The organism is Streptomyces sp. NPDC002911 (assembly GCF_053591835.1).
Genome location: NZ_JBSFUO010000009.1, coordinates 56,166 through 112,715 on the forward strand (window position 1 = coordinate 56,166; position 56,550 = coordinate 112,715).

At 69.9% G+C, this 56,550-nt stretch carries 51 protein-coding genes, 3 pseudogenes and 1 CRISPR repeat array (2 of these 55 running past the window's edge); of the genes and pseudogenes, 22 read left to right on the top strand and 32 right to left on the bottom strand.

Annotated elements, in window-relative coordinates; all coding sequences use genetic code 11:
* The 12 genes from cas2e to ACWD04_RS16410 all read right to left on the bottom strand — a co-directional run.
* Positions 1-174: the 5' portion of a type I-E CRISPR-associated endoribonuclease Cas2e gene (cas2e, locus tag ACWD04_RS16355; RefSeq protein ID WP_451132376.1), read on the bottom strand. 174 nt of this gene lie to the left of the window's left edge; 174 of the gene's 348 nt are visible here — the first part of the coding sequence; it begins with the start codon at positions 172-174; its stop codon lies off the left edge, out of view.
* The gene (gene cas1e / locus ACWD04_RS16360; protein WP_451132378.1) at positions 171-1,151 is read right to left on the bottom strand and encodes a type I-E CRISPR-associated endonuclease Cas1e; all 981 of its coding nucleotides are present in this window, start codon (positions 1,149-1,151) and stop codon (positions 171-173) included. Before cas1e ends, cas2e begins: the two co-directional genes overlap by 4 nt.
* A gap of 13 nt (positions 1,152-1,164) precedes the next feature.
* On the bottom strand, positions 1,165-1,869 hold the full coding sequence (gene cas6e / locus ACWD04_RS16365) for a type I-E CRISPR-associated protein Cas6/Cse3/CasE (RefSeq protein ID WP_451132380.1): 705 nt from the start codon (positions 1,867-1,869) through the stop codon (positions 1,165-1,167).
* A gap of 1 nt (position 1,870) precedes the next feature.
* Entirely contained in the window at positions 1,871-2,629 is a 759-nt protein-coding gene (cas5e, locus tag ACWD04_RS16370; protein ID WP_451132382.1) for a type I-E CRISPR-associated protein Cas5/CasD, read from the bottom strand.
* Complete coding sequence (cas7e, locus tag ACWD04_RS16375) at positions 2,630-3,844, bottom strand: type I-E CRISPR-associated protein Cas7/Cse4/CasC (protein ID WP_451132384.1); 1,215 nt, start codon at positions 3,842-3,844, stop codon at positions 2,630-2,632.
* A gap of 75 nt (positions 3,845-3,919) precedes the next feature.
* Positions 3,920-4,570, bottom strand: coding sequence for a type I-E CRISPR-associated protein Cse2/CasB (gene casB / locus ACWD04_RS16380; RefSeq protein WP_451132386.1), 651 nt, complete (start codon positions 4,568-4,570; stop codon positions 3,920-3,922).
* Positions 4,567-9,171, bottom strand: a complete 4,605-nt coding sequence (gene casA, locus ACWD04_RS16385; RefSeq protein ID WP_451132388.1) for a type I-E CRISPR-associated protein Cse1/CasA — start codon at positions 9,169-9,171, stop codon at positions 4,567-4,569. Before casA ends, casB begins: the two co-directional genes overlap by 4 nt.
* Before the next feature lie 208 nt (positions 9,172-9,379).
* Entirely contained in the window at positions 9,380-10,066 is a 687-nt protein-coding gene (locus tag ACWD04_RS16390) for a phosphotransferase (protein ID WP_451132390.1), read from the bottom strand.
* Positions 10,067-10,253: 187 nt separating this feature from the next.
* Positions 10,254-11,150 carry an aldo/keto reductase gene (locus ACWD04_RS16395; protein ID WP_451132392.1) on the bottom strand — a complete coding sequence of 299 codons (897 nt, stop codon included), beginning with the start codon at positions 11,148-11,150 and terminating at the stop codon, positions 10,254-10,256.
* Positions 11,147-12,331, bottom strand: coding sequence for a cupin domain-containing protein (locus ACWD04_RS16400; protein WP_451132394.1), 1,185 nt, complete (start codon positions 12,329-12,331; stop codon positions 11,147-11,149). The genes ACWD04_RS16395 and ACWD04_RS16400 overlap by 4 nt, the downstream gene beginning before the upstream one ends.
* A 15-nt stretch (positions 12,332-12,346) precedes the next feature.
* The gene (locus ACWD04_RS16405; protein WP_451132396.1) at positions 12,347-12,490 is read right to left on the bottom strand and encodes a hypothetical protein; all 144 of its coding nucleotides are present in this window, start codon (positions 12,488-12,490) and stop codon (positions 12,347-12,349) included.
* 147 nt (positions 12,491-12,637) lie between these two features.
* A complete protein-coding gene (locus ACWD04_RS16410) occupies positions 12,638-13,276 on the bottom strand; it encodes an ATP-binding protein (RefSeq protein WP_451132398.1) in 639 nt (212 codons plus the stop codon).
* Positions 13,277-13,359: 83 nt separating this feature from the next.
* On the opposite strand from ACWD04_RS16410, the gene ACWD04_RS16415 reads away from it, so the two are divergent.
* The 4 genes from ACWD04_RS16415 to ACWD04_RS16430 all read left to right on the top strand — a co-directional run bounded on the left by ACWD04_RS16415 (position 13,360) and on the right by ACWD04_RS16430 (position 18,226).
* Positions 13,360-14,526: a helix-turn-helix transcriptional regulator gene (locus ACWD04_RS16415; protein WP_451132400.1), complete on the top strand. Its 1,167-nt coding sequence runs from the start codon at positions 13,360-13,362 to the stop codon at positions 14,524-14,526.
* A 19-nt stretch (positions 14,527-14,545) separates the two neighbouring features.
* Positions 14,546-15,271 (top strand): 5-formyltetrahydrofolate cyclo-ligase, encoded by a 726-nt coding sequence (locus tag ACWD04_RS16420; protein WP_451132402.1) that lies wholly within the window; start codon positions 14,546-14,548, stop codon positions 15,269-15,271.
* A 142-nt stretch (positions 15,272-15,413) separates the two neighbouring features.
* A CRISPR array of direct repeats spans positions 15,414-16,234; the repeat unit is 29 nt; unit sequence GGGGTCATCCCCGCATGCGCGGGGAGCAG.
* Between the two features lie 271 nt (positions 16,235-16,505).
* Positions 16,506-16,976: a cation:proton antiporter regulatory subunit gene (locus ACWD04_RS16425; RefSeq protein ID WP_104787243.1), complete on the top strand. Its 471-nt coding sequence runs from the start codon at positions 16,506-16,508 to the stop codon at positions 16,974-16,976.
* Positions 16,977-16,978: 2 nt separating this feature from the next.
* Positions 16,979-18,226: a cation:proton antiporter gene (locus ACWD04_RS16430; protein ID WP_451132404.1), complete on the top strand. Its 1,248-nt coding sequence runs from the start codon at positions 16,979-16,981 to the stop codon at positions 18,224-18,226.
* A 21-nt stretch (positions 18,227-18,247) separates the two neighbouring features.
* On the opposite strand, the gene ACWD04_RS16435 is transcribed toward ACWD04_RS16430, so the two are convergent.
* Both ACWD04_RS16435 and ACWD04_RS16440 read right to left on the bottom strand, forming a co-directional pair.
* A complete protein-coding gene (locus ACWD04_RS16435) occupies positions 18,248-19,210 on the bottom strand; it encodes a M56 family metallopeptidase (protein WP_451132406.1) in 963 nt (320 codons plus the stop codon).
* Positions 19,211-19,221: 11 nt separating this feature from the next.
* Positions 19,222-19,662 (bottom strand): BlaI/MecI/CopY family transcriptional regulator, encoded by a 441-nt coding sequence (locus tag ACWD04_RS16440; protein ID WP_451132408.1) that lies wholly within the window; start codon positions 19,660-19,662, stop codon positions 19,222-19,224.
* A gap of 134 nt (positions 19,663-19,796) precedes the next feature.
* Between ACWD04_RS16440 and ACWD04_RS16445 the strand changes: the two genes are divergently transcribed.
* Positions 19,797-20,252 (top strand): tellurite resistance TerB family protein, encoded by a 456-nt coding sequence (locus tag ACWD04_RS16445; protein WP_351275025.1) that lies wholly within the window; start codon positions 19,797-19,799, stop codon positions 20,250-20,252.
* Positions 20,253-20,335: 83 nt separating this feature from the next.
* Here ACWD04_RS16445 and ACWD04_RS16450 read toward each other — a convergent pair whose 3' ends face one another.
* A complete protein-coding gene (locus ACWD04_RS16450) occupies positions 20,336-21,400 on the bottom strand; it encodes a PucR family transcriptional regulator (protein WP_451132411.1) in 1,065 nt (354 codons plus the stop codon).
* Positions 21,401-21,688: 288 nt separating this feature from the next.
* Between ACWD04_RS16450 and ACWD04_RS16455 the strand changes: the two genes are divergently transcribed.
* The 3 genes and pseudogenes from ACWD04_RS16455 to ACWD04_RS16465 all read left to right on the top strand — a co-directional run bounded on the left by ACWD04_RS16455 (position 21,689) and on the right by ACWD04_RS16465 (position 24,590).
* On the top strand, positions 21,689-22,327 hold the full coding sequence (locus ACWD04_RS16455; protein WP_451132413.1) for a hypothetical protein: 639 nt from the start codon (positions 21,689-21,691) through the stop codon (positions 22,325-22,327).
* Positions 22,323-22,566: pseudogene (locus ACWD04_RS16460) on the top strand (hypothetical protein); the annotation flags it as partial. The gene ACWD04_RS16455 and the pseudogene ACWD04_RS16460, both read left to right, overlap by 5 nt.
* A 17-nt stretch (positions 22,567-22,583) precedes the next feature.
* On the top strand, positions 22,584-24,590 hold the full coding sequence (locus ACWD04_RS16465) for an NAD-binding protein (protein ID WP_451132415.1): 2,007 nt from the start codon (positions 22,584-22,586) through the stop codon (positions 24,588-24,590).
* A 36-nt stretch (positions 24,591-24,626) separates the two neighbouring features.
* On the opposite strand, the gene ACWD04_RS16470 is transcribed toward ACWD04_RS16465, so the two are convergent.
* The 3 genes from ACWD04_RS16470 to ACWD04_RS16480 all read right to left on the bottom strand — a co-directional run bounded on the left by ACWD04_RS16470 (position 24,627) and on the right by ACWD04_RS16480 (position 26,402).
* A complete protein-coding gene (locus tag ACWD04_RS16470; RefSeq protein WP_451132417.1) occupies positions 24,627-24,998 on the bottom strand; it encodes a VOC family protein in 372 nt (123 codons plus the stop codon).
* Between the two features lie 25 nt (positions 24,999-25,023).
* Positions 25,024-26,085 (bottom strand): tryptophan--tRNA ligase, encoded by a 1,062-nt coding sequence (gene trpS, locus ACWD04_RS16475; protein WP_451132419.1) that lies wholly within the window; start codon positions 26,083-26,085, stop codon positions 25,024-25,026.
* A gap of 188 nt (positions 26,086-26,273) precedes the next feature.
* Positions 26,274-26,402, bottom strand: coding sequence for a DUF6126 family protein (locus ACWD04_RS16480; RefSeq protein WP_451132421.1), 129 nt, complete (start codon positions 26,400-26,402; stop codon positions 26,274-26,276).
* A 187-nt stretch (positions 26,403-26,589) separates the two neighbouring features.
* On the opposite strand from ACWD04_RS16480, the gene ACWD04_RS16485 reads away from it, so the two are divergent.
* On the top strand, positions 26,590-27,690 hold the full coding sequence (locus ACWD04_RS16485; RefSeq protein ID WP_451132423.1) for an LLM class flavin-dependent oxidoreductase: 1,101 nt from the start codon (positions 26,590-26,592) through the stop codon (positions 27,688-27,690).
* A gap of 5 nt (positions 27,691-27,695) precedes the next feature.
* The gene (locus ACWD04_RS16490) at positions 27,696-28,355 is read left to right on the top strand and encodes an FMN reductase (protein ID WP_451132425.1); all 660 of its coding nucleotides are present in this window, start codon (positions 27,696-27,698) and stop codon (positions 28,353-28,355) included.
* Positions 28,356-28,538: 183 nt separating this feature from the next.
* On the opposite strand, the gene ACWD04_RS16495 is transcribed toward ACWD04_RS16490, so the two are convergent.
* Entirely contained in the window at positions 28,539-28,949 is a 411-nt protein-coding gene (locus tag ACWD04_RS16495) for a hypothetical protein (protein ID WP_451132427.1), read from the bottom strand.
* Positions 28,950-29,016: 67 nt separating this feature from the next.
* On the opposite strand from ACWD04_RS16495, the gene ACWD04_RS16500 reads away from it, so the two are divergent.
* Both ACWD04_RS16500 and ACWD04_RS16505 read left to right on the top strand, forming a co-directional pair.
* A complete protein-coding gene (locus ACWD04_RS16500; protein ID WP_451132429.1) occupies positions 29,017-29,940 on the top strand; it encodes a hypothetical protein in 924 nt (307 codons plus the stop codon).
* A gap of 129 nt (positions 29,941-30,069) precedes the next feature.
* A complete protein-coding gene (locus tag ACWD04_RS16505) occupies positions 30,070-30,315 on the top strand; it encodes a DUF2630 family protein (protein ID WP_451132431.1) in 246 nt (81 codons plus the stop codon).
* Between the two features lie 5 nt (positions 30,316-30,320).
* Here the strand turns inward: ACWD04_RS16505 and ACWD04_RS16510 are convergent, their stop codons facing one another.
* The 3 genes from ACWD04_RS16510 to ACWD04_RS16520 all read right to left on the bottom strand — a co-directional run bounded on the left by ACWD04_RS16510 (position 30,321) and on the right by ACWD04_RS16520 (position 33,593).
* A complete protein-coding gene (locus ACWD04_RS16510) occupies positions 30,321-30,743 on the bottom strand; it encodes an RNA-binding S4 domain-containing protein (RefSeq protein ID WP_451132433.1) in 423 nt (140 codons plus the stop codon).
* Positions 30,744-30,779: 36 nt separating this feature from the next.
* Positions 30,780-31,256 (bottom strand): hypothetical protein, encoded by a 477-nt coding sequence (locus tag ACWD04_RS16515; protein WP_451132435.1) that lies wholly within the window; start codon positions 31,254-31,256, stop codon positions 30,780-30,782.
* Positions 31,257-31,532: 276 nt separating this feature from the next.
* Positions 31,533-33,593, bottom strand: a complete 2,061-nt coding sequence (locus ACWD04_RS16520; RefSeq protein WP_451132776.1) for a PhoX family protein — start codon at positions 33,591-33,593, stop codon at positions 31,533-31,535.
* Positions 33,594-33,892: 299 nt separating this feature from the next.
* On the opposite strand from ACWD04_RS16520, the gene ACWD04_RS16525 reads away from it, so the two are divergent.
* Entirely contained in the window at positions 33,893-35,590 is a 1,698-nt protein-coding gene (locus ACWD04_RS16525) for a VWA domain-containing protein (RefSeq protein ID WP_451132437.1), read from the top strand.
* Here the strand turns inward: ACWD04_RS16525 and ACWD04_RS16530 are convergent.
* Together ACWD04_RS16530 and ACWD04_RS16535 are read right to left on the bottom strand one after the other, a co-directional pair.
* Positions 35,524-36,786 (bottom strand): sensor histidine kinase, encoded by a 1,263-nt coding sequence (locus tag ACWD04_RS16530; RefSeq protein ID WP_451132439.1) that lies wholly within the window; start codon positions 36,784-36,786, stop codon positions 35,524-35,526. The two genes, ACWD04_RS16525 and ACWD04_RS16530, sit on opposite strands and share 67 nt — an antisense overlap.
* Positions 36,783-37,436 (bottom strand): response regulator transcription factor, encoded by a 654-nt coding sequence (locus tag ACWD04_RS16535; RefSeq protein WP_451132778.1) that lies wholly within the window; start codon positions 37,434-37,436, stop codon positions 36,783-36,785. The genes ACWD04_RS16530 and ACWD04_RS16535 overlap by 4 nt, the downstream gene beginning before the upstream one ends.
* Positions 37,437-37,583: 147 nt before the next feature.
* Here ACWD04_RS16535 and metG point away from each other — a divergent pair, with 147 nt between their 5' ends.
* On the top strand, positions 37,584-39,197 hold the full coding sequence (gene metG / locus ACWD04_RS16540) for a methionine--tRNA ligase (RefSeq protein WP_451132441.1): 1,614 nt from the start codon (positions 37,584-37,586) through the stop codon (positions 39,195-39,197).
* Positions 39,198-39,289: 92 nt separating this feature from the next.
* Here the strand turns inward: metG and ACWD04_RS16545 are convergent, their stop codons facing one another.
* Positions 39,290-40,051, bottom strand: a complete 762-nt coding sequence (locus tag ACWD04_RS16545) for a hypothetical protein (protein WP_451132443.1) — start codon at positions 40,049-40,051, stop codon at positions 39,290-39,292.
* Positions 40,052-40,371: 320 nt separating this feature from the next.
* Positions 40,372-42,189: an aspartate--tRNA ligase gene (aspS, locus tag ACWD04_RS16550; protein ID WP_451132445.1), complete on the bottom strand. Its 1,818-nt coding sequence runs from the start codon at positions 42,187-42,189 to the stop codon at positions 40,372-40,374.
* Between the two features lie 103 nt (positions 42,190-42,292).
* On the opposite strand from aspS, the pseudogene ACWD04_RS16555 reads away from it, so the two are divergent.
* A pseudogene (locus tag ACWD04_RS16555) lies at positions 42,293-42,472 on the top strand (ATP-binding protein); the annotation flags it as partial.
* Here ACWD04_RS16555 and ACWD04_RS16560 read toward each other — a convergent pair.
* Positions 42,467-43,546 carry an AI-2E family transporter gene (locus ACWD04_RS16560; RefSeq protein WP_451132447.1) on the bottom strand — a complete coding sequence of 360 codons (1,080 nt, stop codon included), beginning with the start codon at positions 43,544-43,546 and terminating at the stop codon, positions 42,467-42,469. The pseudogene ACWD04_RS16555 and the gene ACWD04_RS16560 sit on opposite strands and share 6 nt — an antisense overlap.
* An 89-nt stretch (positions 43,547-43,635) precedes the next feature.
* Positions 43,636-44,592, bottom strand: a complete 957-nt coding sequence (locus ACWD04_RS16565; RefSeq protein ID WP_451132449.1) for a pirin family protein — start codon at positions 44,590-44,592, stop codon at positions 43,636-43,638.
* A gap of 315 nt (positions 44,593-44,907) precedes the next feature.
* On the opposite strand from ACWD04_RS16565, the gene ACWD04_RS16570 reads away from it, so the two are divergent.
* On the top strand, positions 44,908-46,515 hold the full coding sequence (locus tag ACWD04_RS16570; protein ID WP_451132451.1) for an IS1182 family transposase: 1,608 nt from the start codon (positions 44,908-44,910) through the stop codon (positions 46,513-46,515).
* 47 nt (positions 46,516-46,562) lie between these two features.
* On the opposite strand, the gene ACWD04_RS16575 is transcribed toward ACWD04_RS16570, so the two are convergent.
* Together ACWD04_RS16575 and ACWD04_RS16580 are read right to left on the bottom strand one after the other, a co-directional pair.
* Positions 46,563-47,392, bottom strand: a protein-coding gene (locus tag ACWD04_RS16575; RefSeq protein ID WP_451132453.1) for an IS5 family transposase whose coding sequence is annotated in 2 segments (ribosomal slippage) — positions 46,563-47,344 and positions 47,344-47,392 — 831 coding nt in all. Because the reading frame shifts where the segments join, the coding sequence is not laid out codon by codon here.
* Positions 47,393-47,444: 52 nt separating this feature from the next.
* Entirely contained in the window at positions 47,445-47,972 is a 528-nt protein-coding gene (locus ACWD04_RS16580; protein ID WP_451132455.1) for a DapH/DapD/GlmU-related protein, read from the bottom strand.
* Between the two features lie 113 nt (positions 47,973-48,085).
* On the opposite strand from ACWD04_RS16580, the gene ACWD04_RS16585 reads away from it, so the two are divergent.
* Positions 48,086-49,015 (top strand): LysR family transcriptional regulator, encoded by a 930-nt coding sequence (locus tag ACWD04_RS16585; RefSeq protein WP_451132457.1) that lies wholly within the window; start codon positions 48,086-48,088, stop codon positions 49,013-49,015.
* A 112-nt stretch (positions 49,016-49,127) separates the two neighbouring features.
* On the opposite strand, the gene ACWD04_RS16590 is transcribed toward ACWD04_RS16585, so the two are convergent.
* Complete coding sequence (locus ACWD04_RS16590) at positions 49,128-49,568, bottom strand: SseB family protein (protein ID WP_388742609.1); 441 nt, start codon at positions 49,566-49,568, stop codon at positions 49,128-49,130.
* A 171-nt stretch (positions 49,569-49,739) separates the two neighbouring features.
* On the opposite strand from ACWD04_RS16590, the gene ACWD04_RS16595 reads away from it, so the two are divergent.
* The 5 genes and pseudogenes from ACWD04_RS16595 to ACWD04_RS16615 all read left to right on the top strand — a co-directional run.
* Positions 49,740-51,566 (top strand): acyl-CoA dehydrogenase, encoded by a 1,827-nt coding sequence (locus tag ACWD04_RS16595; protein ID WP_451132459.1) that lies wholly within the window; start codon positions 49,740-49,742, stop codon positions 51,564-51,566.
* A gap of 163 nt (positions 51,567-51,729) precedes the next feature.
* The gene (locus tag ACWD04_RS16600) at positions 51,730-53,055 is read left to right on the top strand and encodes an IS4 family transposase (RefSeq protein ID WP_451132780.1); all 1,326 of its coding nucleotides are present in this window, start codon (positions 51,730-51,732) and stop codon (positions 53,053-53,055) included.
* A gap of 253 nt (positions 53,056-53,308) precedes the next feature.
* Entirely contained in the window at positions 53,309-54,610 is a 1,302-nt protein-coding gene (locus ACWD04_RS16605; protein WP_451132461.1) for a M18 family aminopeptidase, read from the top strand.
* 104 nt (positions 54,611-54,714) lie between these two features.
* Positions 54,715-54,933: a DUF6458 family protein gene (locus ACWD04_RS16610; RefSeq protein ID WP_451132463.1), complete on the top strand. Its 219-nt coding sequence runs from the start codon at positions 54,715-54,717 to the stop codon at positions 54,931-54,933.
* A gap of 129 nt (positions 54,934-55,062) precedes the next feature.
* Positions 55,063-55,345: pseudogene (locus ACWD04_RS16615) on the top strand (AfsR family transcriptional regulator); the annotation flags it as partial.
* Between the two features lie 241 nt (positions 55,346-55,586).
* Here ACWD04_RS16615 and ACWD04_RS16620 read toward each other — a convergent pair.
* Positions 55,587-56,550, bottom strand: the 3' portion of a protein-coding gene (locus ACWD04_RS16620) for an NHL domain-containing thioredoxin family protein (RefSeq protein ID WP_451132465.1). 848 nt of this gene lie beyond the right edge of the window; the window shows 964 of its 1,812 coding nt (coding positions 849-1,812); its start codon lies beyond the right edge, outside the window — the gene reads right to left on this strand; the stop codon is at positions 55,587-55,589.

Genomic DNA, 56,550 nt, shown 5'->3' on the forward strand with positions numbered 1-56,550 from the left:
GTAGGCAAGCAGGGCCCGCCCCTGGCCCGAGTAGGTTCTGACTTCCTCCCACAGCACCCTTCTGATGCGTGTGGACGGTCCGCCAATGAAGACTCCGGGAGAGATCTCGAGCAGCCACCGAGTGAGGAACCCCCGTAATGACACCGGACAATTGGTGAGGACGATGACCGTCACCAGGTACTCACCCCCGGGTCGTAGTTCCGTCCCGCGCTGACTTCCACGCCACGGTCCGACTGCAAGGTGACCCGGTCCCCCGAGTCGTCCGCAGGGTCCCCGGAGTCTGCGGAGCCCGCCGCGGCGCTCCCCACGCCGAGAAGCAGCTTGATGTCGTGCACGCAGCGGTCCAAGAGGCTCGTTCGGTTGATTGCGTCCCGGAGAGCCCGGCGGGTGCGGGAGCCTACGTCTTCAGGGCCCTCGGCGGCGGCGTCGAAAGCGACTGGGATTCCGATTTCCGTCTTGTAGAGGTCGGCGATGTCCAGCACGAAGGACAGTTCATGGCCGGAATGGACGAAGCCCAGCCCCGGGGCGCAGCCAAGTGCGGCCACGACGGCGTGTGCGATGCCGTACATGCATTGGGCTGCGGCCGTGATCGCCTGGTTGGGAGCATCGCCAGCCGTGAAGTCGCCCGGTGTGTACTGCCGACCGTGCCAGGGGACGCCGGTACGGGCTGACTCGGCGCGGTAGCAGGCCTTGACCCGCGTGCCTTCGTGGCCGAGGAGTTCATGGCGGGTCAGGCCCGACGGGTCTTCGTCGGGGAAGCGCAGGCGGTACATGTCTCGTGCGACTGTCAGCCGAGTCCGGCGGTTCGCCCACGCAGTGGCCTGGGCCTCCACCAGGGCGGAGGACCGGGACAGTGCGCGGCCTCCGGCGTAGAAGCGGACGCCTTGCTCCCCCACCCAGACGACACCCGCGCCGCATTCGCCCAGCACGCTCATGGCCTGGTGGGTGATACGGGTCCCCGGGCCCAGGAGGAGGGTTCCGATCGTGGCCGAAGGAATGTGGGTGGTGCCCTCGGCGTCCTCCGCGGTGATGGCATGCGCGTCCCGGTGGACGACGCAGCGCTCCAGGTACACGAAGGACGAGCGGTCTCCGACCCGGGTGAGTTCGCGTGGGCTCGAGAGTGCACGGGCACCCAGTGCAGGGGAGGTCATGCTGGCCGGCTCCTCACACCACGGGGGCGAGCGTCATGAGTCCGCACCCGTAGGCCTTGGCCTTGCCCAGTCCGGAAACGAGTGTGCGGCGGAAGGTGTCGGCATCGGTCACCTTCAAGCGGCCCTGGTAGGTGACAGTAGCTATCGTGACGGGGTTCCGAGGCCCGCTCGCTGCCTTGGTGAAGGCAAGCCCCTTGGCTCCGCCGACGATCAGCTGATACTCGTCCCCGTGCTCCACTTTCCGTTCCTCCACGGGCTTTTCCACGATCACGAACCCACGCCGCTCCTGCTGCTTCAGCAGCCACTGGATCTGGTGGCCGGTCGTCCGATGCGCCGTTCTCTTCGTCGGTTCGCCCTCCTTCCGGCGGATGCTGTGCACCGGATTTGCGGTGAGCCGGAACTGCCATGAGCTGTCGGTGGACAGGCCCGCCAGGAACGTCGTGTAGTCGTAGCTGGTCCAGCCCTGGGGCGCGCCGTCCGGCCAGCCGGCCTGTTCCACCAGATGCGTCAGGTCCGGCCGCGCCGGGCTGGTGATGTAAAGAAGGATCTCCGCGGGCGAGTTGTGATCGACACGCCAGAGCACACGGGGGCCACCTTCGGGCACGGCTGACGGATCAGGGAAGGAAGACATCACAGCGGCATGGAGCATCTGCGGTGACGTCAGCAGCCGGCGTGCCCCGGTCCTCGCTGCGTTGAAGCGGAATCGCGTGAGGTACATATCAGGCACCGTCCCTGGGCAACGGGTCGAGATGGAGTGTCGGGTTGTGGGCGGGGGCCGGTGCCCGGGTGCTGCCTCTTCCAGGCGCGGCTTGCGGATTCGGTAGCGTCACCGTGCGGGAGACGACACCGCGCAGTGCGTAACGCCGGTGTCGGACGTCGAAGCTGACCGGCTGATCCCGGACCGTGTCACCCGCGCCGTCTGCGAAATCAGCCCCTGGGCCCGTCTCGAGCAGCATGGTCAGCTGTACGGTCTCGTCCCGTCGGCGTCGCTTCTGATACCAGTCCGAGGCCTGCCACACCTCCGTCGTCAACGCCTCGGTCAGATCGCTCCCGTCGTACAGGTGCAGGTCGACGGGGCGGCTGGGCGGGCAGGATCTACGGCCGAGGAAGGGCAGGAACACAGGTACGCGCAGGGCAGTGTGCAGCCCGCCCAGCAGCTCGCGGTCCCCTTCCAGCGCGGCTACGAAGACCGCGTCCGACAGATAGAAACGCTCGGACACCGGCATGGCTCTGCCCGTGTCCGCATGGTGAGCGGTCTGGAAATCCCGGACCCGTGTGCCGGGCTGGTCGATGCGCACACCGAAGCGCAGCGCGGCCAGGTCGGACACGTCCGCGTCCCGAGGGCGCCCGAGAGCCGCTGCCAGCAGGCCCAGTACACCGCTCTTGGTAGGCGCCGACTCAGTGGTGCGGCGCGCGAAGCGTGCCGAGGCACCCCATGCCTGCAGGGGTCCGGCAAGCTGAAGAGTCAGGACGCTCATTCACACGCCGCCCAGACGGTCCTCGACGGCCGCACCGACGGACTCGACGAGATCGGACAGCGTGACCTCGGTGCCCAGGCCGGACAGGGACGCGGTGGCAGGCCCGACGCGGACCACCCAGGTGTGGGTGTCCTTCTCGGCACCGTACGCACCTTCCACCTCAGGGACGAAGGAAGCGAGCGCCCTACAGGCACCTTCCACATGTCCACTGGTCCCGTTCGCGACGACTGGCGCTTCGAACGCCCCGACAAAGCTGATCGGGCGGGACGTACGCAGCTTCACCACCACGGCATCGGGGAGGGTGTGGTTGCCGAAGGTGTTGATCTTTCCCGTGGGAAGGGAGGTGACGAAGCCTTCCAGGAATGCTTCGACGGCCCGCCGCACGGGGTCGGTGCCGGGCTTCGTGTCGTCGAGGCCCTTGCCCAGATTGTCACGCAGACGGTCGACGTCGACGGCTGCATAGCGGTAGAGCGTGCTGGAATTGAAGTCGACCGTGCCGATCATCCCGGCGCCCGACTCGCCGTCCGTGTTCCTGTCGTCCACGGCCGTGAAGTAGTCGGACTCCGTCTCCACTGCGTGGACGCCGAGCGCGTGGGCGACCTGGGCGGCGGCGTCGACGTTGATGTCGGCGTCATCCGCGACCATCCGGCCGAACAGTGCGATGTCCACGGAATGCGCGCGGTTGGCGATGGCCTTGGCCCGCGCTTTCTTCTCCTTGTCCTTGAAGTACGCCTTGCCGTCCTGCCCCGCCCCGATGCCCTCGGCCACCAGCTCGGCAAGCCCGTCGAGCTGGCGTGCGCTGAGGAACATGAGGTACGAGGATTCCGGTGCCGGTCCGCTGCCCTCTTCCGCGGCGGCCTCCTTGGCCGTGGGCTTCTTGCGCTTGGGTACCTCGACCTTCGAGCCGGTTGCAGCGAAGATCGTCTCCGCTGCGAAGGCGAGAACCTTCTCGTCCTCGCCCTTCAGCGATTCGTCCCGCGCGTGCACTCTCTCGGCCAGCGCTTCGGCGACCTTGCGCGTCCGTACCCCCAGCTGATCGGCGTCGAGGATGCCGGTGAACGCCGTCCGAGTAGCTCGCTTCCACGCCTGGCTGGAAACCCGCGCCCGTCGAACTCCCCCGTACACGGCGGTCTTCGGCGATCCCGTGTCGTCACGGTTCAGGTTGCTCGGAGGAACGGTCTGGACTACGTGCACATCGAGAATGGTGCGGCTCACGAAATTCCTTCTTGATCGGTGGTGCGAAAGTCATCGGATGGCATGAGGTGTGACAGCGCGCGGGACTCCGTGTCCCTAGAGGGACTTCCTGTCGGGCCCAGGCACCCGGTAGGAGTGGAAACTGCGCCCCCACATACGGTGTACGTCGGCGCGGCCGCCGGGCCTCTGCCAGCGGTAGAGCTGGCCCGCGAGCACCCCGTAGTCCATGGCGACATCGGCAGCTCTCATCAGGAGCACCAGCTCGCGCAGCCGGACCGCCAGGGCATCCAGCGACGACGCCGTCGCGGCTCGCACGAAGCGCTTGCGGATGGCCTCGTCGATCACGACGTCGTCCATCAGCCGCCGCACCGCCCTGCCGAGGCCATGACCGTCCTTGACGTGCATGTCCGCGTCGCGGTGTCCCTGTTGATGCAGCGCCCACAGGGTCGCGGCAAGGTACACCGCGTTCTCCGCCTGCTCGGCGTCACTCTCCCGCCAATGACGCTCGTACAGATTTTCGACACCGATCAGGCCCCACAGATGCGGGACGACCCCAGCAGGTCTGCCGGCGCCCCGACGGATGCGCGCCAGCGTCGCGACCGCACCAGGGTGGTCCTTCTGATATCCGCGTTGCAGTCCTCGGATGCGGGTGTCGACCACGCTGCTGATCAACTCCACGTCGGACAGCGCCGCTTCCTCTCCCGGCGCCCTCTCCCGAGGCCTGCTGTCCGGCTCGACCATGGTCATCCGTCCCCCTCCACGCCTTCATCGCCCCTCACGGAATCCGGCTGGTCACCGCCAACCGGCCCCCTGCTCTCGTACGCTCGAGGCAGGGCCTTGCTCAGCCGGATCCGGAACCACCGGTCCGCGCTCGTGTCGTCGAACCACTGGGGCCCCCTGCCCAGGTCCACGACCCGGCCCTCCCATGCCGCAGCCGTCGTGTAGTCCAGCACCTCCCTGCCGAGGCTGCTGACAATCCGGTGAGCCAGACGCTGCCACTCCCCCCGCGCGCGGTCAGGCTCGGTGCCCGAACCGAGGTCATGGAGCCAGAGCCGGAAGGGGCCTTCCAACTCGCCGTAGCCCCGTTCCCGCGCCCCGTCGCGGTGCTTGTCCGCATCGGAACCGAGAGCCCTGGCAACATCCCCCGCGAGATCAGCCAGTGCCTTCACCGCGCCATCGGCGTCCCCCACCGCTCCCACGGCCGCTTGCCCGTACCGCGTGTCGTAGGAGTGCAGCAGCACCACGGGCATCGCCACGCCATCGTCGATGATCTCGTCGATCACGGACTGCTGAGTGCCGTACTGCGCGCCCACCGTGCGAGCCCGGAACAGGTGGCTCTGCGGAAGCGTTCCCTCGTTCACGAGCTGCGCCATCCAGTCCAGTACACGTGGACGGAGGAAGGCCGCAGGCTCCCCGCTCTGGGCACCGCCCTTGGCCGGAACGTCCTGGAGCAGACCGGCCAGGCCACGCCAGGCCCCCCGCGCGGGGTCATGCTCCCGTGGCATGTACACGGGCGACTCCCCGTGCTTCTTCTCCTGCGCCTCGCTGCGCCGCCAGCCCGTCATGGGCTCCACCCGGTGGCGATTCCTCGGCACGAGTGGATCGCCGTAGCCGAGCACGACGCCGTACACGCTCACGTCGTCGTGGTGCAGACGCAGCCGTCTTGTCTGCCAGGTGTACAGATCGCGGGGGCCGTACGGTCTCGATGCCAGGCCCAGCGCTTCGGATGAGCCCGGACCAGCCTGCTCGCGCCGCCAGGCCGGGCGGTCTTCGTCCTTGAATCCCACCGACTCCATGTCGGCGGGCACGAGGTTGAAGAGAAGGGTCTCGCGCAGATTGCGTCCCTCCACCATCACGCCGCCGAGGTTGCCCGCCCAGCCGACTCCCTGCGGATAGACCTTGCCGCCCCTCACACGCTCGTCGCCCTCCATGCCGGACTTGATCCCGGAGGTGTCGAACGCGTGGGCGTGGACCAGCCAGCGCGCGGCCTCCGCGAAGTCCAGACGGACCGCGCCAGGCCTACGCATGCTGAAGAACGCACCACTGTTGGGAACGTCGGCCACGATGCGGTTCAGCGAGGAGAACTCACCGTTGCCCGTTCTCAACCCGGCGACCTGGAAGAACGGCTTCTCCGGATGCAGAAGGTCGAAGCGCCCACGGTGCCGCTCCAGATAGGGCAGCACAGCCGCGAAGGAGTCCGGTCGTTTCCAGAGCTCCGCCCAGTCGTCGAACTCTTCCGGCCCCTCCACAGCGTCGTGCAGGATGGCGAGCAACAGCCGGACCAGCGCGAACTCCTGAGTCGGAACGTCCCCGACCAGCCTGCGCAGGTCTCCGGCCTGCTCGAACACCTCACGCAGAGATATCTCCGTCATCGTGCCGTCGGCACGATGGACCGGCAGCCAGGGGCGAGACACCAGGTCGAACGAAGGCACGTGCTCCACCAGCCTTACCTCGTGGGCGCCGGGGCGGGTCACCTTCAGACCCTCGGACCGGCTGTACTCAATCTCGAAGCCTGCCAGTTGGGTCTGACAGTCCTCGTCGATCTCGAGGATCAGCTCACCGGCCAGCCAGGGACTCTCCTTCGTCTGCCACGCGGCGATCAGCAGCTCTTCCAGCTCTTCGATAGCCCGATCGAGAACCCAGGGTTTGGAAAAGTGGAACGGCAGCCGCATCGAACTGTCCGCGAGGGCCTTCGCCGCCACGTACGGGGGGACCGTGTCGGTCGGCAGGAACAGTCCGCCGCGCCCCCTGTCCAGCCAGGGCACCGTTGTCAGCGAACCGTCGGCTCGGCGCATGACGACCAACACCTCAAGGCTGTCGTCGCTGTCCCTCACCTGTGCCTGGCCGGCCCTGGAATCGTCCGCGTCACCGACTCCCGCGTCGATCCACCCGATCAACGCCCGCCCGGGCCTGCGCACCTTGTCGAGCCGGTAGACCTCGGCGCGTGCCTGCTGTTCCGCACGGTGCGTACGGTGCTGGACATCGGCAGCATCCATTGCCTCGGCCCAACCGTCCGGGCCGGCCAGCTCGTCTCCGTACGCCCCCTGAACGAGCCCGGTGATGTCGGAAGGCAGGCGCAATGGGTGGCCCGCGGAGCCCAGATGAGGCTGGAGAACAGCAAGGGAACGCAAGAGGGAGTGGAGCCCGTACACCCGTTCCGACCCACGGCAGGGCTCGGGCGGAGAAGCCTGCCAGTCCACACCCGTGACCAGGCACCTCGCCCTCCGTACCCCGACGGGCCTCTCGCTCTGCCCTGAACCACGTTGATGGCGGTGCAGTCGTCCCATGCGCTGCAGCATGAGGTCCACAGGGCAGAGATCGGTCACGAGGAGATCGAAGTCGACGTCCAGCGACTGCTCCGCCACCTGACTGGCCACGACGATGTGCGGAAAGCGGCCGGAAGGCCGGTCCCCGTCCGGGCCGAAGCGTCGCACCAGGTCCGCGTCAAGAGCCGCACGGTCCAGGTCCATGAAGCGCGAGTGCGCGACGGTGACGTTCTCCGCTCCGAAGCGGTCCCGCAGGCGCTCCGCCGCCTCCAGCACGCGGTCGACGGTGTTCCGCACGACGAGCGCGCAGCCACCGTCGGACAGCGCCTCGGCGAGAGTGTCGCCCAGTACGGCCAGATCGTCGTCCAGCGGCTGCAGCTCGATGTCCGTACCGCGGTCGGAAGCAGCCGAAGGACGCTCCGTGAGCGTCGGGCCGCCCGGCACGACCGCGGTCAGCAAGGGGTACCCCTGGGTCCCCGACGACTGCATCGCCGTCCCGGATCCCGCGTAGGCGTCCACCAACGATTGCCGAACGGCAGAAGGGAGTGTCGCGGACAGCATGACGACGGGCACCCCGTAGGCACCCAGCCAGGACAGCACGCGTTCGAGGTAGACGTTCATGTAGGCGTCGTACGCATGGACCTCGTCGATCACGACGACCTTGCCTGCGAGGGCAAGGTGGCGCAGGGCCAGGTGTCTGCTCTTCAGTCCGGCGAACAGCAGCTGGTCGACCGTACCGACCGCGAACGAGGACAGCATCCCCTTCTTCCGCCCCCGGAGCCACTGGTGGGCGATGAGCCCGGCGTCCTGGGGCCGTACGTCTCTTGACGCCCGTCGCGCTCCGGCCGGGCCGTCCACCTCGACGGCACGCACACCACTCGCCCCGGCGGCACGCACGAGGCCGGTGTACTCGTCACTGAGCGCCGCCTTGGCGTGCGCCAGGAAGACGGAGTGGCGTTGTCCTCCGGGAAGGCCCTCCAGCCACTTCAGAAGTCGAGGGAACATGGCGTTCCCGGTGGCGCGGGTCGGCAACGCGACGAAGCACCCACCGGCACCGCTCCGGGCTGCGAAGATCTCCGCGACAGCGAGGGCGGCCTCGGTCTTACCCTCTCCCATCGGTGCCTCGATCACCATCAGCCCGGGCTCTGCCATCGTCCGCGCAAGTCGTACCGCCACCTCCTGGACGGGTCTGACCGTGGCCCCTGAAGGAAGGTCGAACCTTGCGGCAAAGAGCTCGGAGGGTTCTTCGTCCGGATCCGTGGGATCCCACGGACTGGGAAGGTCGAGCCCTTTCCAGGCAGCGGCAACGCGTTCCTCGGCGGAGCGGGGAACGCCCTCTGGGAAGTAGGGGAAGAGATCCGGGTTGCTGGCGATCCAGTCGGAGACGATGACCAGGGACGTCAACAGAACCTGTACGGTCTGCGGCAGCTTCACCCCCTGCCAGTCGTCGAGCCGCCGCCGAACGCCGTACGCATCGGCGCAGGCGTCGAGCAGCTCGTCCTGCACGCGACGCCAGGTGGGTTCGCTCCTCCCCGGAGTACGAAGCAGCTCAGGGTGCAAGCCGAGGTCGTGGATCTGGGAGTGCCCCGGCGGCACACCGTGGTGCCCGCCGGCTACGACGGTGAACTGTCCGGCCGCGCGGCCCGTCCAGCCATGCCGCTCGACGAGCCATTCCTTGAGGAGGAGTTGGCCAGCCAGCCCGTGCGGCGCCATCCGCCGGTCATCGCCCCATTCCTTCTGCGTGGGCATTTTCAGACCGGCCGTGTCCATGTTGGAGGCCAACCCCTCGACCTGGCAGGCGAACGCCGGAGTCGCCTTACCGATGTCATGCGTGCCCGCCAGCCAGACGGTGAGTTTGCGGGCGTCGTCGTCCCCAGCGGGAAGAGCATCGGCGATCTGTCGTCGAACTGACCGAGGCACCCACTCGTCCCAGAGGAGCCCTGCGACGGCAGCGCTGTCAGACATGTGCTGCCAGAGAGGGAGCCAACCCTCCGTGGGTCGGTCGTGCTTGGCCCACACGGTGAGCGCGGCAGGGGACAACGAGCCCTTCAGGCTTGGCAGATACGACTTTCCATGCGGCATGCGCACATTGAAACCACACCGGAAGCTCTAGTCACGGCTTCGCGAAGAATCGCACCAAGCGCAAGGAATCTGCGGTATCAGGCGAGACCTCGGGATGCGGCCGGTGACCGTGCACAGCGGCTCGCGAGTGCTTCTCCATCACCGGCCCACATACCCTTCCCTCTCCGAGATTCCCGCGTCGGCCGCGCCCGGAACGGCGGTGAGCAGCTCAGCACCCGGCCATCCCATCGGCCGCCATCCGGTGCCAGACTTCTCCCGCCCGTCGCCGCAGCGGCGGTGCGAGTTCCCAGTTGTCCCCGCGTTCGGCGCTCTGGAGAAGGTCGGTGATAACCACCAGCTCCGCGAAGCGCCCGGCGGCACTGTCGAGAACGGATGCGAGTTCCAGGCGGACCCGTTCGGCGGTCTCCGGCATTCCGAGGCTGTAGGCATGCAGCAAGGCCGCGTCGTAGCCAGCAGGGGCGATGCCCCAGCCTTCCCAGTCCAGGATGGCGAGTTCGGGGCCGGCGAGGTTGGCCCAGTGCAGGTCACCGTGTGCGGTGGCCCACTCGGGCGGGGCCGTGGGGATGAGTTCGCCGAGAAAGGCGAGGTACTTCGGCATGGCCCGGTCCAGGTACTCCTGCCGTACGGCTGTGCGATCGGTCTGTACGGATGAGAGCTGGGCCAGAGCTATGCGCAGGTCACTCCACCAAGCGGCCGTCAAGAGCGGGTTGGCGCCGAGCACAGGGGAGGACGAGAGGACACCGCCGCCGGCGTAGTCGTACAGCTCTGCCTGGTACGCACCCTCCCTGTCCGTCCACTGCCGTACAAGATGCAGGTGAGGACGCGGAACCTCTCGAGGCACCAGCCGCTGGGCGTCCTCCGGGCCGGTCCAGAGTCTGCCGCTCGCCTTGTCCACCGGACCGTGGACGACGCGCAGCCATCCCGGCCCTTGCGGTCCGGTGACAGGTCGGCCCAGTGTCCGTCCCTGCCATCCCCATGCCTCATCCGGCCCCTCGCCGGACACAGGAGTATCGGGGACCGCTGCAAGGACGCCGCATGCCACGGTATGGGCCCTCCGCATGCGGGCGGCAACCTCGGGAGCGTCAGGTTCCGAGGACATCGATGACCTTTCTCAGGCGATCAGGCGACAGGGGCTCGAGGGCCCCCGCGCCCATGGCGTCAGCCCAGTGTGCCGGTGTGCTCGCCGACAGCAGGACCTGTGACACCCCAGGGGCCGACAGCCCGACCAGGAGCGCGGCTTGGACCGGTGAGGCAGTGGGATCAATGGTGCGCACCAGCTTCTCCGTCATCGCGTCGATGAGGTCACCGCCTCCGAGGGGAGCCGACGCAAAGACATCGAGCCCCGCCTCCCGGGCCTCTGCCAGTGCTCCGCGTCCGTCGAGCGCGGCCGCCACTACGACGAGATGGATGAGGGAGACCGGGAACTGCACGGCACGGAAGTGGTGGCGAGGGCCCCCTGCCCTCTCCGCGAGTGTCATGAGTTCGGAGATGGTGAACAGGCCGCTCGACAGGCCTGCCCAGGTGGCGACGCCGTAGCCACCGATCTTGCCGACATCGGCCGCGCTCTCCAGTCCCTCGAATGCCTCGGTCAGCGTCCGCGACACCTCGCCCCGGTCCGTCCGGCCGTGTTCCGGATTGTGGACGAAGACCAGATCCGGGGCACGGCCGAGGCGGGCACGACTGCGGGCGAGCTGCCAGGCAACATAGGGACGCATCAGACAGTGCCCTTGCTCGCGGCCTTCCGGAAGCACGCCGGCCTCGCGAGCGGCCTGCCGGTCGAAGTCGGGCACGAAGCCCACCTTGGTCGAGACGTACACCTGTGGGCACTCGTCGAGCACGGGGCGCAAAGATGCTTCGGCCGTACCAGACCCATAGTTCGGTGCCGTGTCAATCCATGTCGTCCCGGCGTTCACTGCCGCAGCCACCGACCGAGGCACGTCTCGGCACCGGTACGTCCCGGCCGCGAGCTGGGCGCTCATCCGGCCCGCCCGACAGCGGCGACCTCACCGTCCACCAGTACATCTACGAGTCTCGCCACCTGCCCGATGCGAAGTCCGGTTACGTGGGCGAGTTCGTCCAGGCGGTGACGGCCCCCGTCCGCGAGGAGAGACAGCAGGGGCGCCACCTGCGCGGAGAAGGTCCAGTTCACTCCCCCCGCCGTGAGTACCACGTGGCCGTCCGTGTCGTTGCGCAGCCGCGCCCGGGCGGTTACCAGGTGCACGACAACGGCGGGATCGGGCGGTACTCCTTCGACGTGCGGCAGTGAGGGCACGAGGCGGGCCCGGTCGGTGGCGTCCCGCATGGTGAGGAAGCGGTCGAGCAGCGTTCCGTCCTCGAACTCCTTCATGACAAGTTCGCTGAGTGACCGCACGAAGTCCGCCTTCTCTCCCTCGGTCCCGAAGCGCGGCAGGTCGCTGCGCACTGTCGATTCCCGGCGCAGGTCCTCGGAGAGCCACTGGAAGAGATCGGCGCCCGTCGTCGTCTGCATGCCACAGGTGAGGTGGAGAGAGCGGACACCCTCGGAAGCGGCGACCGCGTGCCACCAACCGCGCGGCAGGTACAGCATGTCCCCGGTGTGCAGAACCAGTTCGACCACTGGATCGTTCTGTGGCGGTTCGGGAACGTCCGTGTCCCGGTGGAGTGGGGCGGGTCTCGTAGGGCCGTAGATGCGCCATCGTTTGGCGCCGTCGAGCTGGAGGACGAGCACGTCGTGGTCGTCCCAGTGCACTCCGAAGCCTTCCTCGGGGGTCCAGGAGGCGTACGCGTTGACCTGGACACCGGTGCGCAGATGCCGTTCGAGCTCTTGGGCGAGGCGGCCGACACCTGGGTGCAGCTCGTCGATCGCGTCCAGGACGAGGGTGGCCCCCTCAGCGAGATGACGGTGCAGTTCCGCGGGCTTGAGCCGATGCCACACGGTGTTGCGGCGGGTGGTGACCGGCACCGTGTAGGCGTGTTGGGGCAGCTCCTCGCCGCCCACGGAGAGACGCAGGCGGGGCGGTTCGAGCCGGTGGTGGGTGAACAGAGCGTTCAGGTCGTCCCAGCCGAGCAGGCCGCCGAAGCGGGCCGAATCGCCGGGGAAGTGGCGGTAAGTACGGCCGAACACCTGGGCGAGGAAGTCCTCGCCCAGGTGCGCGACCACCGCAGGCACGTCGGTGGTCATCAGTAGCAGCCCTTCTCAGTCGTTGGCGTCGGACCGGCCGGTGGAACCGCCGTCCGAGGGCTGCTCGGCCCGCGAACGAGCGGCGACAATCCGGCAACGAGCGACCAGCAGGCCGTCACCGTCCTGACCATCGCTGATGGTCACGTTCTGCTCGGGCATGGCGTATCTCCTTCGGTGTGGGCGGAAGCGAGCCGATTGCCCGTTCCTTGGTTGTGGCGTCTCCGGCCGCCACCACGGGTGGAGGAGGCCGGAGGCGCCGGTACCTGACTTCTGGACTCGTGCGTCCGGAACCAGGTGGTCGTGTGGTCAGGTGGCATTGACTTGCGCCCAGGGGCCTCGGAGCACGCCGCATCCGGGTTCGGCAACCGCAACCGGCCGCTGTGCGCCCTCGAACAGGAAATCGCTGCCGCACATGGCCGGAGACGGTCGGTACGACGAGGAGGGCAGACGACTGCCGACCTCGAACCAGACCGCCTTTCCATCCGTGGTCGGCCGGGACCCCCACGCCTGGGCAAACCCATCGACCAACTGCAGTCCGCGCCCGCTCTCCTCGTCCAGGTCAGCCGGCACTCGGCGCGGAAGTGCCCCACCCTCCGTGTCTTCGGCCTCCAGCCGCACACGGGTCCCGTTCCAGCTCACCGTGACCTGGCAGCCCTCGCCCGTGTGCACCACAGCATTCGCGATCACCTCACCCGCAAGCAGCTCCAGCGTCTCGACCATGTCGTCCGCGAGCGACAGATCCCAGTCACGGACGATCGCGACAACCCGGCGACGAGCCGCAGACACAGCGCTGATGTCGGACGAGACATGGAGGAACGAGGACCTCAGGGCGGGTGTTCGGAACGACATGGAGGACGAACCTTCCTGGTTGTGTGGGGTCGGAGTTCCACACAACCGCCCGCAGCCAAGGACGCCCAGAGCACAATGGACGCACCAATGCGGCATCCGTGCGTCACATCCACGCCTCACCTCGAGCGTCGCGCAGCCGCAGGTCCCGGACAGAGCAGGTGAAACAGGGAGACAGCGTCATGGCGCATCAGCGCAACGGCCTCGCAGCGCGCCGCCGGACCGTGGGCCTCACGCAGGAGGCTTTCGCCGGACGCATGCAGGTGGATCGCTCAACCATCGCCCGCTGGGAATCCGGGAGCACTGCTCCTCAGCCCTGGATGCGCCCACGGCTTGCCCGCCTTCTCCGCGTCAATGCCGAGGGTCTCGATGACCTACTGACCACCGGGCCCTCAGGCGGCGCGCAGGGACAGGACGTCCTCGACTACGCAGCCCTTCACCCGGACCGCATCGATCTGTCCACCGTCGCGACACTTCGCACACGCTTCGACGACTGCGCCGCCCGTTACGACCGTGTACCTTCGGCTGGCCTCATCGCAGAAGCAGCAGCGCAACTCAACCGCATCGACCGACTCTCAGCCGGATCTGCCCGTGGCCGCGCTCAGAGGGAACTCCACGCCTTGCAGGCCGATGCCTGCACTCTCATGGGCCAGTTGGTCTGGGATGCCTCCCAACGCCGCGACCTCACCACAACCAAGACGTACTACGAGCGAAGCACCGACCTCGCCCGCCTCCTACGAGACCCCACGCTCGAAGCCCATGCCTTACTGCGTACCAGCTACGTCGCACTGTACGGTGCACGCGATGCGCACGCCGGACTGGCGCTCGCCGAGCGGGCCGCAGAGACCGCAGAACGTACGAGTCCCGCCCTGTCCGGCCTGGCGCTCCTGCACGTTGCCGAGGCACACGCCATGCTGCGGTCGTCCTCGGACTGCGAACGAGCACTCTCCCGCGCAGAGCGCCAACTCGACCAAGCGGACTGCGGCGACGCCGCCGCCAGCCTTGTGTCGCCGGCCCAGTTCGGCCGCCTCGCAGGTTCCTGCTACCTCTCGCTGGGCGACCACCAACGGGCCGAAACCCTGCTGACCGGCACGGCGGAAAAGCTCCGGGACAGGCGAAAGTCACGCGCAATCGTGCTGGGGAACCTTACGCTCGCCCGTATTCGCCAACGCGACGTCGAAGCGGCGTTGGCCAGTCTGACCGAAGCCATCGCCGAGCTGGAGACCACGCGCGGGGGCGGGGGCTTGAACCTCGTCTTCGGAGCCGCCCGCGAACTGCGCCCGTGGCGGCAGGAACCCCTCGTCGCAGACGTCCACGACAGACTGTTCGGCCTGATGTCAGCAGCGTAGAAGAGCGAAGGAGACACCAATGGCAGTCAGCTCCCTGGACCGCGCCAAGCAGGCGGTACGTACGCAGGTCTGGGATGCCCTGGCCGCCGCAGACGCTGTTCACGACGCTTCCGTCCACGGCCGCATCCCCAGTTTCAAGGGCGCCGAGCGAGCTGCGGACCGGCTCGCGGCACTCCCGGCCTGGCAACGCGCAAGTTTCGTCAAAGCCGTCCCGGACAAGGCCCAACTACCTGTACGAGTGCGTGCCCTGCAGGACGGCAAGACCGTGTACATGGCGGTGCCGAAGTTGGCCACGCTCAAGCCCTTCTACCTCCTCGACCCAGCCAACCTCACCGTCCCGCCCGCCGAGGCCGCGGCCAGCCGCACCGCTGCCGCGACCGCCCCTACGGTCGAGGTCGACGCCCTGCGACCACTGGATCTGATCGTCCTCGGCAGCGTTGCCGTCAACCACGACGGCGCCCGCATCGGCAAGGGCGCCGGCTACTCCGACCTCGAGTTCGCCCTGCTCACCGAGGCCGGCCTAGTGAGCGCGGAGACAGTCATCGTTACAACCGTCCACGCCCTCCAGGTGACCGAGATCCCGATCCCCACCACCGAGCACGACGTCAGCATCGACCTGATCGTCACGCCCGACGAGACCATCCTCTGCCCGAACCCTCACCGGCCTTCAGGAATCGACTGGTCGGCCCTTACGGCGGAAAAGATCGCCACAATCCCCGCGCTTGTTGCACGACAGGGCGCCTGACACTGAAAACGGGAAGCACCCTGGCGGTCAGCACGCCTGAATCCGCCAGAGGCAATCGTCATGGGGTCTTTGGCCAGGGCAAGGTAATCCCCCGCATGCGCGGGGAGCAGCTTTTGCGGCATTAGTAACGTGATCATGCTCGGGGGTCATCCCCGCATGCGCGGGGAGCAGTGGGTGCTGCGACTTCCCACCACGTGGGCCGTGGGGTCATCCCCGCATGCGCGGGGAGCAGGTGGCCCCGTCGGTCATTTCCATTTCGACGTAGGGGTCATCCCCGCATGCGCGGGGAGCAGGTCGGCCCGCTCGCGGCGCTCACGCTCCGCGTGGGGTCATCCCCGCATGCGCGGGGAGCAGGACACCGACGGGCGCTCCATCCCGGTGAACGGGGGGTCATCCCCGCATGCGCGGGGAGCAGCGCACGATCACCCGGTGTAACACTCAGGGGGCGGGGTCATCCCCGCATGCGCGGGGAGCAGAAGAGCTCCAGAGCGCTCTCGCCGAAACGGCGGGGGTCATCCCCGCATGCGCGGGGAGCAGATGGCCTCGCCAACACCGAGCTCCCGTAGCTGGGGGTCATCCCCGCATGCGCGGGGAGCAGGTTCCGGTGGTGTTCACGAGTCCTCCTGCTGGGGGGTCATCCCCGCATGCGCGGGGAGCAGCGTGCCGGAGTCGGGCGAACGTCCCCTGCTCGGGGGTCATCCCCGCATGCGCGGGGAGCAGTACATGCCCGCCTGGCTGCGCGTCACGACGTGGGGGTCATCCCCGCATGCGCGGGGAGCAGCGGGAGCGCCGTGAGTTTGGCGACCCGTCCATGGGTCATCCCCGCATGCGCGGGGAGCAGCCGGATGGTGTCGCCGGTGGCGTGCGGGAGGAGGGGTCATCCCCGCATGCGCGGGGAGCAGAGGCCTACGGACTGTCGTATGTGGGCGAAACGGGGGTCATCCCCGCATGCGCGGGGAGCAGTCTGCCTGACCTGGGACGTTATCGCGCTCTCCCGCAGTTCTGAAGCACTGCCAACGAAAGAGACATAAGCAGCAACATACCCTTTCCGGCCGACTGGCAGAGGCGCAGCCCCATCCCCTCACGGCTCCCGGCCGGCCTGGTGTTCCTCTGAGCTCGCCCGCCGGCCGGGGCCGCCGCCTCAGTGGCCGAAAATCGTCGCCAGCTAGGGTAATGAACGGCTAAAGAGATCACCAGAATATGTTCCGTCCGCCGTGCTCCGCAGGAGGAAGTCATGGGAACCCACCGCACATCACTGCCAGGAGTCGGCGTGCAGTACGACTACACCACGGAGTCGGGGCAGCACATCTCCGTCGTCGTGCATCACGACGGGCGGCGGTTTCTGGGGTTCTACGAGAAGGACGACCCTGATTCATGCGTGCTCTCCGTACCCCTGACCACCACCGAGGCCACCGGGCTCGCGCACCTCATCGACGCGGCGCCGATCGATGCCGTGCGGACCGACGGGATCGATCTGGTGACCGAGCACATTCCGCTCGGGACCCGCTCCCCGTACGGCGGGCGGCTGCTCGGCGACACCCGGGCGCGGACGCGGACGGGGGCCTCGATCGTGGCCGTGCTGCGTACGCACAGTGCGCATCCGTCGCCGGGGCCGGACTTCCGGCTGGCCATCGGGGACACGCTCGTTGTTGTAGGAACGCGTGAGGGCGTCGACACGCTCTCCGAGATCATTGCGGAGGGCTGACCGTGCACGACACGACCGCACTGCTGGTGGAGCTGGGCTCCGTCATTCTGGGACTCGGCATCATCGGAAGATTCGCCGGGCGGATAGGCCTCTCACCCATCCCGCTGTACCTGCTGGCCGGGCTCGCGTTCGGTGAGGGCGGTCTGCTGCCGCTCGGTGCCAGCGAGGAGTTCACCGCCATCGGAGCGGAGATCGGCGTCATCCTGCTGCTGCTCCTGCTCGGGCTGGAGTACAGCGCCTCGGAGCTCGTCACCAGCCTCAAGACGCAGTACCCGTCCGGGGTCGTCGACTTCGTGCTCAACGCGACACCAGGTGCGGCAGCCGGCCTGATGCTCGGCTGGGGGCCCGTGGGGGCCGTCGCGCTGGCCGGAGTCACGTGGATCTCGTCTTCGGGCGTGATCGCCAAGGTGATGACCGACATGGGGCGGCTCGGTAACCGTGAGACGCCCGTCATCCTCGGTGTCCTCGTCATCGAGGACCTCGCCATGGCCATCTACCTGCCGCTGCTCACCGCGATGCTCGCCGGCGTCGGCCTGGCCGGCGGCAGCGTCGCGCTGCTGATCGCGCTCGGCACGGTCGGCTTCGTGCTGTATCTGGCGCTGCGGCACGGCCGGCTCATCAGCCGTGCGGTGTCCTCCGACAACCCGGAGATGCTGCTGCTCGTCGTCCTCGGACTCACCGTCCTGGTGGCCGGGGTGGCCCAGCAGCTGCAGGTGTCCGCGGCCGTCGGCGCGTTCCTCGTGGGTATCGCCCTCTCCGGCGAGGTCGCCGAGGGTGCGCGCAAGCTGCTGACGCCGCTGCGGGACCTGTTCGCCGCCGTGTTCTTCGTGTTCTTCGGGCTGTCCACCGATCCGGCGGAGATCCCGCCGGTCCTGCTTCCGGCGGCGCTGCTGGCGCTCGTCACGGTCTTCACGAAGATCGGCACCGGCTGGTACGCCTCCCGGCGGGCGGGCATCGGTCCGCGGGGCCGCTGGCGCGCGGGCGGCACGCTGGTCGCGCGCGGGGAGTTCTCGATCGTCATCGCCGGTCTGGCCGTGGCGACGGAACCCCGGATCGGGCCCATCGCGACCGCGTACGTGCTGATCCTGGTGATCGTCGGGCCGCTCACCGCCAGGTGGACGGAGCCGGTCGCCTCGAAGCTGCAGGCGGCGCTCGCCGGCAAGCGGAAGGAACAGGCCGTCACGGCCGAGGAGCCGATGCCGTCGCACGACGACCTCACTCCGGAGCACGCCGGGCGCGAATCCGACTGACGGGGCCGCCCCGGCGGCGGGTCAGAGCGGGGTGGCCGCGTGGAGGATGCCGACGAGCGTCACCGCCGCACTGAGCGACGACAGCGCCGAGGCCGCCGTCCCCACCGTCGCGGTCACCGCCGCCAGGACCAGGTGCGCGGAAGGCGGGGGCCAGAGCCCGGCCGAGGGTTCGGGGTCGAGCAGCGCCGCCACCCGGCGCGGCACAGGACCCACCGGCGAAGAAGCCGCGAAGGCGGGTACGGCGGGCCCCGGCGGGCGGTGCGAGAACAGGGCCGCCTTGCCGACCGCCGTGGCAACGGCCCGGCGGCTGCCGACCGCGTACGCCGCTTCCTCGTCCGCCCAGCGTTCGGTGCTGTACGCCACCGCCGTACGCAGGGGCAGCAGGAACGGGTTGGCGCGCGCCGCCAGTTGCGTCACCAGCAGGTAGCGGTGGTGCCGGCCCGCGAGGTGCGCGCGTTCGTGGGCGACGAGTGCGCGGCGCTCGCGGGCGTCCAGGCACTCCATCATCCCGGTGGAGACGACGACCCGGCCGCTGCGGCCGCGCCCTCCCGGGAGGGCGTACGCGTACGGGTCGGGGGACGGCACCACCGCGAGGTCTCCCGGGCCCCCGTCGCCGGCGGGCTGCGGCGGCAGGGCGCGGGCGGCGCGGATCCGGGTCCTGGTGTGCCGCAGCAGGGTGCTGCCGCAGGCCACCAGCACCGCTCCCAGGACGCCGATCGCGAGCAGGCCTGCCTTCTCCTCGTACGGCACCGCGGCGCGCACCTCGGGGTCGGACCAGCCGTCGGGCAGCGGGTTTCCGGGGAGCTGGGCCGTGCCCACCACCATGAGCAGGGCCAGGCACAGCGTGCTGCACAGGGCCAGCGTCGAACCGACGACGGCGAGGAGGCGGGTGGCGCTCCTGGGGTGCAGATGCTGTTCCGCGAGGCGCGCCATGGGCAGTGCGGTCAGCGGCAGGACGAGTGGCAGGTAGACGAAGACGCCCATCGTGGTGGCTCTCAGCCTTCCGGAGCTGCGGGGTCGTCGTCGGGGGAGTCCGTCGCGCGGGAGAGCAGCGCGCGGAGCCTGGCCTCGTCGCCCGGGGACAGCGCGGAGACGAACCGGGCCAGGACGGCCTCCCTGTCGCGTTCGCCGTCCAGGACGCGGCGCATCCGGAGGGCGGCGAGGCCCGCCTCGTCGGAGGCCGGGGTCCAGGCGTAGGAACGGCCCTGCCGGGTGCGGGTCACGGCCTTCTTCACGTAGAGGCGGGAGAGGATCGTGATGACCGTGGTGTAGGCGAGGTCGCCGTCGAGGTGCTCCTGCACCCAGCCGGCCGTCGCGGGCCCGCCCGCCGAGCGCAGCACGGTCAGGACCTGGGCCTCCAGCTGGCCCTGGCCACGCCTGGGCAGCCGCGCGCCGTCCTGGGTGCCGCCGTCGTCCGAATCTGTGGGCCTGTTCATCCGCCGCATCCTACTGAGTGGCCGCTCAGGGCCGGACGGCCGCCGTGCTGACGGCGGCCACCCGCGCTACTTCTACACGCCTGTAGAGTTCGGCTGGTTCCCGCACCACAGGCAACGCAACGTATGGAGACGTCATGGCCCTTTGGGATCGGATCAAGGAATCCGCGTCGACGATGCAGACGCAGCTGGAGGCGAAGAAGAACGACCTGAAGAGCGGGGCGTTCCGGGACGCGAGCATGGCCATGTGCGCCCTGGTCTCCGCGGCGGACGGTTCCATCGACCCGTCCGAGCGGCAGCGCGTCGCCTCCCTGATCGCCACCAACGACGTCCTGCAGAACTTCCCGGCGGACGACCTCCAGCGCCGGTTCAACGCCTACGTCGACAAGCTGACCGCCGACTTCGCCTTCGGCAAGGTCAGCGTGCTCCAGGAGATCGCCAAGGCGAAGAAGAAGCCCGCCGAGGCACGAGCCGTGATCCAGATCGGCATCGTGATCGGTGGCGCCGACGGCGACTTCGACAAGTCGGAGCAGGCCGTCGTGCGCGAGGCGTGCTTCGCGCTCGACCTGCCGCCGCACGAGTTCGACCTGTAGGTCACCGACGTGTACGGCCCGGGCCCCTCGGGCCGTACGCCCGCCACGGGACCGCCGCACCGTACCGGCGTCCGTCACGTCCGTCAGACCTCGTTCGCCGGCCAGTCCAGCAGCCTGGCGCCGATCACCGCCGTCTGCAGCGTGTACCGGTGCATCGGGTCGGACGGGTCGGAGCCGGTCAGCTGGTGTATCCGCTCCAGCCGGTACGTCAGCGCGCGCACGCTCAGCGACAGCCGGCGGGCCGTCTCGGCCGCGACACAGCCCGCGTCGAAGTACACGGACAGCGTCCGCAGCAGGGGTTCCGCGCCGCCCCGCGCCTCCTTGAGCGGGCCGAGTTCGCTGCGCACCAGGTCGGCCATGGCCTGCCGGTCCCGGGTCAGCACCGGATAGACCAGCAGGTCGGCGGCGTACAGCACCGGGTCGTCGAGCGTCATGCGCTGCGCCAGGTCGAGGGCTTCGAGCGCCTCGTCGTACGAGTGGACCACCCCGCCGGGGCCGCGGTGCGGGCGACCGATCGCGACCTGGCCGCCGTCCGTAGCGGCGTGCGCCTGCTTGGCGAAGTACCGCAGGACGTCCGGCTGACTGCCGGGGGCTATGCAGATAAGGCGCCCGTCCTTCGTCGTGAGCAGGATCTTCCGGCCGCTGAAGCGCGCGATCAGCGCCGCCTCCACGCTACGGGGCGCGGCGTCGGACTCGGTGTACGCCTCGGGGCCCGCCGCCACCGCGACGGCGTGGGCCCGCGAGAGCCGCAGCCCGAACCGGGTGGCCCGCTCCGCGAGTCTGCCCAGGTCGCTGCGCCCGTACAGCAGGTCGTCGATGAACTCCCGCCGCGCCGCCTCCTCACGCCGCACGGTGAGGCGCTGCGCCCGCTCGAAGCCCTCCGCGAAGGCGTCGACCGCCTGTTCCACGGCGCCCAGCACGGCGTCGGTGGCCGAGCCCGCCGCCGTGCGCGGCCAGGCGGCGCGGGTCTCCGCGAGGTGGCGCTGTACCAGGGCCCGCAGCTGATGCCCGGCCTCCGCGGCCTCACGGCCGAGCGTGCGCCGTGTCTCCAGCTCGTCCCGGGTGAGCCGGCGGCCGGTCTCCGCGACCTCGGACAGGATGTGGGCAAAGCCCTCCAGGAATCTCGCGGGGATCTCGGGCTCCGCCACGGCTCACTCCTCCGTACCTCGACAGCATTGTCACCACACCAACGCACGAAGGCGGGTGCCGGTGCCCGGCAGCCGGGGCCCGTGAAGCCTGCCGGATTCCGGAAGTGCGTCCGGGCGGCCCCCGCTGGCACGATCTGTTCAGCAACACACGGGGGCAGCACGGGGGTCACGGGGGAAGGAACCGGTTGCTGCGGGGCCGTTCGCGGTGTCGCGGCGCCGGTTTGCCGTCCCACCCTCTGCCGCGCGGCCTCCGGGACCGTACAGCGGCGCAGGGACGGGGAGAACCGGATGACCGAATTACTTTCCGCAGCACTCGCCTTTCCGGCCGTGCTCTTCGGCGCCGCCCTGGTGGTCGTCGTCTGCTTCTGGCTGCTGGTGCTTACCGGAGCGGCCGGGCACGACTCCTTCGACGGCGACCTCGACACCGACGCGGCCGGCTTCGGCGGGGTGCCCGTCTCCGTGTCGGTGTCGCTGTTCATCGTCATCGCCTGGTTCGCCGGCCTGACCGGATCGGTCCTGGTGCTCCGCAGCGGAGCCACCGGCACCCTGCGGGCCGTGTTCCACCTCGCCGTACTGGCGGGGGCGCTACTGATCGCCTGGGGGGTGGTCCGCATGCTCGTACGCCGCTTCCGCCGGTTCTTCCCCGCGGAACCTCCACCGTCCCGCGAGGACTTCGTCGGCCAGGTCTGCACGATCCGTACCGGGTCCGTCAGCGCCGACCTCGGGCAGGCCGAGGTCACGGCAGCCGACGGATCGACCGCGATCGTGCAGGTCCGGCAGCCGGTGCGGCCGTCCGTGCCGGGTGACGTGTTCAGGTCCGGCAGTACGGGGCTCCTCTACGCGTACGACGCAGACGGCGAGTTCGTCCAGGTCTCGCCGTACGACGCGGCGCACGCCCCGCGACCGCTGCCGCGCAAGGCCGTCTGACCTGCTGAAACCGGCCGCCCTGCGGGGCACGCTCACCGGCGCAGGCGGAGCGGTGGGCAGCGGTCACCTCCTCCTACGTACGTGCGCAGGCGCTCGGGGGCCCGGATGCCGACCCCGCCTCCCGTGCGGTCGGGGCGCTGGGGCTGCTCGCGGACCGGCTCGCGGCGGTCGAGGCGGCCATCGAGCGGGCCGCGGGTCCACGCCCCCGTCACGCGATGATCACCGACACGCCCGACTGAACCGGAGGGAACAAGGCATGCTGGGTCCTGTGGCATCACTTCCCCAACAGCCCCAACGCCCCACGAGCGGCGGACACATGGTGGTCTGCGGCGACGACACCCTCGCCCGCCGGCTCGCCGTGGAACTGCGCTACGTGTACGGGGAGAGGGTCACGCTCCTGGTCCCGCCGGGCCGCGACACCAGCAGGCCGGAGCAGCCGCTGACCCAACGGGCCCGTGCCGGAGCCCTGTTCGGGAGGATGTCGGCGGCGATGAACCGCAACGGGGCGGGCGGCGGGGACGGCGACACGAACGCCGGAGTCGAGGCCGTCCGCATCATGGAGGCCGACGAGCCCTCCGACGACGTGCTGGAGGAGGCGGGTGTCGACCGGGCGGCCGCGCTCGCACTCGTCTACGACGACGACGAGCGCAACATCCGGGCCGCCCTGACGGCCCGCCGGCTCAATCCTCGCCTGCGCCTGGTCATCCGGCTCTACAACCGCAAGCTCGGCCAGCACCTGGAGACGCTGCTCGACCAGGCGGCCGCCGTCTCCATACCCGGTCTCGACCCGACCGCGCTGGACGCCTCCACGACCGTCCTGTCCGACGCCGACACCGCCGCACCCGCCCTGGCCGCCACCGCGCTGACCGGCAGCAGCAAGGTCATCCAGGCCGAGGGCCTGCTCCTGCGCGCCGTCGAACGCACCCCGCCCAGGCCGGGCGAACTCGCCGACCCCGGCCTGTGCACGCTGGCCCTGCTCTCCTCCACCAGCCAGGACCCGGCCGGTGCCGAGGGTTCCGACAGCAGCGGCGAGGAAGGCCCCCAGCTCCTGCCCGACCTGGCGACCGTGAACGCCGCCACCGGCCGGGGCACGATCGTCCTGGAGGCCATCAGCGAGGCCGGGCCCGACCGGGCACCCACCCGTATGGGAGGCAGAGGAGCACCGCTCGGCCAGGTCTTCTCGCGCCGGCTGCGCTGGTCGGCGCTGGGCGTCGCGGCGGCCGTCGTCGCCCTGGCCGTCGCCTCGGTGATCACTACGGGCGACAGCCCGCTGCACGCCGCCTACCTGACCATGCTCGACCTGCTGGCGATGGGTGACCCCGCGGTCGAGAAGGACGACTCGGACTCCCGCCAGGTCATCCAGCTGCTCTCCGGCATGGCCGGGCTCCTGCTGCTGCCCCTGCTGATCGCCGCCGTCCTGGAGGCGTTCGGCACGCTGCGCACCGCGTCCTCCCTGCGCCGCCCGCCGCGCGGCCTGTCCGGCCACGTGGTCCTGCTGGGGCTCGGCAAGATCGGTACGAGGGTCCTGGTGCGGCTCCGTGAGCTGGACATACCCGTGGTGGTCGTCGAGGAGGACCCGGAGGCGCGCGGCATCCCGCTGGCCCGCAGCCTGCACGTCCCGACGGTCCTGGGCGACGTGACCCAGGAGGGCGTCCTGGAGGCGGCCAAGATCCGCCGGGCCCGCGCGCTGCTCGCCCTCACCAGCATCGACACGACGAACCTCGAAGCAGCGCTCTACGCCCGCTCGGTGAAGCCCGACCTGCGGGTGGCACTGCGCCTGTACGACGACGAGTTCGCCACCGCCGTCTACCGCACCCTGCGCACGGCCCACCCGCAAGCCCTGACCCGCTCCCGCTCCGTGTCCCATCTGGCCGCACCGTCGTTCGCGGTCGCCATGATGGGCCGGCAGATCCTGGGCGCGGTCCCGGTGGAGCGCAAGGTGATGCTCTTCGCCGCGCTGGAGGTGGCGGGGCACCGCCACCTGGAGGGCCGGACCGTCGACCAGGCGTTCCGGGCGGGCGCCTGGCGGGTCCTGGCCCTCGACGCGACCCCGCCGGCCGACCGCGTCCCGGACCTGGCCGCCGTGCCCCCGTTCGACCCCCTCGAACCCACGGTTGCGGGGGCCCCGAACCGGCCCTCCGGCCTGGTCTGGGATCTGCACCCGGGCTATGTGCTGCGGCCGGAGGACCGGGTGGTGATCGCCGCGACCCGGCGAGGACTGGCCGAACTGCTGCGCGGGCAGCGCTCGGCGACCCGCCGCTGAGCCGCGGCCGGCCGCTGCCACCGGCTCCCCGGCGGCTCAGCCGATGAGGGTCTCCTTCGGACGGACCACGCAGAACTCGTTCCCCTCCGGATCGGCCAGCACGGTCCACGACTCGTCGCCGGCCTGCCCGACGTCCGCCGGACGGGCGCCGAGTCCGAGGATGCGCTCGATCTCGGCCTCCCGGTCCTCCGCGGCGGAGGTCAGGTCGAGGTGAAGGCGGTTCTTGACCGCCTTGCGGTCCGTGACCGGCATGAAGCAGATGCCCACCGGCGCGGTCTCGTCCGGCCCGATCACGACCTCCCTCTCCCGCTCGGACAGGATCCGCCAGCGCAGGACCTCGGCCCAGAAGCGGGCCAGGGCCGGCAGGTCGTGGGCGTCGATGACGAGGTGATGCAGCGAAAGAGGCATGTCGGCAAGTGTTCCCGTCGACCGTCTACCGGAACATACCCATCGCGTCCCGCACCTCCCGGAGGGTCGCCTCGGCCACGGCGTTCGCCCGCTCGTTCCCGGCGCGCAGCACGTCCCGCACATAGCCCATGTCCTGGGCGTACTCCGTCCGCCGGGCGCGGATCGGGGCCATGCGCGCGTTGACGGCCTCCGTCACGGTGCGCTTGAGACCGGCCGCGCCGCTGTTCCCGATCTCGTCGGCGACCTCGTGCGGGTCGCGGTCGAGGCAGAGCGCGGCCAGCAGCACCAGGCTCGACACCCCGGGCCGCAGTTCGGGGTCGTAGGTGATGTGCCGGTCGGCATCGGTGGTGGCGCCCTTGATCAGACGGGCGGTCTCGTCGGCGTCGGCGCCCAGCGTGATGGAGTTGCCCCGGCTCTTGCTCATCTTGGTGGCGTCGGTGCCGAGCAGCAGGGGCGCGGCGGAGAGCAGCGCGTCCGGCTCCGGGAAGACCGCTCCGTACCGTTCGTTGAAGCGCCGGGCGACGGTGCGGGTGATCTCCAGGTGCGGCAGCTGGTCCTGGCCGACGGGCACGAGGTTGCCCTTGCAGAAGAGGATGTCGGCGGCCTGGTGCACCGGGTAGGTGTACATGAGGCCGCTGACGGCGGACTGCCGAGAGTGCGCGATCTCGTCCTTCACGGTGGGGTTGCGGCCCAGCTCGGCGACGGAGACGAGGGACAGGAACGGCAGCAGCAGCTGGTTCAGGGCGGGGACGGCGCTGTGGTTGAAGACCGTCGACCGTTCGGGGTCGATCCCGATGGCGAGGTAGTCCAGGAGCAGCCCCTCCACATGGTCGGTGAGCCGCTCGGCGACGTCCCGGTCGGTGAGGACCTGGTAGTCGGCGATGAGCACGAAGACGTCCACGCCGAGGTCCTGGAGGCGCACCCGGTTGTGGAGGGTGCCGAAGTAGTGGCCGAGGTGCAGGGCGCCGGTGGGCCGGTCCCCGGTGAGGACGCGGAAGCGGCCGGGGTCCAGGGCGAGCTGCTGTTCCAGTTCGGCGCTGCGGCGCACGGCGGGGCTGACGGGCAGATCATCGGTGGTCACGGTCACGGGGCTCTCCTCGCTGGTGGTGTACGCGTGGAGGACGGCCCGTCGCGGGGCACCGGGGCAGCGATAAGGGCCGTCCGAAGAACGAACGGCCCTGGTTCCGCGCTGAAGAAGGTGGCCGCTCCTAGGAGGAGAGCCACCAGTTCCGGCACGGTACGGAGGTCATGAGGCCGAGTCTAGCGCGCACCGGCTCATCGGTCGGCGTGAGCGCCCACATGGAACAGCAGCATGACGAACCCGGCGAAGAGGTGGGTCGCGAAGACGTAGACGAAGACGCGCAGGGCGACGTTGCGCTCTTTCCAGCGCTCGCTCTCACTCATCGGGCGCCCCTTCGTCCGGCTGCCGGCCCGGCGCCGTGTCCAGGGTACGCAGACCGGACTTCCAGCTGCTCCGGAGCGGGCGGAATAGGGAAAGGGGGCGCTCCGTTGTAGGGTGTGTCACATAGTTCAACGTTCAACCAAACCGGACGTCGAACGACCTTGCGCAACACCTTTGGAGGCGGGCGCCATGCAGTTCGGGATCTTCACCGTCGGGGACGTCACCACCGATCCCACGACCGGTACGACACCCAGCGAGAGCGAGCGCATCAAGGCGACCCTCGCGATCGCGCAGAAGGCCGAGGAAGTGGGCCTGGACGTCTTCGCGACCGGCGAGCACCACAACCCGCCGTTCGTCCCGTCCTCGCCGACGACCACGCTCGGCTACATCGCCGCCCGCACCGAGAAGCTGATCCTCTCCACCTCCACCACGCTGATCACCACCAACGACCCGGTGAAGATCGCCGAGGACTACGCCACGCTCCAGCACCTGGCCGACGGCCGCGTCGACCTGATGATGGGCCGCGGCAACACCGGACCGGTCTACCCGTGGTTCGGCAAGGACATCCGCCAGGGCATCCCGCTCGCGACCGAGAACTACGCGCTGCTGCGCAAGCTGTGGCGCGAGGACGTCGTCGACTGGGAGGGGAAGTTCCGCACCCCGCTGCAGTCCTTCACCGCGACCCCGCGCCCGCTGGACGGCGTCCCGCCGTTCGTCTGGCACGGCTCGATCCGCTCCCCGGAGATCGCTGAGCAGGCCGCCTTCTACGGCGACGGGTTCTTCCACAACAACATCTTCTGGCCCATGGAGCACACCAAGAAGATGGTCGCCCTCTACCGCAAGCGCTACGCCCACTACGGGCACGGCACCGCCGAGCAGGCCATCGTGGGCCTCGGCGGCCAGGTCTTCATGCGGAAGAACTCGCAGGACGCGGTACGGGAGTTCCGCCCGTACTTCGACAACGCACCGGTCTACGGGCACGGGCCCTCCCTCGAGGACTTCACCCAGCAGACCCCGCTGACCGTCGGTTCCCCGCAGGAGGTCATCGAGCGGACCCTGTCCTTCCGTGAGGACGTCGGCGACTACCAGCGCCAGCTGTTCCTCATGGACCACGCGGGCCTGCCGCTGAAGACGGTCCTGGAACAGCTCGACCTCCTGGGCGAGGAGGTCGTACCCGTACTGCGCAAGGAGTTCGCCCGGCTGCGCCCGGCCGGAGTGCCGGATGCCCCCGTCCACCCCGCGGTCGCCGCCGCCCGCGCCGCCGCCACCGCAGACCCGAAGGAGCTCTGACCACCGTGCCCGCCACCGCCCCCCTGAAGATCGTCGCCGTCGCGGCCGGGCTCAGCAGCCCCTCGTCCACCCGGCTGCTGGCCGACCGGCTCGCCGAGGCCGCCCGCGAGAGGCTGGCGGCCGAGCAGGACCGCCGCGTCGAGGTCCAGGTCGTCGAGCTGCGTGATCTGGCCGTCGACATCGCCAACCACCTGGTCATCGGCTTCCCGCCGGCCGGCCTCAAGAAGGCGATCGACGCGGTGTCCGGGGCGGACGGGCTGATCGCCGTGACGCCGGTGTTCACCGCCTCCTACAGCGGGCTGTTCAAGTCGTTCTTCGACCTGATCGACAACACCGCGCTGACCGGCAAGCCCGTCGTGATCGCGGCGACCGGCGGAACCCCCCGGCACTCGCTGGTCCTGGAGCACGCGATGCGCCCGCTCTTCGCCTACCTGAGGGCCGTCGTCCTGCCGACCTCCGTGTACGCGGCGTCGGAGGACTGGGGCTCGCACGGGGACGAGTACACCGAGGGGCTGCCCGCCCGGATCCGGCGCGCGGGAGGCGAGCTCGCCTCCGCCGTCACGGGGCGGACCGTCTCCGGCGCGTCACGGGCCCTCACCCTCGACGACGGTGAGGACGCGGTCGTCCCGTTCGCCCAGCAGCTCGCGGATCTGCGGATCAGCTGACCGCGCCCTCGGGGGCCGCCCGGCCCCCGATGCCCGGGCCCATGTCCGTGCCCTTCGTGAACCGGGCGAAAGCGGCTGTCGGACCGTCCCCGATCGGACGCCGTCCACCGCGCGGTCGCACAGTCGTTGCCGCCGGAGCGGATCCGGCGGCCGTACCCCTCGGCCGGGACGGAGCCCGGTGAGTCACTCCTCGCGCGTGTAGTAGGCGTAGAACATCACGCAGAACGTAGCCGCACCGACCGCCAGCCCGATCCCGCTCGACGTGAGCACGCTCCTGCCGTTCAGGCTGGACAGGAAGCCGACCGCGCCACCGGTCAGCACGCCGAACGCCGTGGCGCGCAACTCGCGCGGCAGGGCCCACCTGACCCGTACGAGCGCGTAGCAGAGCGCGGCGAAGACCACCCCGGAGACGACACCGAGCCAGATCTGACCGCCGGTGGTCGCCCCGCCGTCGCGTTTGATGAAGAAGGCCCAGAAGCCGAGGATCACGCCCAGCACCAGGGGCACCGCCCAGGCGAGCGCGCCATGCCCCCGCCGGGCAGGGGTGCGGGCGTGCGTGCGTCGCCGCATAGGCATCGTCGCGTGTGTGGCCATGGCGCACAGCTCCTTCCGTCGCCCCGTCCCTCCAGCGCACACCCGGCCGGGCCACCCGGCAACTCGAATGGCGTACGGCCCGGAGCGCCCCGCCGCCGCACCGGATTGGCTGGTGCCCGTGCGGACCTGTCTCTCAGCGCCCCTGTCGGCGGTACTGCTCTTCCTGCTCGCCGTGCTGGTCCCGCTGAGCGCGCTCTCGGCCTGGGCCGATCTGGAGCTGGACGACACCGGCCGCTATCTCGCCGCCGTCTCCCCGCTGGCCTCCCACGCGGAGGTACGCGACACGGTGGCCACCCTGGTCACGGACGAGACGATGAAGAACATCGACGTCGGGCCGCTGCAGGAGACCGTCGGGCAGTTCCTGCACGAAACGGCGCTGTCGTTCACCACGACCGAGGCGTTCCAGCGGGCCTGGGACAGCGCGAACCGGACGGCGCACCAAGCCGTGACCGCCTCGCTCCACAGCGACGACGGGCAGGCGGTCACCATCGATCTGGCGCGGGTGATCGAGGGGGTCAAGAAGGAGCTGGTCAGCAGCGGAGTGCCGTTCGCCGACCGGATCCCGGTCCGGGAGACCTCCCTCACCTTGCTGTCCGCCGGCCGCGCCGACGACCTGCGGTCCTCGTTCCGGTGGCTGTGTCGCCGCAGCGTCCGGCCGGCCGTCGCAACGGTCGTGCTGCTCGTCCTGGTGCTGGGATCGGCGCTCGTACGCGGCGGCCTTCGGGCCGGCCTGACGACCGCGGCCGTGGCCGGCGGCGGGCTGGTGCTCGGCGCGGTCCTGCTGCGGATCGCCGTCGCCGTCGGCCGCGACCGGGTGCTCGACCAGGTACCCGGCACCGACCGGGGTGCGGCCGCCGCGGTCTACGACGCGCTGACCGGCTCCCTGCTGACGACGGTGTGGGCCGTGCTGATCGCGGGGGCGGTCGCGGTCGTCGGCGGCGTGGCGGGACGGGCCGTGGTCGCCCGGCGCGGGTGTGACGGTCCGGTGTGAGCAGCCGCGCCGCGAGACCCCGGGGTCTTCGCGGGCCCTCCCTCGGGTCTTCCCCGGCCCTCCCCCGAGCCCGACATACGGGGGTGCGTGGGCCGGACGGCAGTGGGACACTGCAACCGGGAGAAGCTCATGACCGACCAGGACATCTTCGATGACATCGACGGGCTGATCACCGAGGAGCGCGCCCTGCGCGCTCGCTCCACCGCGGAACTGGGCCTCTCCGCCGGGGAACGGTCACGGTTGCGCGAGGTGGAGGTCCGGCTCGACCAGTGCTGGGACCTGCTACGGCAGCGGCGCGCCCTCAGCACATCCGGCGAGGACTCCTCGGAGGCGAAGGTGCGCCCCGCCGACGAGGTGGAGGGCTACCTGAGCTGAGGCCGCTAGCCAGGATCAGGGCCCCTGCCCTGGGGGCCCTGAAGGCCTTGGAGGCGTTCCATCTCGCGGCGGTCCCGCTTGGTCGGGCGGCCCGCGCCCCGGTCACGGACCGGGACCTGGATCGCCATCTCGCGCGGCGGCGGGGGCGGACTGTTGTCGACGAAGCACTCCGCCGCCACCGGCGGGCCCACCCGCTTCTTCACGACCTTGGAGACGACGACGATCCGGTCCCGGCCCGCATGCCGCAGCCGCACCTCGTCGCCCGTACGCAGGGCCTGGGCGGGCTTCGCACGCTCGCCGTTGACCCGCACGTGTCCCGCCCGGCAGGCGGCAGCGGCCTGCGACCGGGTCTTCGTCAGCCGGACCGCCCAGATCCAGGCATCGACCCGGACGCTTCCCTCTGCCTGCGGCGCCTCACCGGAAACCATGTACCGACTCTAATCCGGTGAGGCGCCCCGGTGGGGTCAGGAACCGAAGCCGCTGATGACCTCACCCATGTCGTAGCCGTACAGCTCCCGCTTGCACACCCCGCACTTGCTCGGCGCGTGCTCGCTCAGCGACCAGAGTTTCGGTGCGACACCGTCGCCCCGGCCGTGGGCGAGATACAGGTCCTCCGGCCCGAAGGAGCTTTCCAGGATCTTCGGGTTGCCGACGAGCTGCGTGGTGCCGTCCACGGTCCGCGGAGTCGCATGCAGCAGCCGGCCATTGTCGTAGGCGTTGCTGGTGCCGGTCTTCAGCGTGAAGTCGCCCAGCCGCCCGGGGACCACGGCCTGCGCGTCGGCCCCGGCCGTCGCGGAGGGCGCGGTGCCCGTCCCCGCCAGGTCGTCCTGCTCCCCTTCGGGCGCGTCCTTGAAGCCGTCGTCCGGCATGCCCTCATGGCCCGGTACGGGGTCGTCCGCCGCGACGGCACGCGGGGGCGGGGGCGGGGGCGGCTGTCGCACCGGTCGCCGGCACCAGAGCGGACAGCAGCGCGCCTGCTGTCACGGCACAGGCCGCAAGGCGTGTTCTGCGGGACGGCTGTCCCATGTGGGGCCCTTCGTGAGTGCGCGTACTGATCAGCCGTCTCACCTGATCTGTCATCAGGTGAGACGGCTGGTCACGCCAGCAACGCATTTCAGTTCCCCGGGCCCATATGTGAACGACGCCCATCAGGCGTGCACCGCACGGGCCCAGGCCGTGAGGGAGCCTCCGCATGCTCCTCCGTCGGGCCGGTCGGTTCAGACGCCGATGTCGCTGCCGTCCTTGCGCCAGACGGCGACGACCGACGGGCGGACGATCCTGCCCGGCCCGTCCGGCCAGGCGCTCGCGGGCTTCTCGACGGAGGCGCCGTCGACCTCGCCCGGGTGCTGCACGGCCACGAGGACGCGGCGGTCCTGGATCACCGGACCACACGTCTCCGCACCGGTCGGCACGGTCAGGAACTGCTTCAGCTCACCCCGCCGTTCACCCTGCGTCGCGACGCCGAACAGGCCGTCGTGCGAACCGAGCTGGGCACCGTCCGTGGAGATCCACAGGTTGCCGTGGTCGTCGAAGGCCACGTTGTCCGGGCAGGAGATGGGGCTGACCTTCTCCTTCGGGAACCCGGCGAAGTACGTCGCCGGGTCCTCCGGGTCACCCGCGACGAGGAACAGCCGCCAGGCGAACCCGTCACCCGCCGGGTCGTCCCAGTGCTCCGCGAGCTCCAGGATCTGACCATGCTTGTTGGCGTTGCGCGGGTTGGCCTCGTCGGCGCCGGGCTTACCGGCCTTGCCCCGGTCGGTGTTGTTGGTGAGGGCGACGTAGACCCGGCCGGTGCGCGGCGAGGGCTCGACGTCCTCGGGGCGGTCCATCTTGGTGGCACCGACCTTGTCGCCGGCCAGGCGGGTGAAGACGTACACCTCTTCGGCCGTCATGCCGGGGACGTGCGAGGTGGTACCCGTGGCGAGCGGGATCCAGACGCCGCTGCCGTCGAACTCGCCGTCGGAGGGGAGCTTGCCCGTGCCGTCGAACTCCGCGGCCGGGGAGTCGCCGGTCAGCTTGGCGACGTACAGCGTGCCCTCGTCCAGCAGCGTGAGGTTGTGCTCCCGGGCTGCCCGCGAGTTCCCCTTCTTCATCCGCTTGCTGGAGACGAACTTGTAGAAGTAGTCGAAGCGTTCGTCGTCGCCCATGTAGACCACCGGACGGCCGTCGGAGGTCAGCCGGGGCTGCGCCGCCTCGTGCTTGAACCTGCCGAGGGCGGTCCGCTTGCGGGGCGTGGAGTCCGGGTCGTACGGGTCGAGTTCGACGACCCAGCCGAAGCGGTGCGCCTCATTGGGCTCCTGCGCCAGGTCGAAGCGCTTGTCGAACAGCTCCCACTTGCGCTCCGTCGCCGCCGTACCGATGCCGTAGCGCTTGTCGGTGCCGCTGGAGCCGTTGGCGAAGTACTGGTTGAAGTTCTCCTCGCCGTGCAGCGTGGTGCCCCACGGAGTGGTGCCGCCCGCGCAGTTGTTGAGCGTGCCGAGCACCTTGCGACCGGTGCGGTCGGCGGAGGTGCGGAGCAACGGACTGCCCGCGGCCGGGCCGGTGACCCGGAATTCGCTGGTCGCGGTGAGACGGCGGTTCAGCGGGTGCCGGTTGACCGGGCCGAGCTTGCCGGTGCGGTTCTCCTCCTGGACGACGACCACGGAGAGTCCGTGCGCCGCCCAGGCGATCTCGACCTGCTCACGGGTCGGGTTGGCCGGATCGTATCCACGGAACATCAGGGTCTCGTCCGTGTACTCGTGGTTGGCGACCAGCACCTGACGGCCGCGCTCACCACGGAGCGGGAGCAGAGAGAGGAAGTCCACGTTGTAACCGAACTGGCCCGCCTGCGCCTTCGCGGACTGCTTGTCCGCGTCGAAGGCGGGAGCTCCGCGCAGAATCGGTTCACCCCAGCGGATCACGACGTTCTGGCTGTAGCCGTCGGGGATCGTGACCTTGTCGTCCTTGTTGGGCGCGACGGCCGCGAAGCGTAGACCCCGGGCACCCGAAGGAGTGGGCTTCGGCTTGCCGCCCCGACGGCCCGCGAGCGGCGCGGCCTCGGCACTCGGGGCCGCCGGACCGGCGAGAGCGGCCGTTCCGGCGGCGGCGGCCACGGTCACCACGGCCGCGGCGCGCATCATCGACCGGCGTGACAGGGCACCGGCGATGATGTCGCCGGCGTACTCGTTGTCGCTGGTGTTCGGGATCTCCTGGAAGCAGGCGTCACCGCAGCGGTAGCGGCAGGTCAGCGCAGAGCGCCCGCCCGGGTGCGAGCCGATGAGCGGCAGCAGATTGCGCACGTTTTCGTCCCTCCGTCTGTGTGTCATGCGTGACGGTAGGTGCGTATCCACGCCGTACGTGGGACTGCCGGTGAACAGAGGGTGAAGTCCGGGACACCGCTGCTCTCCCGGCCGGTAGGGGCCCCGTCCAGGACTCGGTGAAGACTCGGTTGGAGCTCGGTTGATTCAGGGGCGGGCCGCACCACCGAACGGCCGGATCCGGCCGCTAACCTTACGTATCCGCCCTGGCCAGGGATCAATTCCCGCAGTACGGACATTTATCGCACCCACCTCATCAACTCATACGAAAGGCCTCGCCCATGGGCATTCGGAGCTTGCTGCGCAAGGTGTTCGGCCGCACGGAGCAGGACGAGCCGACCACGGCCACCGTCCCGCCCCAGGCCGAGCGCACCCAGCCCACGGAGCCGGAGCCGGAGACCTCCACTTCGGCGGCCGAGCCCGCGAAGGCCTCGGTGCCGGCCCCGGCCTCCACCTCGGACCGGTCCGCCGGTGCCGAGCACGACAGCGGACAGGCGTCGGACCTGGTGGCGGCGGCCTTCGACAAGGCGGCCGCCGCGTCGGCGACCACGCAGACCTCCGCGCCCGCGCCCGCGCCGCGGGTTCCGGCCCAGGGGTCGGACCCTGAGGCGAAGCGGGCTGGGGAGACCGCCACGAAGAACGAGCCGGCCGCTGCGGCGCCGATCACGATCGACATCGACCCGGAGCCGGAGCCGGAGCCGGAGCCGGAGCCGAAGGCGGAGGCCGCTGTCGAGGCGGCCCCTGAGGCGGAGGTTGCGCCCGAGAAGCCCGAGGCGGCCGAGGCGGCGGCCGAACCGTCCGCGCCTGTCACGGCGTCACCCACGGTCGAGGAGCCCGCGGCTGTCGAGGCACCCGTTGCCGAGGCACCTGCCGACGAGGCGAAGGCGGAGGCAGCACCCGAGCCGGCAGCCGAGAGGCCCGTCACCGCCGAGCCGGTGGCCGAGGCGGCCGTCGTCGAGCCGGAAACGGAAGCTGCGCCCGAGCCCGTCGCCGAAGCCGAGCCCGTCGCCGAAGCCGCACCCGCAGCTGAACCCGCGCCGAAGCCCGCCGCCGCCGAAGCCGAGCCCGTAGCCGAGACCGCGCCGGAACCCGCCACCGCCGCACCGGTAGCCGAGACCCCGCTGAAGCCCGCCACCGCCGAGCCCGCCGCCGAAGCCGAGCCCGTAGCCGAGAGCGCGCCGGAACCCGCCACCGCCGAGCCCGCCGCCGCCGCACCGGTAGTCGAGACCCCGCTGAAGCCCGCCACCGCCGAGCCCGAGCCCGCCGCCCCCGGCGCTGCCCCCGCCGGCAAGCCCGCCGTCACCCTCGCCAGGGTCAAGGCCGCGGCGCCCGCCCTCGTAGCCCCGTACAAGGCCGCACAGGCCGGGCTCAAGGCACACGGTCTGACCGGGCTGCGGGCCACCGTGTATCTGGTGCTCGACCGCTCCGGGTCCATGCGGCCGTTCTACAAGGACGGCAGCGCCCAGCACCTCGGTGACCGCGCCCTCGCGCTCGCCGCGCACCTGGACCCGAACGCCACCGTGCCCGTCGTGTTCTTCTCGACCGACATCGACGGCACCGGGACGATCGACCTCACCGCCCACGAGGGCCGGATCGACGAGCTGCACGCGGGCCTCGGCCGCCTGGGACGTACGAACTACCACCGGGCCGTCGAGGAGATCGTCGCGCACTACGAGAAGTCCGGGGCCACCGGCCCGGCGCTGGTGATCTTCCAGACGGACGGCGCCCCGGACGCCAAGGTGGCGGCCAAACAGGCGCTGGCGGACGCGGCGCGGCTGCCGCTGTTCTTCCAGTTCGTCGCGTTCGGTGACGAGGACGCCAAGGGCTTCGACTTCCTCCGCAGGCTGGACGTCGAGAACGCCGGGTTCTTCCACGCGGGCCCCGCACCGCGCGAGGTGCCCGACGCGACGTTCTACCGGGAGGCGCTCGCCGGACTGCCCGCCTGGGCCACGGCCCGCGGAGTCGTCGCGCAGGACTGATCCACCGGAAGCCGTACGGTCACGGCGAGCCCGCCCTCCGGGCCGGGTACCGCCGTGGCCGTACCGCCATGAGCCAACGCGATAGAACGCACGATCGACAATCCAAGACCCGAGCCCTGCCCCATCCGGTCCCGCCCCTCTCCGCGCCGGAACGGCTGGAAGAACCCGGCGATGTCCCCCTCGGCCACCACCGGGCCGGTGTTACGGACCACCAGGACCCCGTCCGCCGACAGCGACACCCGGACCCGGCCGCCGGGCGCGTTGTACCGCACCGCGTTGGACAGCAGATTCGCCACCAGCTGAGCGAGCAGCTGACGGTTCCCCCGTACGACGCAGGGCTCGGCCACGACCGTGACCTCCGGGCGGGGCGCCACCGCCCGCTCCGCCACCGCCAGGGGCCGGGCGGCCTCCTCCGCCACCACCTGCGCCAGCTCGACCCCCGTGCGCTCGCTCCTCGCCAGCCCCCGTTCGCTGCGCGCCAGCACCAGCAGCCCCTCGATGAGCCGCTCGCTGCGCCGGTTGTTGTCCAGCAGCGTCTGCCGGGTCCGTACGAGGTCCTCCGGCGAGGGATCGTCGAGCCCCACCTGGATCGCCACCCGCTGGGTGGCGAGCGGGGTCCGCAGCTCGTGCGAGGCGTTGGCGATGAACCGCCGCTGGCTGTCGAAGGCCTTCTCCAGCCGCGCCAGCAGCGCGTCGAGCGTCTCGCCCAGCTCCTTCAGCTCGTCGTCGGGTCCGCTGGACGCGATCCGCTCGTGCAGGGTGTGCTCGGAGAGCTGTCGCGCCTTCGCCGTCATCGCGTGGACGGGCCGCAGGACCCGCCCCGCAGTCCACCAGCCCACTCCGACCGCGCACCCGGTCATCACCAGCAGCGCCGTCGCCGACCAGTACAAGAGCTCCCTGCTCGCGGCGTCGCTGACGTCGTCGGTGACGTCGTAGACCGTGGGCGGGCCGAGGCGGCCCCTCTCGTGCAGGGGGCCGTTGACCGCGAAGCCCGGCTGGGCGACCGCGGCGGACGTGGCGATGGCCCGCGCCTGCGAGTCCGTGCCGGCGCGCGACGCCAGATTGACCGTGGCGAGCAGCGCCGTACCGAGGATCAGGAAGACCCCGCCGTACACGAGGGCGATCCGCGTCCGGATCGTCGAGTGCCGGACCTGCGCCGTCCCAGTCACCCGCACCAGCTTCAGCAGCCGGTTCACAGGGCGTACCCGACGCCCTGCACGGTGCGGATCAGCGCCGGTTCCCCCAGCTTGGCGCGGAGCTTGCTCATACAGACGCGGACGGCGCCCGTGAAGGGGTCGGCGTTGGCGTCCCAGGCCCGCTCCAGCAGCTCCTCCGCGCTGACCGTGCCGCCGTCGGCCTCCAGCAGCAGCTGCAGCACGGTGAACTCCTTCGGCGACAGATCGAGCTCCCGTCCGTCCCTGATGGCGGCCCGGCGCACGCTGTCCAGCTGGATGCCGTGTCTCTCCAGCTGCGGCGGCACGGGCCGTGCGCTGCGCCGACGCAGCGCACGCACCCGGGACACCAGCTCGGGGAATTCGAAGGGCTTGCTCACATAGTCGTCGGCACCGAGGTCGAGCCCTTCCACCCGGTCCTCCATGGTCCCGGAGGCGGTGAGCATCAGGACCCTGGTCCGGGAGCCGGCGGACACGAGCCGGCGGGCCACTTCGTCGCCGTGCACCCGGGGGAGATCACGGTCCAGGACGACCACGTCGTAGTCGTGCAGCCCCAGGTAGGCGAGCGCGGCGTCCCCGCTGTACACGGTGTCGACGGCGAACCCGGCCCGCCGCAGCCCGGTCGCCACCAGCTCCGCCAGGCTCTCCTCGTCCTCGGCGACCAGTACCCGCATCGTGTTGTCCCCTGCCTCGTGCACGCGTGCCCACTCCTCCCAGGATGCGTCTTTGGTACGGGAAGGGATGTTTCGCAAAGCTCTCCACGGGTGGTGACGCCGTTATCGATGTGAGTGGATCTCCCACGGACCGTTAGGATTTCGACCATGGCGGCCACTGGATCCGAGAAGCAAGGGGGCGACGGCGTGAAGAGTTTCTACGTATCGACCCCCATCTACTACGTCAACGACGCTCCTCACCTGGGGCACGCCTATACGACCGTCGCAGGCGACGTGCTCACCCGCTGGCACCGCCAGCGCGGCGAGAACGTGTGGTATCTCACCGGCACGGACGAGCACGGTCAGAAGATCATGCGCACGGCCGAGGCGAACGACGTCACGCCCCAGGCCTGGTGCGACAAGCTCGTCGAGGAGGCCTGGAAGCCCCTCTGGGAGCACCTGAACATCGCGAACGACGACTTCATCCGGACGACGGAGAAGCGGCACACGGACCGTGTGCAGGAGTTCGTGCAGGACCTGTACGACAAGGGCCAGATCTACAAGGGCGGGTACGAAGGCCCGTACTGCGTGGGCTGCGAGGAGTACAAACTCCCCGGCGACCTCATCGAGGCCGAGGACGGCACCAAGCTGTGCCCGATCCACAAGAAGCCGGTGGAGCTCCTCAAGGAGGAGAACTACTTCTTCAAGCTGAGTGAGTACGGCCCCGCGCTCATGGAGTTCTACGCGGCCAACCCGGGCTTCATCCAGCCCGAGTCCGCCCGCAACGAGATCGTGAACTTCGTCAAGCAGGGCCTGCAGGACCTGTCGATCTCGCGGTCCACCTTCGACTGGGGCGTCCCGGTCCCTTGGGACCCGAAGCACGTCATCTACGTGTGGATCGACGCGCTGCTCAACTACGCGACGGCGGTCGGCTACGGCGCCAACCAGGAGAAGTTCGACGGCACCTTCCCGGCGGATGTGCACCTGATCGGCAAGGACATCCTGCGCTTCCACTCGGTCATCTGGCCGGCCATGCTGATGGCGCAGGGTCTGCCGCTGCCCGGCAAGGTCGTCGCCAACGGCTGGCTGATGGTCGGCGGCGAGAAGATGTCCAAGTCGAACCTGACGGGCATCAAGCCGCAGGACCTGACCTCGCACTTCGGCGTGGACGCGTACCGCTGGTACTTCCTGCGGGCCATCGCGTACGGCAGCGACGGCTCGTTCTCGTGGGAGGACTTCAGCGCCCGCTACACCTCGGAGCTCGCCAACGACTACGGCAACCTCGCCTCGCGCGTGGCGGCCATGGTCGGCAAGTACTTCGGCGGCGCGCTCCCGGAGGCCACGGCAGCCGGTGACGCCGAGCGGGCGGTCCAGGAGGGTCTGGCACAGGCAGTCGCCACCGCCGATGTGAAGATCGGCGAGGAGCTGGACTTCCAGGGCGGCATCCTGGCGGTCTTCGACTTCGTGAAGCAGGTCAACGGCTACATCACGGAGCAGGAGCCCTGGAAGGTCGCCAAGGACACCTCGCCGGAGGGCCAGGCCCGCCTCGCGACCATCCTGTACACGGCGGCCGACGCGCTGCGCGGTGTCGCGGTCCTGCTGAACGCCGTGATGCCGGACACCTCGCAGAAGCTGTGGGAGTCCCTGGGCGCCGAGGCGACTCTGGGCGCACTGGCCGACCAGCCGGTGCAGGACGCGGGCCGATGGGGTCAGCTGCCCGTGGGCGCGACGGTGACGAAGGGCGCGGTGCTGTTCCCGCGCCTGGAGGAAAAGCCCGCGTAAGCGGCGGTTCGACACGATGGAGCCCGGCACCCGATCGCATCGGGCGCCGGGCTCCATCGCGTACGGGCGGACCACGACGCACGTCCCACGTTTCACCGGGCCAGCGAAGCGGCGTCCCCCATCACGATCACGGGTCGCTTCGTGGGGTCGAGGGTGAGCAGCAGCTCGCGCATACGGTCCTCGGTGAGCGAGACGCAGCCCTGTGTGGGGCCGCGGTGGTCCACGTGGACCCAGATGCCGCCGCCCCTCCCCTCGCCGAGCGGCCGGGTGCGGTCCAGGGGACTCGTGCCCGGGGTGCGGTTGTAGTTGATGGCCACGACGTAGTCGAAGGAGCCTTCCAGAGGCTCCCCCAGGAAACCCACGCCGCTCACCGCGAAGCGGTGCTGTTCGTCGTACGGGAGCAGCGTGCCCGGGTCGGGCAGCCTGCCGCCCGCGTCGGTGAGGCCGAAGACCCCGACGGGGGACCGGAGGTCGTTCGCGAGATGGTGGTCGGTCCAGCCCCGCCTGCCGTTGTGGGCCGGCCAGGGGCCCGCACCGGGTCTCCAGCCCAGAGCCGGGTCGTCGAGACGGTGGAGCACAACCGTGGAGCGGTGTGAACCGGGACCCTGACCGGTCACCACGACGGCCTGCCGGGCCGTGGCGGGGATCTGCGCCCGGGTCTGCGGGCCGAGCCCCGGAATCTCCGTGGGGCGGCGGACGGGTTCCACCGGGCGGGGCTGCGCGGCCGGGGACTCGGGACCGGCCGCGCCCCGGGTCACAGAGGGGCCGGGGGTCTGCACCGCCCCGGCGGAACAGCCGATGACCAGCAGGAACAGCGCGAAGAGCAGGACGTACGGGCGACGCGGGACGAACACGGGCGGAACTCCTCGGTGAGGGGGGTCGGACGAGCACTTCCCGTGCCAGTCTTTGCCGGGCCCGACGGCGCCGAACCGGAACCGGGGCCATCCGGATGTACCCGGCCTGAGTACCCGCGGTTCGGAAATTCCGCACGCTCCACCCTTACGCATGCGAAAGGCCCGAAACCGCCGTCGCGGTTCCGGGCCCTTCAGCCGCAGGTTTCCGGATGCCGGTGCCGGCCTCCTGGAGGTCGGCGCCGTCGTGCGTCGCACCGAGACGAAACCAGTCCCCGGCGGGCGGCCGGGGACTGTTTCACGTGGAACCGAACCGTCGGCGCCTACTTGGCGCCGGTGTCCCTCGCCACCGAGTCCTTGGCCTCCGCCTTGTCCTTCGCCGGCGCGGCGGGCTTGCGAAGCTGGATGTTCAGCTCGCGCAGGCGGGTCTCGTCCAGCTCGCTCGGGGCACCCATCATCAGGTCCTGGGCGTTGCCGTTGAGCGGGAAGGCGATCGTCTCGCGGATGTTGGGCTCGTCGGCCAGCAGCATCACGATGCGGTCGACGCCCGGGGCGATGCCACCGTGCGGCGGGGCACCGAGACGGAACGCGCGCAGCATCCCCGCGAACTCCCGCTCGACGGTCTCCGCCTCGTAACCGGCGATCCCGAAGGCCTTCAGCATGACCTCGGGCTCGTGGTTACGGATGGCACCGGAGGACAGCTCGATGCCGTTGCAGACGATGTCGTACTGCCACGCCAGGATGTCGAGCGGGTCCTTCTCCTCCAGGTCCTTCATGCCGCCCTGGGGCATGGAGAACGGGTTGTGCGAGAAGTCGATCTTGCCGGTCTCCTCGTCCTTCTCGTACATCGGGAAGTCGACGATCCAGCAGAAGCGGAAGGCGCCCTCCTCGAAGTGGCCGGCGCGCTTGGCGGCCTCGACGCGGACGACGGACATGATCTTGGAGACCTCGTCGAACTCGCCCGCGCCGAAGAAGACGGCGTGGCCGGGGACGAGAGAGAGACGCTCGGTGAGGGTCTTGACGTCCGTCTCGGTGAGGAACTTGGCGATCGGGCCCGCCAGCGTGCCGTCCTCACCTACGCGGACCCAGGCGAGGCCCTTGGCGCCGTGCTCGACCGCGTACGCGCCGAGGCCGTCGAAGAACTTCCGGGACTGGCCCGCGGTGTCCGGCACCGGAAGGGCTCGGACGTGCTTGCCGGCGAAGGCCTTGAACTCCGAGTCCGCGAAGATGTCGGAGATGTCGACGAGTTCCAGCTGGGCGCGCAGGTCCGGCTTGTCGTTGCCGTACTTCAGCATCGACTCGCGGAACGGGATGCGCGGGAACGGCGAGGTCACGTGGCGGCCGTTGCCGAACTCCTCGAAGAGCTCGGTCATGAGCTTCTCGATGGGCTGGAAGACGTCCTCCTGCTCGACGAACGACATCTCGACGTCGAGCTGATAGAACTCGCCGGGCGAGCGGTCGGCGCGGGCGTCCTCGTCGCGGAAGCACGGCGCGATCTGGAAGTAGCGGTCGAAGCCCGAGATCATCAGCAGCTGCTTGAACTGCTGCGGCGCCTGCGGAAGGGCGTAGAACCTACCCGGGTTCAAGCGGGACGGGACCACGAAGTCACGGGCGCCCTCGGGGGACGTCGCGGCGAGGATCGGGGTCGCCATCTCGTTGAAGCCGAGGGCCACCATCTTGGAGCGGATGGAGGCGATGACGGACGAGCGCAGCATGATGTTGCGGTGCATGCGCTCGCGGCGCAGGTCGAGGAAGCGGTACTCCAGGCGCCGCTCCTCGTTGACCCCGTCCTCGGTGTTGATCGTGAAGGGCAGCGGGGCGGCCTCGCCCAGCACCTCGACCTCGGTGACCTCGATCTCGATCTCACCGGTCGGGAGCTCGGGGTTGACGTTGTCCGCGCCGCGCGCGGACACCTTGCCGTCGATCCGGACGACGGTCTCCTTGGTCAGCTTCGCCAAGGCCTCGTTGCCGGGGGTGCCCGGGCGGGCGACGAGCTGCACCAGACCGTAGTGGTCGCGCAGATCGATGAAGAGGATGCCACCCAGGTCTCGGCGATTGTGCAGCCAGCCGCTCAGCCGGACGTCGGTGCCGACGTCAGAGGCGCGGAGCTCGCCGCAGGTGTGGGACCTGTACCGATGCATCGTCGTTCATCCAGTCTTCGCGGTTCGGGGTGGATTGACACCCCAGGCTACCGCCCGCGGCCGTACCGCTTCATTGGCATTGTCACCGCACGGCTGTCCGAGACCCGCCCGACGGCCTCCGGTGGCGTCCAGCGGCCGGGGGTTGGTGCTGATGGAGATGCTCGCCGACGCGTGGGGGGTGGCCACGAGAGGCTGGGGAAAGTCGATCTGGTTCGAGCTGTACGGGCCGGCGGAGCCGGAACCGGCCGTCGGTTCCGGCTCCGGCTCCGGCTCCGGCTCATAACCGCTCCGGAACCGCGCGTCCCGTGCCGTCGGGCGCCTCGTATCCCTTGCGCAGCTCGCCGATCACCCCTGACACCGCGGCGCACAGCGGCACCGCCAGCAGCATGCCCAGCAGCCCCGCGACGCTCGCACCCGCGGTCAGCGCGATCATGATCATGGCGGGGTGCATCTGGACCGTACGGCTCTGGATGACGGGCTGGAGCACGTGCCCCTCCAGCACCTGCACGGCGAGCACCACTCCCAGCGCCCAGAGCGCGATCACGAGGCCCCGGTCGGCGAGCGCGACCAGCACGGCGACGGCACCGGAGATGAAGGCCCCGAGGTACGGGATGTAGGCGCCGACGAAGACCAGCGCGCCCAGTCCCACCGCTCCCGGCACCCCCAGGATCAGCAGGCCGGCCGTGATGCACAGCGCGTCGATCAGGGCGATGAAGGTGGTGCCGCGCATGAACCCCTCGACGGCTTCGAAAGCCCTGCGCCCCATGGCTTCCACGAGGTCACCCGTCCCGCGCGGGGCGACCGTGTGGGCGAGGCGGACGGCACGGTCGGAGTCCCGCAGGAAGAAGAACGTCAGCAGCAGGGCCAGGACGGCGGTGGTCACGAGCGACCCGATGAGGCTGATCCCGGTGAGCAGTCCGCCCGCAGCGCTCGCGCCGAACTTCTCGACGAGGTTCTTGGCGTTCTCCGCCAGGTCGTCCACGTCGGCGACACCCGCGATGTCGAAATGATCGATGACCCACTGCGCGGCGTCCTTCAGCGAGGCCACGATCTGGTCGCCACTGTCGACGAGAGCGGTGACGACGATGTATCCGGCGCCGCCGACCACCGCGACGAGCGCGGCGCAGGTGAGTCCGGCTGCCACCGATCTGTTCACCTTGTGGGCGGTCAGCCAGCGGTGGACGGGGCCGAGGAGCGCCGTTCCGAGCAGGGCCAGCAGGACCGGGGTGACCGCGGTCTTGAGCGCGACGCTCACCCAGACGGCCACCGCCACGACGCCGGCGACCAGCAGCAGGACGCCGCACCAGGCGGCCGTCCGCCGCGCCACGTCGGGCAGGAGGGGCTTGCGGGTAGGCACCGTCCCACCCGATCACGGGCAGCGAGCGGTGTCCCTTCCGCACCGGCGTACGGGTGACGGTCCGTCACCCGTACGCCTGGCGGCGTCGTTCACATGCCGTGGACGGACGGGACCTTGCCGAGGCGTCCGGCCTGGAAGTCCTCGAAGGCCTGCTTGAGCTCGTCCTGGGTGTTCATCACGAACGGCCCGTAGTGCGCCATGGGCTCACGGATCGGGCGCCCGCCGAGCAGCACGACCTCCAGGTCCGGCGTGTTGCCGTCCTGCGTCTCGTCGGCGCGGACGGTCAGCGAGGACCCCTTGCCGAAGACCGCGGTCTGTCCGATGTGGACGGGACGGCGCTCGGCACCGACGCTCCCGCGCCCGGCGAGGACGTACGCGAGGCCGTTGAAGTCCTCGCGCCAGGGCAGCGTCACCTCGGCACCCGGCCGGACCGTCGCGTGCACCATGGTGATCGGGGTGTGCGTGATGCCCGGGCCCTCGTGACCGTCCAGGTCACCGGCGATGACGCGGAGCAGCGCGCCGCCGTCCGGGGAGGCGAGGAGCTGGACCTGGCCGCCGCGGATGTCCTGGTAGCGCGGCGCCATCATCTTGTCGGCCTTGGGCAGGTTCACCCAGAGCTGGAGGCCGTGGAACAGGCCGCCCGACATGACGAGGGACTCCGGCGGCGTCTCGATGTGAAGGAGACCTGAGCCGGCCGTCATCCACTGGGTGTCGCCGTTCTCGATCGCGCCGCCGCCACCGTGGCTGTCCTTGTGGATGAAGCTGCCGTCGATGATGTACGTGACGGTCTCGAAGCCGCGGTGCGGGTGCCAGGGGGTCCCCTTCGGCTCACCGGCGGCGTACTCCACCTCACCCATCTGGTCCATCATGATGAACGGGTCGAGGTGCCGGTAGTTGATACCGGCGAAGGCGCGCCGCACCGGGAACCCCTCGCCCTCGAAACCGCTCGGCGCGGTCGTGACGGTCAGCACGGGACGGGCCACGGCCTCGGTCTGGGCCGCGACCTTCGGCAGGGTCAGCGGGTTTTCGACGGTCACTGCGGGCATGGGGGCCACCTCCGGGTGTCTTCTGATCCCAAGTTAGTTGAACGGTGAACATTCCGCAAGCGGTCTGCATTCCCGCCCGCCCTCCGGCTCCGCCCGGGCAGCACCGAGGGCCCGCACCCAGGTCGGACGCTGACTCTGTCGGGGATCTTGAGAATCCCCGGCGGGGCAGCGTGATCAACGGGCATGCTCGGCTCTGTCCAAGGACCGATGCAGTTGTCGAGGTGCCCGTTGTCGCTCCATGCCCGCTCTGGTGAGCAAGTTCCTTCTCTGACCGCACAGATGGCGCGAGCGAGCAACCCAAGCGGTACGACGGCGATGTGGGTGAGAGACCACCTGGGCGGGCTGTGGCGTGACGAGGACTTCGCCGACTGCTACCCGCGCGACGGCCGCCCTGGGCTCTCACCCGCCCAGCTGGCCACCGTCTGTGTGCTGCAGTTCCTGCTCGGCCTGTCGGACCGGCAGGCGGCCGAGGCGGTTCGCTGCCGCATCGATTTCAAGTACGCGCTGGCCATGGAACTGGACGATCCCGGCTTCCACCACAGCGTGCTGGGCGACTTCCGTGACCGTCTCACCGAGGGTGGCCGAGCCGACCGTCTCCTCGACCTCGCGCTCGCTCGCCTGAAGGAGGCCGGTCTCGTCCGAGAGCGCACCACCCAGCGCACAGACTCCACCCACGTCTTGGCCGCGGTGCGCGACCTGACCCGGCTGGAACTGGTCACCGAGGCCGTCCGCGCCACGCTGGAAGAGCTGGCCGGCACAGCTCCGCACCTGCTGGCCGACCTGGTCGACGAGGAGTGGGGACGCCGCTACGGCCGCCCGGTCCGGCTGGGCAAGAACCCCACCCGCCCCAAGACCAGGATCCTTGCCACAGGCGGCGACGCCGTCCGGCTGCTGGAGCACATCGGGGAGCATGCGGCCGATCGCCTGTCCGGTCCCCGGGTCCAGGCCCTGCGGCAGATCATGGTCCAGAACTACTACCGCGACGGGGCCGGCCGTCTGCGCTGGCGCACCGCCGAGGACGGCGGGCTGCCGCCCTCAGCGGTCGCGGTCGTCTCGCCCTACGACCCGACGGCCCGCTACGCACGCCGCGGACATGTCACCCGTTGGAAAGGATTCGTCGCCCACCTCACCGAGACCTGCGATCCCGACGACGCCAACGTGATCACAGATGTGGCCACCACCGACACCACCGGCTACGACGCGAAGGCTCTGCCCGGCATCCACACCCGGCTGAAGCACCGCGGGCTGCTGCCTGCCGAGCATCTGGTCGACGGCGGCTACACCTCCCTGGTCCATCTGGAGCAGGCAGCCCGGGAACACCAGGTCACGGTCACCGGGCCACTGCCGGTGAACTCCACCCGCCAGCACCGCAAGAACGACGGCTTCGGCCGCGACGACTTCCACATCGGCTTCGACCGCCGACAGGTCACCTGCCCGCAGGGCGAGACCAGCGCGGGATGGCACGGCCCCTACCCGACCTCCTCACCCACCGCAGCACCTCTGATCGTGGCACGGTTCACCAAGAGCCAGTGCCGCCCCTGCCCGGTCCGGGCCCGCTGCACTGCCACCGCCGACAGCGCCCGAACCGTGGGCTTTCCCCCGCGAGAACTCCGCGATCTGCAACTCCGTGTCCGCGCCGAGCAACAGACACGCGACTGGCAGGCCCGCTACGCGGTCCGCTCCGGAGTGGAAGGCACCATCAACGAGCTCGCTCACGGACACGGCATGCGCTGCTGCCGCTACCGGGGACAGCAGAAAGCCCACCTGCAAAACGTGTTCACAGCCATCGCCGCAAACATCGAGTGCCTCAGTCGACGGCCGACCGGAGAAGCACCTCCGTCCCGGCCGCCGACCGCCTTCCAAAACCTCCTGGACCAGCACGGGATCCCCCGGCCGAGGTCTTGGCGGTCCGCCAGAGACTGAGCAGACGACACCAAGATCCCCGACAGAGTCAAGCTAAGGTGCGTCCGCTAAATACGAGCCCAGACCAGCACTGCGATGAGAACCGCGGCTGAGCGGTAGACGATCGCAAGCTTGTCGAACCTCGTGGCTAGGCCCCGCCACTGCTTGAGCAGGGCGAAGGACCGCTCGACCACGTTGCGGTTCTTGTAGGCCACTGGATCGAACTTCGAGGGACGCCCGCCTGCTGAACCGCGGCGGCGACGGTGCTCCTGCTGGTCACGCCGCTCAGGGATGACCGCAGCGATCTTGCGGGCCTTGAGCGCCACTCGGATCGCGCGCCTGGGGACCCGCAGGTCGCCCAGCGGCAACGGCAGGGTATGGCCGTCGTGTGCCTGCCCGGGCGTCACGACGACGGCCAGGGGTCGGCCCTGGCCGTCCACGGCGTGATGAATCTTCGTGGTCAGCCCGCCGCGAGAACGGCCGATCGCGTGCCCGGCGGGCTCTCGGTGGGCGTCGAGACCCTGCCCTCGGGCTGCGGCCCGACACTTCTCGGGGCGGCTGGTGTTGGTGGCGTGCTGGTGAGCTCGGGCGATGGTGGAGTCCACCGCCACCCGCCAGTCGATCAGCCCGTCGTCGTCCGCGCGGGCGAGCAGGACGCCGAGCACACGGTCCCAGGTCCCGTCGGCGGCCCAGCGGCGGTGGCGGGCCCACACGGTCTTCCAGGATCCGATCCCGGCTGGGAGGTCTCGCCAAGGAATACCGGTGCGGTACCGGTAGACGATCGCCTCCACAATGCGGCGGTGATCGGCCCACGGCCTGCCGCGACGACCGATACTGGAGGGCAGCAGAGTCGGATGCGGGCCCACTGCCGGTCGCATAGCCGGGCGTGACGAGGCATCAGGATCAGATCGCAGAGGTGCTGCGCACACGGGTCAGTAGCCCGGCCGGTTTCACTCGATCGCCTTGATCACCCGGGCAGGCACTCCCGCGACCACGGCGCCAGCGGGGACATCACGAGTGACCACCGCACCGGCAGCGACCACCGCACCGGCGCCGATGGTCACCCCCTGCGTGATCACGGCCGTTGCCCCGACCCAGACGTCGTCCTCGATGACGATCGGGGCGTAGGAGAGGTACTTGCGGCGCTCGGTCAGGGGCAGTGGATGGCCTCCGGTGATGAGGCTGACCTTCGGGGCAATCATGACTCCGTTGCCAATACGGATGCCTCCCTTGTCCATGAAGGTGCATCCCTGGTTGACGAAGACGTTCTCCCCGAATGTCGTGTTCAGCCCGCACTCGGTAAAGAACGGCGGGTAGATCACCACCGACTCCGACAGCGGGCCGCCGAACACAACGGAAAGTAGTTTCGCACGACGTTCGCCGTCGCTGAACGGAAGCACGTTCAGCCGCGACGTCGCATCGGTTACCTCCACGATTCGCTCCACATGACGTGCGAACTCGGGCGTCTGGACGTACATGACCTGCTCTGTGCGGGTAGACATGCGCTAATCCCACCACCGCGCAGAACACTCGATCAAACAACCTGCACCGCACCAGTCACAACTAATAGGTGTGGAAGTAGAGTGGAAATGTGGATGCTGAAGCGCTGCGGACGTTCGTGGCCGTCGCTCAGGCCGGCCAGTTCCAGGCCGCGGCCGACGAGCTGGGGATCAGCCAGCAGGCGGTCTCCAAGCGGATCGCGGCCCTGGAGAGGCACAACGAGGTCACGCTCCTGGTGCGGACGTCCCGGGGTTCTCGGCTGAGCGTGGACGGGCAGGTCTTCCTGCCGCACGCCAAGAAGGTCCTGGCGGCCATCGCGCAGGCCGAGCAGGCCGTGCGACCCGGCAGCCGCCCCTTGCGCGTCGATGTCCTTAATCGGCGCATCTCCCCGGCCCAGGCCGTCTACCGGTTTTACCGCTCCCACCCCGAGACGGACCTGGACGTGGTCACTCTGAGCATGGAGAACGCAGCCCAGGCCGCCCAGGCAGTGCTCGAAGGGGTCGTCGACGCGTCCTTCCGTGCCCTGTCGGCAAACCAGGTTCCGGCCGGGATCAGCGCTGAACGACTTCTGGACGCACCCCTGGAACTCCTGGTCGGCCCCGGCCACCCGCTGGCTGACGCGCCCCAGGTCAGTCCCGTGGACCTGGTCGGCCACCGCATCTGGATCCCCGGGATCAGGCCTGGCACGGAGTGGGCGGCGTTCTACCAGGCGCTGTCGGAAGCTTTCGGCCTGAGTATCGACGCGCTCGGCCCCAACTTTGGTGACGAGGCCCTGATGGACGCGCTGGCCGACTCCTCCTCGCTGGCCACCCTCGTCGGCAGCGGGGACCGGTACCTGTGGCCGCAGACCCACGACCTACGGCGCATCCCGTTGCACGACCCGACCCCGGTCTACCCGCACGTGCTGCTGTTCCGCGGCGGAGACCAGCACCCCGTGCTGACCGCACTACGTGACCATCTGCGCACCGCAGGCCCGCAAACTCCGCACGACGTGTGGGTCCCGGACTGGGCAGACCGCTGACCAGACGACCGAAATATCAGACACGCCCTAGCTTGCGTCCCAGGTCGGTGCGGGCCCTCGGGCCGCCTTCAGGGCCGGGACGGCACCTCAGCCATCCGCGGAGCAACGGCGTCTAGCCGTACATGCGACGCATCGCGAAGTCCACCATCTGCTCCACCGCCTTGGCATCGAAGACCATGCGGTGATCACCCTCCATGTCCAGGACGAAGCCGTAGCCGGTCGGCAGCAGGTCGATCACCTCGGCACCGGTGATCACGAAGTACTTGGACTCCTTGCCCGCGTAGCGCCGGAGCTCTTTGAGCGTGGTGAACATCGGGATCACCGGCTGCTGGGTGTTGTGAAGGGCCAGGAAGCCGGGGTTGTCGCCGCGCGGGCAGTAGACCTTCGCCGTGGCGAAGATCTGCTGGAAGTCCTCCGCGGACAGCGAACCGGTCGTGAAGGCCCGTACCGCGTCGGCCAGGGACGGCGGCGACGGCTCGGGGTACAACGGCTGCTCGCCGTAGCCGCCGCCCATCTGCTGCTGTGCACCCGGGTTCTGGTCGTAGCCATACATGCGGCAAAGAGTAATCGGACACATCTGCACCTTGAGGGGTTGCGTCTTATTACTGGCGGGTAGCATCATCGTGGAGGTCAGGTGATATACCCACGCCAGGCCGTCCGCCGCCCGAACCTCACTCCTCCACGGGGCGCTGCGCGCCACTGCTATTGATTACGGAGCCTTCCCATGGGGCACTACAAGTCGAATCTCCGCGACATCGAGTTCAACCTCTTCGAGGTCCTCGGGCGCGACAAGGTGTACGGCACCGGTCCGTTCGCGGAGATGGACGTCGACACCGCGAAGAGCATCCTGGACGAGGTCACCCGCCTCGCGGAGAACGGGCTCGCCGACTCGTACGCCGACGCCGACCGCAACCCGCCGGTCTTCGACCCCGAGACGAACACCGCACCCGTCCCGGGCTCCTTCAAGAAGTCCTACCAGGCCTTCATGGACTCCGAGTACTGGCGTCTGGGCCTGCCCGAGGAAATCGGCGGCACCACCTCCCCCCGCTCCCTGATCTGGGGTTACGCGGAGCTCGTGCTGGGCTCCAACCCGGCGGTCTGGATGTACTCCTCCGGCCCCGCGTTCGCCGGAATCCTCTTCGACGAGGGCAACCAGGCGCAGAAGAAGGTCGCCGAGATCGCCGTCGACAAGCAGTGGGGCTCGACGATGGTGCTGACCGAGCCGGACGCCGGTTCGGACGTCGGCGCCGGCCGCACGAAGGCGGTCGAGCAGGAGGACGGCTCCTGGCACATCGAAGGTGTGAAGCGCTTCATCACCTCGGGCGAGCACGACATGTCCGAGAACATCCTCCACTACGTGCTGGCACGCCCCGAGGGCGCCGGCCCGGGCACCAAGGGCCTCTCCCTCTTCCTGGTCCCGAAGTTCCACTTCGACTGGACCACCGGCGAGCTCGGCGAGCGCAACGGCGTGTACGCGACGAACGTCGAGCACAAGATGGGCCTCAAGGCGTCGAACACCTGCGAGATGACCTTCGGCGACCAGCACCCCGCCAAGGGCTGGCTGATCGGCGACAAGCACGACGGCATCCGCCAGATGTTCCGCATCATCGAGTTCGCCCGCATGATGGTCGGCACGAAGGCCATCGCGGCCCTGTCGGCGGGCTACCTCAGCGCGCTGGAGTACGCCAAGGAGCGCGTCCAGGGCACCGACCTGTCGCAGTTCATGGACAAGACCGCCCCCAAGGTCACCATCACGCACCACCCCGACGTGCGCCGCTCCCTCATGACGCAGAAGGCGTACGCCGAGGGCATGCGCTCCCTCGTGCTGTACACCGCCTCCGTCCAGGACGCGATCCAGGCCCAGGAAGCCGCGGGCGAGGACGCCAAGGCGCTCAACGGCCTCAACGACCTGCTGCTCCCGATCGTGAAGGGCTACGGCTCCGAGAAGTCCTACGAGCAGCTCGCGCAGTCGCTCCAGACCTTCGGCGGCTCCGGTTACCTTCAGGAGTACCCGGTCGAGCAGTACATCCGTGACGCCAAGATCGACACCCTGTACGAGGGCACAACGGCGATCCAGGGTCAGGACTTCTTCTTCCGGAAGATCGTCCGCGATCAGGGTGCCTCGCTCAACGCCCTCTCCGAGGAGATCAAGAAGTTCCTCGCGGACGCCCACGGCAACGAGGAGCTGTCCGGCTCGCTGGACAACCTCGCCAAGGCCGCGGTGGACCTGGAGGCGATCGTCGGCACGATGATCACCGACCTCACGGCGACCGGCGAGGACGTCAAGAACATCTACAAGGTCGGCCTCAACACCACCCGCCTCCTGATGGCCTCCGGTGACGTCGTCGTCGGCTACCTGCTCCTCAAGGGCGCGGTCGTGGCCTCCGAGAAGCTGCGCAACGCCTCCGCCAAGGACGCCGCCTTCTACCAGGGCAAGATCGCCGCGGCGAAGTTCTTCGCCGCGAACATCCTGCCGGGCGTCTCCGGCGAGCGCGCGCTGGCCGAGATGGTCGACAACTCGCTGATGGAGCTGGACGAGGCCGCGTTCTAGTACCAACGCCGTTCAGTTAGCTGTGGGGCTCGATTGTCAAGGGCGGTAGGCAGAACAGCGGAGCTGCCGTAGAAGAGGTCTGTCACTCCAAGACATCCTCACCACGGGAGCTCCGCTGTTGGAACAGGCTGCCATAACGTCGTCGGTCGGGGTAGCGGGTGGTGTGTTCGCGCCCGGGCACATAGGTGAGCTGACTCGGATCGTGCCGTTCGAGATGGTCGATGAGGTACTGGCGACGACCAGGGCGGTGCAGCGGCGGGTTCGGCTGGTGCCGGCTCGGGTCACGGTCTATCTGCTGTTGGCCGGGGCGTTGTTCGCCGAGCTGGGGTATCGGCAGGTTTTCGACCGGTTGTGCGCCGGTCTGGCAGGTCAGGCGTCGGCCAGGCCGAGCGGCAGCGCGTTGCGGCAGGCCCGCCAGCGGCTGGGGGCGGCGCCTTTGAGGGCGCTGTTCGACCTGGTGCGGGGCCCGGTGGCCACGGTCGCGGCCCAGACGCGGTGGCGCGGGCTGCTGGTGGTGGCGGTGGATGGCACGCTGCTGTCGGTGCCGGACACTCCGGAGAACCTCACGGTCTTCGCCAAGCAGCGGTGCAACCACGGATCTGGGGGATATCCGCAGGTCCGGCTGGCGGCGCTGGTGGCCTGCGGGACCCGCGCGGTGATCGGGGCGGCGTTCGGCCCGTCGACTACCGGTGAGCTGGAGTACGCCGACCGGCTCACGGACGACTTACGCGCGGGGATGCTGCTGCTGGGTGACCGGAACTTCGCCGCTGCCGCTTTGCTGAACCGGTTTGCCGCCACCGGCGCCGATCTGCTGGTGCGGTGCAAGTCCGGACGGAGGCTGCCACCGGTGGCCCGCTGCCGTGACGGCTCGTTCCTCGCCCGGCTCGGCACGTTGACCGTCCGGGTGATCGACGCCGAGATCAGCATCGTCACCTCCCAGGGGTCGCGCACCGGTCACTACCGGCTGCTGACCACCCTTACCGACCCGGCAGAGCACCCGGCCGCCGAACTCATCCGGCTCTACCACGAACGCTGGGAGATCGAGACAGCCTACGCGGAGTTGAAATCCACGATCCTGGGCGGCCGGGTCCTGCGCGCCCGCACCCCCGCCGGGGTGGAGCAGGAGGTCTGGGCTCTGCTGGTGGCCTACCAGGCGCTGCGGACCGCGATGACGGATGCCACCGACAGCCTCCCGGGCACCGACCCGGACCGGGCAGGGTTCACCGTCGCGCTGTCTGCCGCCCGCGACCAGCTCGTCCTGGCCGCGGGCGTCATCGCCGACACCGTTGTTGACCTGGTCGGAGTCATCGGCCGCCACGTGCTGGCCCAGCTCCTGCCGAAACGGCGAGTCCGCACAAAAGACCGCATCGTCAAGCGCGCGATCTCCAAGTACAACGCGCGCGGACCCGCTATCGACCGGGCCACATACAAGGCCACCATCAGCATCCACATACTCACAACACCCTTGACGCCGCCCGACCCGCCCTAACTGAACGGCGTTGGTTCTAGTACCTGCCCGATCGGCTGCACGAGGGCCCGCGTCCCCGGTTCTCCGGGGACGCGGGCCCTCGTGGCGTCCCGGTCCGGAAAACACGCGCCGGACGGGTGAAGGACCCCGCCGGGGTGGCGGGCCCCGGCTCGTCCGTACCGCGCTCCTGCTGTCCGGAGACCGGCATCCGGCCGGGGAGGCACCGCGGCGGTGACCGGTCCGGGCGGCAGGGGCAAGTCGTAGGGTGTGGCGCATGAGCACATCTCCCGCCCGCTTCGACCGCGGTCACACCGACGACCTGATGACCTTCCTGATGGCCGCCCCCTCCCCGTACCACGCCGTGGCCTCCGCCGCAGCCCGGCTGTTGGAGGCCGGCTTCCAGGAGGTCGGGGAGACCGCGGAATGGGACGCCACCCCGGGCGGGAAGTACGTCCTGCGCGGCGGAGCGATCGTGGCCTGGTACGTACCGGAGGGGGCCACCGCGCACACCCCGTTCCGGATCGCGGGAGCCCACACCGACTCCCCCAACCTGCGCGTCAAGCCGCTGCCCGACACCGGTGCGTACGGCTGGCGCCAGATCGCCGTCGAGATCTACGGAGGAACGCTCCTCAACACGTGGCTCGACCGCGATCTCGGCCTCGCCGGGCGGATCTCGCTGCGTGACGGAACACACCGGCTGGTCAACATAGACCGTCCGCTGCTGCGCGTGCCGCAGCTGGCCGTGCACCTGGACCGGTCCGCCAACACCGACGGGCTCAAGCTCGACCGCCAGAAGCACATGCAGCCGATCTGGGGGCTCGGCGAGGTCGAAGAGGGCGACCTCATCCGCTTCGTCGCCGAGGAGGCGGGCATCGACGCCGCCGACGTCATCGGGTGGGACCTGATGCCCCACGCCGTCGAGCCGCCTGCCTATCTGGGCCGGGACCGTGAGCTGCTCGCCGGCCCGCGCATGGACAACCTGCTCTCCGTGCACGCCGCGACGGCCGCACTCGCCGCCGTGGCCGCGCAGCCTGACGACGAGCTCCCGTACATCCCCGTGCTCGCCGCCTTCGACCACGAGGAGAACGGCTCCCAGTCCGACACCGGCGCGGACGGCCCGCTGCTCGGCACGGTCCTGGAGCGCTCCGTGTTCGCCCGCGGCGGTTCGTACGAGGACCGGGCCCGGGCCTTCGCGGGGACCATCTGCCTCTCCTCGGACACCGGTCACGCGATCCACCCCAACTACGCCGAGCGGCACGACCCGACGCACCACCCGGTGGCCAACGGCGGCCCGATCCTCAAGGTCAACGTCAACATGCGGTACGCGACGGACGGCAGCGGCCGTGCCGTGTTCGCGGCGGCGTGCGAGAAGGCGGGCGTGCCGTGGCAGACGTTCGTCTCCAACAACGCGATGCCCTGCGGCACGACGATCGGTCCGATCACCGCCGCCCGGCACGGCATCCAGACCGTCGACATCGGCGTCGCGATCCTGTCGATGCACAGCGCCCGCGAACTGTGCGGCGCCGACGACCCCTACCTGCTGGCGAACGCCCTGGCGGCCTTCCTGGCCGGCTGACCCTTCCGCCTCCTCGACGCGCCACCGGACATGATGGCTGCCGGGGCGGGTACTCGACCAGTACACCGGCCCGGATTCACCGGGCCGTCGAGGAGGCGGAAATCATGGGACTCGGAGGATGCATTCTCCTGATAGGTGCCGGGGCGATTCTGGCGTTCGCCACCGACTGGGAGATGGATACCGTCAACGTCGACCTGGTCGGCTGGATCATGATGCTCGTCGGCCTCATCGGGGTCTTCGTCTACGTGAGCATCGCGCGTCGCCGCCGCATGGTCGTGCCGCCCACCACCACGGTCGTCTCGGAGGACGAGCGCCGCTACTGACCTGACGGGTGACCAGGCACTCCTCGTACGCCCGGTATGACCGGACGTCGGTCCGGTCGTGGCGCCGACATTCTGGGTGCCGATCCGGGCCCCCACCCCGGGTGATCCTGCCCGGAAGGAAAGCCACCCGTGGAGTTCCGGCTGCTCGGCACGGTCTCCGTCGACACACACACACACACCGATCCGCTGCCGCTCGGGCCCGCCGAACGAGCAGCCTGCTCGCCGCCCTGCCGCTGACGGACTCCCCGTGGGACGACACACCCCGCTGCACGCCCGCAGCGTCGTCCAGGGACATGTCTCACGCCTCCGCGCCCTTCTGGTGGGTGCGGAGGCGGAGGCGTACGGGGTGGAGCTGCTCACGCCCGGGGACGCCTGTCTGCTCCGTGTCCCGGAAGCCCTTCTGGCCAGCAAGCCCGCCGGCACCATCGTGCTCGAGGCCGGCGCGCACGCCTACGCACTCGTGAGGCTGTCGGACGACGGAATGGACGCGGACGTCGAGACCGTGAAGGACTTCTCCGTCACGCTGCAGGGCAACGCCGGCATGGCCATCGTGAAGACGCCCGGTGCCGAGGGCATCACCGTGGACCCTGCGAAGTGGGCGACCGGCTACTGGACGCCCGAGCCGCGCAACGGCGCCGACGACTTCTGAGCCGTCAGCCCTGCTCGTCCATCCCAGCCAGCACCAGCGGGAGCCTGGACGCCCCGGTGGCGGTGACGCTCACGGGGACACCCCAGTCCTGTTGGTGCACATGGCAGGCCGGGTACTCGTTCGCCGGGTCGTCGTCGCAGGACGCCGCCATCGCGGACACGTGCAGGACGCCCTCGGTGACCCCGTCCGCCAGGACCAGGCCACGGCTCAGATCCGTACCGGGACCCGACCCCTCGGCCAGCAGTTCCGGCGGCGTCGAGGAGACCAGCAGCCGGGTGGACGGGCCGTACCGGGTATCCAGCTTCTGCCCGGCGGGCGCCTGGAAGACCACGTCCAGCCGCAGCGTCCCGGCGGCGACCTCGGTGGCCGCCCGCTGGGTGCGGTGGGCGCGGTCCGCGACCCGCACGGCCTCCTCGGGGAGCCGCAGCCGGGTCAGCCGGTGCCGCGCGGACTCGACGACGACCAGGTCGCCGTCCACGAGTACGGCGTCGCTCGGCTCCCGTAGATCCGTGGCGAGCGTCGTGACCTCACCGGTCTCCGGGTCGAAGCGGCGCAGCGCGTGGTTGTAGGTGTCGCTGACGGCGACGGAGCCGTCGGGCAGGGCCGTGACGCCCAGCGGGTGCTGGAAGAGGGCCTGCCCGGCGGGGCCGTCGCGATGGCCGAAGTCGAAGAGACCGGTGCCGACTGCCGTGTGGACGGCGCCTTCCAGGTCCACGTACCGCAGCGCGGAGGTCTCGGGGTCGGCGACCCAGAGCCGGTCGCCGGCCGCTGCCAGGCCCGACGGCTGTGCGAACCAGGCCTCGGCGCCGGGCCCGTCGACGAGACCCTCGTTCGTCGTACCGGCGGCGACCCGCACCGTGCCCTGCGCGGGGTCGTAGGTCCACAGCTGGTGCACGCCGGCCATGGCGATCCACAGCCGGTCGCCGAACCAGGCGATGTCCCACGGTGAGGACAGATCCACCTCCGCG

Bases quoted from the DNA above. Each gene is read 5' to 3' on its own strand.
- cas1e (WP_451132378.1), bottom strand. From the start codon at position 1,151: ATGACCTCCCCTGCACTGGGTGCCCGTGCACTCTCGAGCCCACGCGAA.
- cas6e (WP_451132380.1), bottom strand. From the start codon at position 1,869: ATGTACCTCACGCGATTCCGCTTCAACGCAGCGAGGACCGGGGCACGC.
- cas5e (WP_451132382.1), bottom strand. From the start codon at position 2,629: ATGAGCGTCCTGACTCTTCAGCTTGCCGGACCCCTGCAGGCATGGGGT.
- casB (WP_451132386.1), bottom strand. From the start codon at position 4,570: ATGACCATGGTCGAGCCGGACAGCAGGCCTCGGGAGAGGGCGCCGGGA.
- casA (WP_451132388.1), bottom strand. From the start codon at position 9,171: ATGCCGCATGGAAAGTCGTATCTGCCAAGCCTGAAGGGCTCGTTGTCC.
- ACWD04_RS16395 (WP_451132392.1), bottom strand. From the start codon at position 11,150: ATGAGCGCCCAGCTCGCGGCCGGGACGTACCGGTGCCGAGACGTGCCT.
- ACWD04_RS16400 (WP_451132394.1), bottom strand. From the start codon at position 12,331: ATGACCACCGACGTGCCTGCGGTGGTCGCGCACCTGGGCGAGGACTTC.
- ACWD04_RS16405 (WP_451132396.1), bottom strand. From the start codon at position 12,490: ATGCCCGAGCAGAACGTGACCATCAGCGATGGTCAGGACGGTGACGGC.
- ACWD04_RS16410 (WP_451132398.1), bottom strand. From the start codon at position 13,276: ATGCCGCATTGGTGCGTCCATTGTGCTCTGGGCGTCCTTGGCTGCGGG.
- ACWD04_RS16415 (WP_451132400.1), top strand. From the start codon at position 13,360: ATGGCGCATCAGCGCAACGGCCTCGCAGCGCGCCGCCGGACCGTGGGC.
- ACWD04_RS16420 (WP_451132402.1), top strand. From the start codon at position 14,546: ATGGCAGTCAGCTCCCTGGACCGCGCCAAGCAGGCGGTACGTACGCAG.
- ACWD04_RS16425 (WP_104787243.1), top strand. From the start codon at position 16,506: ATGGGAACCCACCGCACATCACTGCCAGGAGTCGGCGTGCAGTACGAC.
- ACWD04_RS16435 (WP_451132406.1), bottom strand. From the start codon at position 19,210: ATGGGCGTCTTCGTCTACCTGCCACTCGTCCTGCCGCTGACCGCACTG.
- ACWD04_RS16440 (WP_451132408.1), bottom strand. From the start codon at position 19,662: ATGAACAGGCCCACAGATTCGGACGACGGCGGCACCCAGGACGGCGCG.
- ACWD04_RS16445 (WP_351275025.1), top strand. From the start codon at position 19,797: ATGGCCCTTTGGGATCGGATCAAGGAATCCGCGTCGACGATGCAGACG.
- ACWD04_RS16455 (WP_451132413.1), top strand. From the start codon at position 21,689: ATGACCGAATTACTTTCCGCAGCACTCGCCTTTCCGGCCGTGCTCTTC.
- ACWD04_RS16465 (WP_451132415.1), top strand. From the start codon at position 22,584: ATGCTGGGTCCTGTGGCATCACTTCCCCAACAGCCCCAACGCCCCACG.
- ACWD04_RS16470 (WP_451132417.1), bottom strand. From the start codon at position 24,998: ATGCCTCTTTCGCTGCATCACCTCGTCATCGACGCCCACGACCTGCCG.
- ACWD04_RS16480 (WP_451132421.1), bottom strand. From the start codon at position 26,402: ATGAGTGAGAGCGAGCGCTGGAAAGAGCGCAACGTCGCCCTGCGCGTC.
- ACWD04_RS16485 (WP_451132423.1), top strand. From the start codon at position 26,590: ATGCAGTTCGGGATCTTCACCGTCGGGGACGTCACCACCGATCCCACG.
- ACWD04_RS16495 (WP_451132427.1), bottom strand. From the start codon at position 28,949: ATGGCCACACACGCGACGATGCCTATGCGGCGACGCACGCACGCCCGC.
- ACWD04_RS16500 (WP_451132429.1), top strand. From the start codon at position 29,017: ATGGCGTACGGCCCGGAGCGCCCCGCCGCCGCACCGGATTGGCTGGTG.
- ACWD04_RS16505 (WP_451132431.1), top strand. From the start codon at position 30,070: ATGACCGACCAGGACATCTTCGATGACATCGACGGGCTGATCACCGAG.
- ACWD04_RS16510 (WP_451132433.1), bottom strand. From the start codon at position 30,743: ATGGTTTCCGGTGAGGCGCCGCAGGCAGAGGGAAGCGTCCGGGTCGAT.
- ACWD04_RS16525 (WP_451132437.1), top strand. From the start codon at position 33,893: ATGGGCATTCGGAGCTTGCTGCGCAAGGTGTTCGGCCGCACGGAGCAG.
- ACWD04_RS16535 (WP_451132778.1), bottom strand. From the start codon at position 37,436: ATGCGGGTACTGGTCGCCGAGGACGAGGAGAGCCTGGCGGAGCTGGTG.
- metG (WP_451132441.1), top strand. From the start codon at position 37,584: ATGGCGGCCACTGGATCCGAGAAGCAAGGGGGCGACGGCGTGAAGAGT.
- aspS (WP_451132445.1), bottom strand. From the start codon at position 42,189: ATGCATCGGTACAGGTCCCACACCTGCGGCGAGCTCCGCGCCTCTGAC.
- ACWD04_RS16565 (WP_451132449.1), bottom strand. From the start codon at position 44,592: ATGCCCGCAGTGACCGTCGAAAACCCGCTGACCCTGCCGAAGGTCGCG.
- ACWD04_RS16570 (WP_451132451.1), top strand. From the start codon at position 44,908: ATGTGGGTGAGAGACCACCTGGGCGGGCTGTGGCGTGACGAGGACTTC.
- ACWD04_RS16580 (WP_451132455.1), bottom strand. From the start codon at position 47,972: ATGTACGTCCAGACGCCCGAGTTCGCACGTCATGTGGAGCGAATCGTG.
- ACWD04_RS16590 (WP_388742609.1), bottom strand. From the start codon at position 49,568: ATGTATGGCTACGACCAGAACCCGGGTGCACAGCAGCAGATGGGCGGC.
- ACWD04_RS16595 (WP_451132459.1), top strand. From the start codon at position 49,740: ATGGGGCACTACAAGTCGAATCTCCGCGACATCGAGTTCAACCTCTTC.
- ACWD04_RS16605 (WP_451132461.1), top strand. From the start codon at position 53,309: ATGAGCACATCTCCCGCCCGCTTCGACCGCGGTCACACCGACGACCTG.
- ACWD04_RS16610 (WP_451132463.1), top strand. From the start codon at position 54,715: ATGGGACTCGGAGGATGCATTCTCCTGATAGGTGCCGGGGCGATTCTG.